This window comes from Streptomyces sp. NTD107 (genome assembly GCF_059510435.1).
Genome location: NZ_JCAJZV010000012.1, coordinates 1 through 56,442, shown reverse-complemented (window position 1 = coordinate 56,442; position 56,442 = coordinate 1). Strand labels below are relative to the sequence as shown.

Sequence of the window (56,442 nt, the reverse complement as noted above, 5' to 3'; positions counted from 1 at the left end):
ACAAGCAACTCACCGATCTGCCTGCGCCGGTGGCCCGGGCGGTGCGGGTGGCGGAGCGGGCCGGCTTCGCGTTCTCCTGCCGCCCGGAGCAGGGCCGGCTGCTGTACGCGCTGGCGGGCGGGGCCGCCGGTGCCGCCGGGGTGATCGGGGAGACCGGTACGGGCTGCGGGGTGGGCCTGGCCTGGCTGGCCGCCGGGGCGGGTCCCGGGGTACGGCTGGTGAGCGTCGAACGTGACGCGCGGCGGGCCGAGTGGGCGGCCGGGCTGTTCGCGGACGACGCGCGGGTGACGGTGCTGCACGCCGACTGGACGGCGATCGGGGCGCACGGCCCGTTCGATCTGCTGGTGCTGGACGGCGGCGGCCAGGGCAAGACACCGGGGGACACCCCGGCCGACCCGGAGCGGCTGCTCGCCGCCCACGGCACGGTGGTCATCGACGACTTCACCCCCGCCACCACCTGGCCCCCCACCCACCAGGGCGCCCCCGACCACCCCCGCCTCCACTGGCTGACCCACCCCGCCCTGCGCGCGACGGAACTCCGCCTGGCCCCCGACCTGGCCACCATCGTCGGCACCCGGCCGGGCTGACGCCCCGCGCGAACGCCCGGCCGAGGGTTAACCTGCCGGGCCCAGCGTCTCCGGTCGGCGGAGTCCGGCCCCGGGCACCGGGGCCATGCCGAAGCGCGCGTAGTACGGCTGGAGCGGGGTGTCGCACAGGACGTCGACGGAGTACAGGTGCTCGGTGCCTTTCAGCACCCGGCGCATCAGCTCGGTGCCGATGCCGCGGCCCCGGTGGGTGGGCAGCACCTCCAGCCACGGGATCGCGGCGGTCAGTACCCCGTCGCTGATCATGTGCACAAAGCCGACCGCACGCTCCGGTGCGTCATCGTCGAGCGCCACCACCGCACGACAACTGCCGCGCAGCACGGCCAGATGCTGCTCGGGCGTGGCAGGCCGGGGCCAGCCGGCGAAGAAACCGCCGCCGAGCATGGCCGCGTTGATCGTGGCCATGTCGTCCTCGTAACGGATCACGAGGGTCGGGTGGGGAGGAGCAGTTCGGTCTCCAGGACGGTCATCAGGATCAGATCGTGCCAGCGGCCGTCGCGGCGGAAGCCCTCGCGTTGGCGGCCGTCCTCGGTGAAGCCGGCCTTGGCGTACGCGCGGCGGGCGGCGGCGTTGTCCGCCACCACCCACAGGGTGATGGAGTGCAGCCGCAGCTGGTCGAAGCCGTAGCGGCACAGGGTACGGACCGCGTCCGTGCCGTAGCCCTGGCCCCAGGAGTCCTTCTCGCCCAGGTAGATGTCCAGCACGGCCATGCCGTTCTCGGCCTCGAAGTCGCGCAGGCAGGTCACCCCGATCAGCCGGCCCTCGTCGCGGGTCTCGATGGCCAGCAGCAGCCGCTCATAGCTGCTGTTGGGCTCCCGCTCCTCCATCCGGCGGCGGGTGTGTGCCAGCGACTGCGGATAGGAGGTGTCCAGCCAGCGCATCACCTCCGGGTCGTGGTTCCAGCGCCACAGCGCTTCGGCGTCCTCGGGCTCCATCGCCCGCAGTCGTACCCGTTCTCCGGTCAGCATCCCCGAGAGATATCAGCTGGTCCGGCCGCCGATCAACGCAATTCCCGGCGGGGTCAGCCCAGCGTCGCGACCATCAGCGCCTTGATGGTGTGCATGCGGTTCTCCGCCTGGTCGAAGACCACCGAGTGCTCCGACTCGAACACCTCGTCGGTGACCTCCAGCGAGCTGAGCCCGTACCGCTCGTACAGCTCCTGGCCCACCCGGGTGCCCAGGTCGTGGAAGGCCGGCAGGCAGTGCAGGAAGCGCACGCCCGGCTTGCCGGTGGCGCGCAGTACGTCCATGGTGACCGCGTACGGCGTCAGCAGTCCGATCCGCTCCTCCCAGGTCTGGACGGGCTCGCCCATCGACACCCACACATCGGTGGCGACGAAGTCCGCGCCCGCCACGCCCTCCGCCACGTCCTCGGTGAGCGTGATCCGCGCCCCGGTGCGCTCCGCCAGCGCCCGTGCCTCGCCGACCACACCGTCGGTGGGCCACAGCGCGCGTGGCGCGACGATCCGCACGTCCATGCCGAGCAGCGCGCCGGTGATCAGGTAGGAGTTGCCCATGTTGTTGCGCGCGTCGCCCAGATAGGCGTAGGCGATCCGCTCCAGCGGCAGGTTGCTGTGCTCGGTCATGGTCAGCACATCGGCGAGCATCTGGGTGGGGTGCCAGTCGTCGGTGAGGCCGTTGTACACCGGCACCCCGGCGTGCGCCGCCAGCTCCTCCACGGTGTGCTGGCCGGAACCCCGGTACTGGATCGCGTCGAACATCCGGCCGAGCACCCGGGCGGTGTCCTTGGCCGACTCCTTGTACCCGATGTGGGTGCCGGACGGGTCGAGGTAGGTGGTGGCGGCTCCCTGCTCGGCCGCCGCCACCTCGAACGAGCAGCGGGTACGGGTGGAGCTCTTCTCGAAGATCAGGGCGATGTTCCTGCCCACCAGCCGCCGCTGCTCGGTGCCGGCCCGCCGGGCGGCCTTGAGTTCGGCGGCCAGCGCGATCAGCGAACGGAACTCCCCGGGGGTGAGGTCCAGCTCCTTGAGCAGGTGGCGGCCGGTGAGTTCTGTCGCCATGAGGGGCTCCCGGGTCGAAAAGATGACTGATGACATGACTTCGATGGAAGTGTATACGGTGCCCCTCATGGCTATGCAAGGCGTCGGTCAGCTCACCTCAGCTCACCGGATCCCGCTCCACCGGGCAGCTCATGCAGCGCGGCCCGCCCCGCCCCCGCCCCAGCTCGCTGCCCGGGATCTCCAGCACCTCGATCCCGTTGGCCCGCAGATACGTGTTGGTGGTCACGTTCCGCTCGTACGTCACCACCACCCCCGGCTCCACCGCCAGCACATTGCAGCCGTCGTCCCACTGCTCCCGCTCCGCCGCGTGCACATCCTGGGTCGCGGTCAGCACCCGGATCGAATCCAGGCCGAGCGCCGCCGCGATCGCCCGGTGCATGTGCTCCGCCGGATGGTCGGTCACCTTCAGCTCACCGTCGTCCGACCCCGGCTCGATGGTGTACGAGCGCAGCATCCCCAGCCCCGCGTACTGCGTGAAGGTCTCGCCGTCCACCATCGTCAGCACCGTGTCCAGATGCATGAACGCCCGCCGCTTGGGCATGTCCAGCGCCACGATGACGCGCGCCGACCCCGTCGCGAACAGCCGCCGCGCCAGCAGCTCCACCGCCTGCGGGGTGGTCCGCTCGCTCATCCCCACCAGGACGGCCCCGCCGCCGATCACCAGCACGTCCCCGCCCTCGATGGTGGACGGATGCCCGCCCTCCCCCCGCGACCAGCGGTGGAACGGACCCGCCTGCGGGCCCGCGAACAGCGGATGGTGCCCGTACACCGCCTCGAAGTGCACGCTCTCGCGCTGCCGGGCCGGCCAGCGCATCGCGTTGATCGCCACCCCGTCGTACACCCACGCCGAGGTGTCCCGGGTGAAGAGGTGATTGGGCAGCGGCTGGAGCAGGAAGTCGTCCGGCTCCATCACATGGAACCGCACCGAGGACGGTTCCCGGTGCGCCGCCAGATACTCCCGCTTGGTCATGCCCCCGATCAGCGCCTGCGCCAGCTCGCCGTCCGGCAGCCCCTCGAACACCGCCCGCAGCTCATCGGTGGCCAGCGGCCCGTACTCGCGCTCGTCGAAGACCCGATCCAGCACCAGCTCGCGGGCCGCCGGGATCGCCAGCGACTCGGCGAGCAGCTCCCCGAACAGATGGACGGTCACGCCGCGCTCGCGCAGCAGCTCCGCGAAGATGTCGTGCTCCTGCTGCGCCCTGCGTACCCACAGCACATCGTCGAAGAGCAGATCGTTCTTGTTGCTGGGGGTGAGCCGCTTCAGTTCCAGCCCTGGCCGGTGCAGGATGACGCGGCGCAGCCGCCCGGTCTCGGAGTCGACATGGAAGGTCATGGCCCCATCCTGCGCCATGCCCTCCCGCGCCCTACTGTCGGATCATGGCGCGCACCCGGCTGTACCGCGATGGCTCCCTGGCGCTGGAGAATTTCCCGGTCCACGACATCTCCGGGTATCTCGCCGAGCCGGGCGCGCTGATCTGGCTGGATCTCTTCCGGCCGTCCCAGGAGAAGCTCGCCCGGGTGGGGCAGGCGTTCGGCATCCATGAGCTGGCCCTGGAGGACGCCGCCAGCGCCGGCCAGCGGCCCAAACTCGACCGCTACCGGGAGCACGAGTTCTTCAGCGGCTACGCGGTGACGGTCGACGGGCCGGGCGGCCGGCTGCGTACCAGCGAGATCTCCGCCTTCCTCACCCCGCGGGCGCTGATCACGGTGCGCCAGGACGACCGGTTCGACATGGACGACGTGGTGGCCCGCTGGGACGACAGCCCCGAGCTGGCCGGCCAGGGGGTGGGCTTCCTGCTGCACGGGCTGCTCGACCATCTGGTGGACGGGCACTTCCAGGCCGTGCAGCAGATGGACGACGCCATCGAGGAACTGGAGGAGCTGCTGTTCGCCGAGGACGCGAGCCGGATCCGCCAGGTGCAGCGCGACGCGTACGAGCTGCGCAAATCACTGGTACGGCTGCGCCGGGTGGTGCTGCCGATGCGCGAGGTGATCAACACCCTCATGCGCCCGGGGCTGCGGGTGGTCACCGACCCGCTCATGCCGTACTACCAGGACGTGTACGACCATGTGCTGCGCGCCGCCGAATGGACGGAGTCGCTGCGCGACATGGTGGCCTCGGTGATGGAGACCAACCTCTCCGTCCAGAGCAACCGGATGAACCTCATCATGAAGAAGGTGACCAGCTGGGCGGCGATCATCGCGGTGCCCACCGCGATCACCGGCTTCTACGGCCAGAACGTGCCGTACCCGGGCTTCAGCGACCACGTCGGCCTGATCACGTCCAGCGCGCTGATCGTGGCGGTCACGGTGCTGCTGTACTTCCTCTTCCGCCGCAACGACTGGCTGTGACCTGAGGGGTCACAGGAACGCCCCGGCCAGCAGATACGGCAGGCTGCCGGCCAGCAGCCCGGCGAAGACCACGGTGGCGGCCGTCGTACCGGTGCTCTCGTGCCGCCGGGCCAGCACCCCGGTGGCGACCAGCCCGCCCGCGCCGAACAGCAGCCCGTACAGGGCGATGACGGGGGAGGCGAGCAGCGCCAGCACCCCGGTGACGGCGAACAGCACCAGCGTCCAGCGCGCGGTCCGGTGCCCCATCGCGAGGCCGGAGGTCTGATGCGTCGTCGTCTGGGTCATGACGTAACTCCTCAGCGCAGTCAGATGGTTGACCGTCTGCGGATAAGGTTCCCCACTCCCGCACACGATCATGCACCGACACGCGCCCGGATCACACACTTTCCACACATGGGTGTGCCGGCGGAAAACCCGTGCCGCTCCGGCCGCCGAGGGGGGAGACTCGGGCCCATGGCTGACATGGAGTCCTTTCGGGAGGCGGTCATCGGCTGGGCGGCCGGTGGCCCCGGTGACGCGGCCGGCGAGCTGGCCGCGCGGCTGCCCGTCCGGGCGGCCGTCCTGCTGGAGGGCCCCAGCGACGTCGCGGCGGTCAACGCGCTGGCCGCCCGCCGCGGCCGGAACCTGGATGCCGAAGGGGTCTGCGTGCTGCCCATCGGCGGCGCGATGAGCGTGGGGCGCTTCGCCCGCCTCCTCGGGCCGACGGGTCTGGGCCTGCGCCTGACCGGACTGTGCGACGAGGGGGAGCGTCCCTTCTACGCGAGGGCACTGGAGCCCGGGGCCATCGTGCCGCGGACGTTCTTCGTCTGCGCGGCCGACCTGGAGGACGAGCTGATCCGCGCTCTCGGTGTGTCCCGGGTGCGCGAACTGATCCGGGCGGAGGGCGATCTGTGCGCCCTGGAGACCTTCGAACGCCAGCCCGCCCAGCGCGAGCGGACCGCGCACCAGCGGGTGCGGCGTTTCCTCGGCACCAAGAAGGGGCGCAAGATCCGCTACGGCCAGGTCCTCGTCGAGGCCCTCGGGCCGCAGGACGTCCCCGCCCCGCTCCGGGACCTGTTCGCCGCCCTGTGACCGGCCGGGCCCCGCCGTCCGGCCCGACCCCCCGTCCCGCCACCCCGGTGCCGGCCGCCTGAACAACGCCGTGGGGCCCATCAGGACGGCGGTGCCTGGCCGCCCGGCGGCTGGAGGAGCCGTTCCAGCAGCAGCAACCCGCTCTTGAGATCGGCGCCTTCGTCGAGCAGCCACTGGGTGCTGAGCCCGTCGGCCGCCGCGAGGACCAGCGAGGCCGCATCGTCGAGGGGGATGTCCGAGCGGACGGTTCCCGCCGCCCGGCCTTCTTCGAGGAGCGCCTTGATCTCTCCCCTCAGATGGGCGTACCGCTCGGAGAAGTGCGCCCGTGAGCGGTCGTTCCCGGCCTCCAGTGCGTGCGCCACCATGCTGTTCAGCAGGGCCATCAGCCCCGGCACCCGCATGCTGTGCTCCGCCGAGCGCCGGACGAGGTCGATGAAGGAGCCGCTGCCCTCGTCGGTGGCGTCGAGGAAGCGCCGGTCGTACTCCTGGAGCACCTCCAGGAAGAGCTGTTCGCGGGTGCCGAAGTGGTGCTTGAGCACCGGATGTGTCACGCCGATCGCCTCCGCGACGGCGCGCAGCGACGTGCCCTCGAACCCGAGCCGGACATAGACCGCCAGCACCTCGTCGATGATCTGCTGCCGCCGGGCGAGGCCCTTCGCGTACTTTCCCCGCTTCGCCTCGCCCTCCTGCCGTGGCGCCCGGGCGCCCGGGGGTTCCTGCTCGGTCATGGCACACCTCCACTGCGCTCGCCGGGCCGGGCCGGTGCGGCGCGGCGTGGCCCGCTCGATCCTAAGACCGCGACCACGAAAATATCCACCTGGATATATTTGCGGTACGGTCGTTCCAGTGACCGCTCACGTCGCCACCCCTCGCTGCACGGTGACGCGAACGAGGAGCCCACGCGGGCGACTTCCCGGTGGCCACACCCACCCGAAGCGGCCCGGACGAGCACACACAGGAGGAATGGGCATGGCATGGCAGTTGTTCCGGCTCGGGCGCTGGTCGTTCCGGCACCGCTGGACCGTGGTGGGACTGTGGACCCTGCTGCTTCTCACCATCGCGGTCGGAGCGGCGACCCTCTCCGGCAGGACGAACGACAACTTCGAGCTGTCCGGCCTGGAATCAACCCGCGCGTTCGACCTCATCAAGGACCGTGACCCCGAGGCCGCCCCGGACGGCGCCTCCGCCAGGGTCGTCTTCCAGGCACCCGACGGCGCGTCGCTCACCGACCCCGCCCCCCGGCAAGCCGTCACCGACGCCCTCGCCGCACTGACGACCGACAACGTCCTGGCGGTCCTCGACCCGTTCACCATCGGCGCCGTCTCCGAGGACGGACGCACCGGCTACGCCTCGGTCAGCTACGCCCACAGCGCCCCCGACCTCGCCCCGGCGGACCGCGAAGCCCTCGAAACCGCCCGCGACATCGCCGAGCGGGCCGGCCTGACGGCCACCGTCGGCGGCGATGTCCTGGGCGTGGAGATGGACGGAGCCCTCGCCGAACTCATCGGCGTCGCCATCGCCCTCGTGGTGCTCACCCTCACCTTCGGCTCGCTCCTCGCGGCCGGAATGCCGCTGCTCACCGCGCTGTTCGGTGTCGGCGTCGGCATCGCCGCCATCGCGACCCTGACCGGCTTCACCGAGCTGAGCACCACCACCCCCGCGCTCGGCACGATGCTCGGCCTGGCCGTCGGCATCGACTACGCGCTCTTCATCCTCTCCCGCTACCGGACCGAGGTACGTCAGGGCCGCCCACTGGAGGAAGCGGCCGGCCGCGCCGTGGGCACCGCCGGCTCGGCGGTGGTGTTCGCCGGACTCACCGTGATCATCGCGCTCGTCGGCCTCTGCGTGTGCGGCATCGGCTTCCTCACCGAGATGGGCCTGGGCGGAGCCTTCACCGTGGCCATCGCCGTACTCGTCGCCCTCACCCTGCTGCCCGCGCTCCTCGGCCTCGGCGGCACCCGCGTCACCGCACGGCGCTTTCCGAAGAAGCCCACCACCGCACCCGGCACCGACGACACCCCCGCCGAGCCCCGTACCCTCGGCCGCCGCTGGGTCGAGGGCCTCGCCCGGCACCGCTGGCCCGCACTCGTGGCGGGGATCGCGATCGCCGCCGTGGCCGCCCTCCCCGTGGCCTCCCTGCAACTCGCGCTCCCCGGTGACAGCACCAAGCCCGCCGACAGCGACGCCCGCGTCGCCTACGACCTGATCTCCGACCAGTTCGGGGCCGGAGCCAACGGCCCGCTGCTCGTGGTCGTCGACACCGACCGGGCCCCGGAGCCCGCCACGGCGGTCGACACCGCCACCGAGACCCTGGCGGTACTGGCGGCCCGCGACGATTCCCCCATCGCCGCCGTCATCCCGGCCCTGATCGGCGACCACCCAGAGGAGGTGCGGGCCTACACGCAGCAGTTGGAGACGGCGCGGTTCGCGACCCTTACGGTGATCCCCGCCGCCGGGCCCTCGCACCAGTCCACCAAGGACCTCGTCGCCGACCTCCGCGCCACCCTGGCGGACCTGCCCGACCGGACCGGGGCCCGCGCGATGGTCACCGGCCTCACCGCCGTCGACGTCGACATCTCCAACGAACTCATCGACGTGTTCCCGCTCTACCTCGCCGTCGTCGTGGGGCTGGCCGTTGTCCTGCTCATCGCGGTCTTCCGCTCCATCTGGGTCCCGCTGAAGGCCGCCCTCGGCTTCCTCTTCTCCGTCGGTGCCTCGATGGGCGCGACCGTCGCGGTCTTCCAGTGGGGCTGGCTGAACGAACTCGTCGGACTCGACGCCACCGGCCCGGTGCTGTTCCTGCTGCCGATCCTGCTCACCGGCATCCTGTTCGGCCTGGCCATGGACTACGAGGTCTTCCTCGTCACCCGCATGCGAGAGGCGTACGTGCACGGAACTCCGGCACGGCAGGCGGTCATCGACGGATTCACCCACAGCGCCCGCGTCGTGGGCGCCGCCGCCCTCATCATGGTCGGCGTCTTCGCGGGCTTCACGCTCACCGACGACATCATCCTGAAGACCATCGGCTTCGCCCTGGCCGTCGGCGTCCTCGTCGACGCGTTCCTGGTCCGCATGCTCATCGTCCCCGCCGCCATGTTCATCATCGGCCGGCGCATCTGGTGGATGCCCCGCGCGATGGACCGCCTCGTCCCCACCGTGGACGTCGAGGGCGAGGCACTCGCCGCACGCCTTGCGGCGAACGGCTCGCGCACACCGGAGAGCAACGCGGCGGCAGCCCCCGACAGGTCAGCCACCAGGGAGCCCATCGCTTAAGACCTTCAAGCGATGCCCGACCGTTCGCGGCAGGGGACACAACAGGGCGACGACCAGCGCCGCCACGCGCCCGACCACATCCGTCGGTCGGGGAGCACACCGCTCCCCGCCCGACGGGCGCGCGTCAGCCACCTGTCCCTCTCGTCGAGATTCCCACTCGGCGGACAGGGAACGGCGTCCCAGCGGTCACTGAGCGCTGCGACCAGCGCCGGGCCGCGCCCGGAGGGCAACAACTCGTCGACCATGGCGCACATTGAGGAAGCCTGCGGATAGACATCCCCCCTGGGCATCCGTGACCTCGACCCGCAGACGGCCTGCCGAGGCGGCGAAGACCATCCCGAGCCGCACATCAGGGCCGGGCAGCGCGGCGTTGGTGGCGAGTTCCGCGATGACCATCTCGGCCCGCTCGCCCAGATCCTCCGGTGCGCCCCAGCACCGCAGCTCATCCACACCCAGCAGCCGCGCGAGCGCCGGGTCCCGTGCCAAGTGGACGGGAACAACCGAGTCGTGGTGCGGACGGCGGTGCCGACGTGTGGAGTCGCTTGGTTCATGCCGCCGAATGGGCGGCTGTTCCGCGCGTCCGCGATCCCTTCGCCCCGTACACGGGGTCAACGTACGCACACGCGGAGTGGACAGTACGCGGGCGGTGTCCTCACAGGCTGAGGGCGGGTGGGAGAGCGCGGGGTAATGAGAACGCGAACCCCACCCCTCCGACAGTCTGCGTACCTTCTGCCCGGTCCGCGAACACGTCGGACTCAGCCGCGTCGAACTCGCCGAGCGGGTGCGGCACTCCAGGCACACCGTCGATTCCGCGGAACGGGGCCACCGGATGCCGGACGACGCGTTCGTGGAACGCGCGGAAGAAGCCCTCGGCAACACCGGCGCATTGCGCCGGGGGCCGAGGCCGGATTGGCGGCATGGTTCCGCCGCTGGACGCGGCTGGAACGCGAGCCGGTGAGCCTGTGCACGCACGAATGTCGGCTGGTGCCGGGGCTGTTGCAGTCGCAGACATACGCGCGGGCGGTGTTCGAGGGCACGACGAAGAGCTGGAGGCGCAGCTCGTCGCCCGAATGCACCGCCCGGAGACGATGCACGAACGTCCCACCGTCCCCTTCGGCTTCATCGTCGAGAACACGTGTTCCGGCGTCGCTTCGGCGACGCCCAGGCGATACGCGAGCTGATCGACCACGCGCTGGAACGCAGCGCTCCACGCAACGTCTCACCGCAAGTGGCGCCGCTCGAAGTCCCCCGCAGACGCGGGGATGGGTCGACCATGTGCAGGGGTGGCTCGGAAATGCCGTCGCGCCCCGTGTCCGATCCACCGTGATGGTGATGGGTCGGACGGGGTGCGGCGGTTGGGGGTGGGGGTCAGATGTCGCGGAAGGTCTCGATCTGGGCGCCCACCGAGTTGAGGCGTTCGGCCAGGTCTTCGTAGCCGCGGTTGATCACGTAGACATTGCGGAGCACCGAGGTGCCCTCGGCCGCCATCATCGCCAGCAGGACCACCACCGCCGGGCGCAGGGCCGGGGGGCACATCATCTCGGCGGCGCGCCAGCGGGTGGTGCCCTCCACCAGGACCCGGTGCGGGTCCAGCAGCTGGAGACGGCCGCCGAGCCGGTTCAGATCGGTGAGATAGATGGCTCGGTTGTCGTACACCCAGTCGTGGATCAAGGTGGAGCCGTGCGCGGAGGCGGCGATGGCCGCGAAGAACGGGACGTTGTCGATATTGAGGCCGGGGAACGGCATCGGGTGGATCTTGTCGATGGGCGCCTCCAGTTTGGAGGGGCGCACCGTCAGGTCGGCGAGCCGGGTACGGCCGTTGTCCGCCGGGTATTCGGCGCTCAGGTCGTGGTTGAGGCCCATGCCCTCCAGGACGGCCAGCTCCACCTCCAGGAACTCCACCGGGACCCGCCGGATGGTCAGTTCCGACTCGGTGATGACGGCGGCGGCGATCAGGCTCATGGCCTCGACCGGGTCCTCGGAGGGGGAGTAGTCGACGTCGCGGTCGATGCGGGGCACGCCGTGCACGGTGAGGGTGGTGGTGCCCACGCCCTCCACCCGTACGCCCAGCTCCTCCAGGAAGAAGCACAGGTCCTGGACCATGTAGTTGGAGGAGGCGTTGCGGATCACCGTCACCCCGTCGTGCCGGGCGGCGGCCAGTACGGCGTTCTCGGTGGCGGTGTCGCCGCGCTCGGTCAGCACGATCGGCCGCTCGGGGTTGATCTGCCGGTTGACGGTGGCGTGGTACATGCCCTCGGTCGCGGTGATCTCCAGCCCGAACCGGCGCAGCGCCGTCATGTGCGGCTCGATGGTGCGGGTGCCCAGGTCGCAGCCGCCCGCGTAGGGGATCTTGAAGTGGGTCTCGCGGTGCAGCAGCGGCCCGAGGAACATGATGATGCTGCGGGTACGGCGGGCCGCGTCCGCGTCGATGCCGTCCAGGTTCAGCTGCTGCGGGGGCTGCACCTCCAGGTCGGCGCCGCCGTTGATCCAGCGGGTGCGGACGCCGATGGAGTTGAGCACCTCCAGGATGCGGAAGACCTCTTCGATCCTGGCCACCTTGCGCAGCACGGTGCGGCCGGAGTTGAGGAGGGAGGCGCACAGCAGCGCGACGCAGGCGTTCTTGCTCGTCTTGACGTCGATGCTGCCGGAGAGCCGGCGCCCGCCGACCACCCGCAGATGCATCGGGCCGGAGTAGCCCAGCGACACGATCTCGCTGTCGAGGGCCTCGCCGATGCGGGCGATCATCTCAAGGCTGATGTTCTGATTCCCCCGCTCGATCCGGTTGACGGCACTCTGCGAGGTGCCGAGCGCGTCGGCCAGTTGCAGTTGCGTCCAGCCACGATGTTGGCGGGCGTCCCGGATGAGCTGCCCGATCCGGGCGAGGTAGTCATCGGTCATGTGAGCGACCCTATCTCAGATATGAGATGAGGCATCCGGGCGGGGGCCATTGGAGTGAGAGGCCCGGGTTTCCGGGGCAAAACGCCGGTGTCGGGACGAGTCGGACGCCGGTGCGGGGAGCCGCCGGACACGAGCCCCCTCGGCGCGTGGCGCCGAGGCCGATGTACTAGAGTTATCTCGACATCGAGATATCTAGTGAAGGTCCCTGAAGGAGAAAGTCGTGTCGGCCAACACCTTCGACGCCCGCGGTACGCTGCGGGTGGGCGACGAGTCGTATGAGATCTTCCGGCTGGACAAAGTGGAGGGTGCCGCCCGCCTCCCGTACAGCCTCAAGGTGCTGCTGGAGAACCTGCTCCGCACCGAGGACGGCGCGAACATCACCGCCGAGCACATCAACGCCCTCGGCTCCTGGGACCCGAACGCCCAGCCCAGCCAGGAGATCCAGTTCACCCCCGCCCGGGTGATCATGCAGGACTTCACCGGCGTGCCCTGTGTGGTGGACCTCGCCACCATGCGCGAGGCCGTCCGCGAGCTGGGCGGCGACCCGGCCCGGATCAACCCGCTGGCCCCCGCCGAGCTGGTCATCGACCACTCCGTGATCGCCGACAAGTTCGGCACCCCCAACGCCTTCCAGCAGAACGTCGAGCTGGAGTACGGCCGCAACCGCGAGCGCTACCAGTTCCTGCGCTGGGGCCAGACCGCCTTCGACGAGTTCAAGGTCGTCCCGCCCGGCACCGGCATCGTCCACCAGGTCAACATCGAGCACCTGGCCCGTACCGTCATGGTGCGAAACGGCCAGGCCTACCCCGACACCCTGGTCGGCACCGACTCGCACACCACCATGGTCAACGGCCTGGGCGTGCTCGGCTGGGGCGTCGGTGGCATCGAGGCCGAGGCCGCCATGCTCGGCCAGCCGGTCTCCATGCTCATCCCGCGTGTGGTCGGCTTCAAGCTCACCGGCGCGCTGCCCACCGGCACCACCGCCACCGACCTGGTGCTCACCATCACCGAGATGCTGCGCAACCACGGCGTGGTCGGCAAGTTCGTCGAGTTCTACGGCGAGGGCGTCTCCGCCATCCCGCTGGCCAACCGCGCCACCATCGGCAACATGTCGCCGGAGTTCGGCTCCACCGCCGCGATCTTCCCGATCGACGACGAGACCATCAGCTACCTGCGGCTCACCGGCCGCGACGCCCAGCAGCTGGCGCTCGTCGAGGCGTACGCCAAGGAGCAGGGCCTGTGGCTGGACACCGACAATGAGCCGGTGTTCTCCGAGTACCTGGAGCTCGACCTCGCCACGGTGGTCCCCTCCATCGCCGGACCCAAGCGCCCCCAGGACCGGATCGCGCTCGCCGACGCCAAGCAGAAGTTCGGCGCCGACGTGCGCAACTACGTCTCGGCCGCCGACGCGGACGAGGCCGGCAAGGAGTCCTTCCCGGCCTCCGACGCCCCCGCCGTCTCCGACGGTGTCCCCTCCAAGCCGGTCACCGTGACCGCCGCCGACGGGTCCACCTTCGAGATCGACCACGGTGCCGTCACCGTCGCCGCCATCACCTCCTGCACCAACACCTCCAACCCGTCCGTCATGGTCGGCGCGGCGCTGCTGGCCAAGAAGGCGGTCGAGCGCGGCCTGACCCGCAAGCCGTGGGTCAAGACCACCCTGGCGCCCGGTTCCAAGGTCGTCATGGACTACTACGACCGGGCCGGCCTCACCCCGTACCTCGACAAGCTGGGCTTCAACCTCGTCGGCTACGGCTGCACCACCTGCATCGGCAACTCGGGCCCGCTGCCCGAGGAGATCTCCCAGGCCGTCAACGACAACGACCTCGCCGTCGTCTCGGTGCTCTCCGGCAACCGCAACTTCGAGGGCCGGATCAACCCCGACGTCAAGATGAACTACCTGGCCTCCCCGCCGCTGGTGGTCGCCTACGCGCTGGCCGGCTCGATGAAGATCGACATCACCACCGAGCCGCTGGGCACCGACCCCGAGGGCAAGCCGGTCTACCTCGCCGACATCTGGCCCTCCGAGAAGGAGGTCGAGGACGTCGTGGCGTCCGCGATCGGCCAGGAGATGTTCGGCCAGAGCTACGCCGATGTCTTCGCCGGCGACGCCCAGTGGAACTCCCTGCCGATCCCCACCGGCTCCACCTTCGAGTGGGACCCGGAGTCCACCTACGTCCGCAAGCCCCCGTACTTCGAGGGCCTGACCATGGACCCGGCCCCGGTCACCGACATCTCCGGCGGCCGGGTGCTTGCCAAGCTCGGCGACTCGGTCACCACTGACCACATCTCGCCGGCCGGCGCCATCAAGGCCGACACCCCGGCCGGGAAGTACCTCACCGAGCACGGCGTGACCCGCCGCGACTTCAACTCCTACGGCTCGCGCCGCGGCAACCACGAGGTGATGATCCGCGGCACCTTCGCCAACATCCGGCTGCGCAACCAGATCGCGCCGGGCACCGAGGGCGGCTACACCCGCGACTTCACCCAGCCGGACGCGCCGGTCTCCTTCATCTACGACGCCTCCCAGAACTACCAGGCGGCCGGCGTCCCGCTGGTCATCCTGGCCGGCAAGGAGTACGGCTCCGGCTCCTCCCGCGACTGGGCCGCCAAGGGCACCGCGCTGCTCGGGGTGCGCGCCGTGATCGCCGAGTCGTACGAGCGCATCCACCGCTCCAACCTGATCGGCATGGGCGTCCTCCCGCTCCAGTTCCCGGCCGGCGCCACCGCCGGGTCGCTGGGGCTCACCGGCGAGGAGACCTTCTCCTTCACCGGCGTCACCGAGCTGAACGAGGGCCGCGTCCCGGCCACCGTCAAGGTCACCACGGACACCGGCGTGGAGTTCGACGCCACCGTCCGGATCGACACCCCCGGCGAGGCGGACTACTACCGCAATGGCGGGATCATGCAGTATGTGCTGAGGTCGCTGCTGCGCAAGTGACCCCAGGGGGCCACGCGATTTTGGGCCGTCTTTCCCCCCGATCGGGGGAAGGACGGCCCTTCCGTGTGTATCCCGCAGATCTCAACTCGGAAAAGCCTTCTCACAAGCCCCGTTGGCGACCTTCCCCGGCCGCGGCGAGTGGACTATACCTGTCGGCACCCGGGCGGACCCACGCCGCCCGAGTCCCGTATGAAGGCGAGGACTTGAGCCATGTCATCACGTCCGCACCGTCCGCACGCCCCCCACCCCTCGTACGTCGGCCGCCGCACCCTGCTCACCCGGACCGCCGCCGCCTCCCTGTTCGCCCTCCCCGCGCTGGGCGCCCTCACCTCCTGCGCCGGCGGCGGCAGCGGCAGCGGCGGCGACAAGGCCCTGGGACGCGTCGAACCCAGCGCCGACAACCCGCTGGGCGCCCACCCCGACGGCGACCTCGAAGTCGTCATCTTCGACGGCGGGTTCGGCGACCAGTACGCCATCGACGCCGAGAAACTCTACGAACAGCGCTTCGGCACCGTCACCCACGTCAAGACCCAGGAGATCCAGTCCCGGATCCAGCCGCGCATGGTCAAGGGCGACCCGCCGGACGTCATCGACAACTCCGGCGCCGAGGCCATGGACATCGCCGCCCTGATCCGCAACGACCAGGTGCACGACCTCACCGAACTCCTCGACGCCCCCTCGCTCGACGACCCCGCCGTCACCGTGCGCGACACCCTCCAGCCCGGCACCGTGGAGATGGGCCAGTTCGGCAGCCAGGCCGTCTACCGCCTCAACTACGCCTACCACGTGTACGGCCAGTGGTACTCCCGCACCGCCCTGGACCGACTCGACGCCGAGTACCCCCGCACCTGGGACGAGATGCTCGCGGTCTGCGAGAAGGCCAAGCGGGCGGGCATGGCCGGCTGGACGTACGCCGGCCAGTACCCGTACTACTTCAACTTCACCCTCTATCCGTTCATCGCCAAGATCGGCGGCGCCGACGTACTGCGCGCCATCGACAACCTGGAGCCCAACGCCTGGCGCCACGAGGCCGTCCGCGCCGCCTTCGAGGCGTACCACGAGCTGACCGCGCGCGGCTATGTCCTGGAAGGCAGCCCCGGCCTGAGCCACGAGGAGTCCCAGGACGAATGGTGCGCCGGACGCGCGCTGTTCATCCCCAACGGCTCCTGGGTGGAGAACGAGGCGGCCAAGAACACCCCCGCCGACTTCGACATGGCGGTCGGCCCGCCCACCTCGCTGGACGCCTCCGACGCCATGCCCTTCGAGACGATCTGGGCCTCGCCCGGCGAGCCCTTCTTCATCCCCGCCGACGCCGCCAACGTGGCCGGCGGCATGGAGTTCCTGCGCATCATGCTGGGCCGCGAATCCGCCCGCAACTTCACCAGCCTGGTGTCCTCCCTCACCTGCGTCCGCGACTCGGTCGACGGCCTCGACCTGCCGCCGGGGCTCAGCTCCGCCAACGACACCCTGGCCGCCGCCGGCGACCACCTCGTCACCCCCCGGATGCCCGACTGGTACCGCCGCCTCAACAACGAGGAGATCGGCGGCGCCATCGCCGCCATGATGGCCGGGGACATCGACCCCGACGAGGCCATCACCCGCTGTCAGCGCGCCGCGGACACGGCCGCCGCCGACGACTCGCTCCAGCACTTCGAGCACATCTGATGGGGTGGGGGGACCGGCTGCTGCTGGGGGTGGCGCTCTTCGTGCCGCCCCGCCTCACCCCGCGGCGGATACGCGAGGGCCGGCACTACCGCACCATCGACGAGTACCGCTTCATCGGCTGGTTCCTCGCCGCCCCGCTGCTGGTCTACGCGATCTTCGTCATCTCGCCGTTCGTCCAGGCGTTCTTCTACTCCCTCACCGACTGGACCGGATTCACCGCCGAGTACACCTTCACCGGTCTGGACAACTACGAACGGCTGTGGAACGACGCCAAGTTCTGGGGCGCGCTGCGCAACAGCCTGCTGCTGCTCGGCCTCGCCCCGCTGATCACCCTGTCGCTCGGCCTGTTCTTCGCCTTCATGCTCAACGCCGGCGGCCGGCGCGGCGGCGGCCAGGCGGTCGCCGGGGTGACCGGCAGCCGCTTCTACAAGATCTTCTACTTCTTCCCGCAGGTGCTGTCCATCGCGATCATCGCGGTGATCTGGTCCCGGATCTACTCACCGCGCAGCGGCATCCTCAACGAGGGCCTGAGCACCGTCGGCCTGGGCTCGCTGCGGCAGAACGACTGGCTGGGCGGCAAGTTCGCCATCTACTGCGTACTCGCCGTGCTGTGCTGGTCCTTCGTCGGCTTCTACGTGGTGCTCTTCTCCGCCGCGATGAGCGCCATCCCGCACGAGATCTACGAGGCGGCCCTGCTGGACGGGGCGAGCCGCCCGGTGACGTTCTTCCGCATCACCCTCCCGCTCAGCTGGGACACGGTACGCACCGGCTGGCTCTACATGGGCATCCAGGCCCTGGACGCCTTCGCGCTGGTCTCCATCATGATCCCCGAGCACGGCATCGACGTGGTGCCCAGCTATCTGTACGACATGGCGTTCTACGAGGGCCAGGCCGGCTACGCCACCGCCATCGGCGTCGCCCTGTTCGCCGTCATGCTGCTGTTCGCCGCCCTGATGATGCGCCTGGCGCGGCGGGAGCGGATCGAGCTGTGAAGGAGCCCCAGGCCATGACCCGTACCCGCGGCGCCGCCCGCCGCACCGAGGGCGGGGTGCTGAACGTCTTCGCCCACTCCTTTCTGCTGCTGTGGACCGTGCTGGCGGCCGGCCCGCTGATCTGGGTGCTGCTGGCCGCCTTCCGCCCGCACCCGGACATCGTCTCGGACCCCTTCGGGCTGCCCACCGGCCTGCACTGGGAGAATTTCACCAACGCCTGGACCACGGCCAATATCGGCCGCTACACCCTCAACTCGCTGATCATTCTCTCCGGTTCGCTCACCGGCACCATGCTGCTCGGCGCGATGGCGGCCTATGTCATCGCCCGGTACGACTTCCGGGGCAACCGGATCGTCCATCTGCTGTTCACCAGCGGCCTGATGTTCCCGGTCTTTCTCGCCCTGGTGCCGCTGTTCTTCGTGCTCGACAATTTCGGGCTGCTGAACACCAGACAAGGGCTGATCCTGGTCTACATCGCCTATTCCTTGCCGTTCACCGTCTTCTTTCTGGTGTCCTTCTTCCGCACCCTGCCCAGCGCCGTCCAGGAGGCGGCCGTCCTGGACGGCGCCTCACACACCCGGATCTTCTTCCAGATCATGATGCCGATGGCCAAGCCGGGCCTCATCAGCATCGGGATCTTCAACTTCCTCGGTCAGTGGAACCAGTTCGTGCTGCCCAAGGTGCTCAACATCGGCTCGCCCGACGACGCCGTGCTCCCGCAGGGCCTGGCCGCCCTGCTGGTCCAGCAGCGGTACGAGGGGGACTGGGGTGCCCTGTACGCGGGCGTCTCGATGGCGATGCTGCCCGTCCTGGTGGTCTATGTGACCTTCCAGCGGCAGGTGCAGACCGGTCTGACCGCGGGAGCCGTCCGGTAACCGGCCGCTTCCCCTGCGGCCCCGCGTGCGGTCAAATAGTGTACGCGGGCGGCTAGATAAGGGGTGTGAGCCGTGCAGACTCCGGGGTCGCAGTCGTCACTGCACCGGGCCAACCTGGAACGGGTGGTACGCGCCGTGCGCACCGCCGGAGCCCTGACCCAGGCGGACATCGCCCGGACCACGGGGCTTTCGGCGGCCACGGTGTCCAACATCGTGCGGGAGCTGAAGGACGGTGGGCACGTCGAGGTGCGTACCACCTCGGCCGGTGGCCGCCGGGCCCGCAGCGTGTCGCTGGCGGCCGACGCCGGCATCGTGGTGGGCATCGACTTCGGCCACTCGCATCTGCGGGTGGCCGTGGGGAACCTCTCCCACCAGGTGCTGGCGGAGGAGGCCGAGCCCTTCGACGTGGACGCGTCGGCGGCCGAGGGATTCGACCGGGCCGAGAAGCTGGTGGCCAAGCTGCTGGGAACCGCCGGGGTGGACCGTACCAAGATCCTCGGCATGGGCCTGGGCGTGCCTGGCCCCATCGATGTGGCCACCGGCACGCTGGGTTCGACCGCGATTCTGCCGGGCTGGCGCGGCACCAACCCGCGCGAGGAACTGGCCGCCAGAACCGGCGTACCGGTCCATGTCGACAATGACGCCAACCTCGGCGCGCTCGGCGAACTCGTGTGGGGCTCGGGCCGCGGCTGCGGCGACCTCGCCTACATCAAGGTCGCCTCCGGGGTGGGCGCCGGCCTGGTGATGAACGGCCGGATCTACCGGGGCCCGGGCGGCACCGCCGGGGAGATCGGGCACATCACCCTGGACGAGTCGGGCCCGGTGTGCCGCTGCGGCAACCGGGGCTGCCTGGAGACCTTCACCGCGGCCCGCCACGTACTGCCGCTGCTGCACGCCAGCCACGGCCCGGATCTGACGATGCGCCGGGTGGTGCAGCTGGCCCGCGAGGGCGACCCGGGCTGCCGCCGGGTGGTCGCCGACATCGGCCGGCACATCGGCTCGGGCGTCGCCCAGCTGTGCAATCTGCTCAACCCCTCCCGGGTGGTGCTGGGTGGCGATCTGGCCGAGGCCGGGGAGGTGGCGCTCACCCCGATCCGGGATTCGGTCGGCCGCTACTCCATCCCGTCCGCCGCCCGCAACCTCACGCTGGTGCCGGGTGCGCTGGGCGGTCGAGCGGAAGTCCTGGGGGCGCTGGCGCTGGCGCTGAGCGAAGTGGGCGACGCGGCTTTGGTGAGCCACTGAGCAATCGGTCCGGAAAACCACAGGAGAAGGCGGAAAGAATGCCCGAACGGGCAGGCAGCGTTCATCTCTTGAATCCCCGTCGGAGCGCCGGACAGCGAATCCGTATCGTTTTGCGAGATGCCTGTTTTAAGTATTGACGGCGGCTAATTCGCGGAGTTATCTCTTGCGCCGACCCCGGCCGCACCGTGGCGGCCGGGCCAGGGAGGCGAAATCATCATGCGTATGCAGTTGCGCCCGATAGCCGTGGGCATCGTGTCCCTCGGACTTGCGGCGGCCCTGACCGCCTGCGGCGAGGCGGGCGGCGGCGGCTCCGACGACGGAAACGGCACCGGCGGCGGCGAGCGGGAGGGCAAGGAGTCCGGCACCATCGGGCTGCTGCTGCCGGAGAACGCCACCACCCGCTACGAGTCCTTCGACCGGCCCTCCATCGAGAACAAGATCGCCGAGCTGTGCGGTGACTGCAAGGTCCAGTACAACAACGCCAACGAGGACACCGCGCTCCAGAAGCAGCAGTTCGACGCGATGCTCACCCAGGGCGTCGACGTCATCATCCTGGACGCGGTGGACTCCGCCTCCACCGCGTCCTGGGTGGAGGAGGCCGCCGCCCAGGGCGTGCCCGTGGTCGCCTACGACCGGCTCGCCGAGGGCGATGTGGTCGCCTACATCTCCTACGACAACTTCGAGGTCGGCCGGCTCCAGGGCCAGGCCCTGCTGGACGCGCTGGGCGACGACGCCGAGGGCGCCGGCGTGGTGATGATCAACGGCTCGCCCACCGACCCCAACGCCGCGATGTTCAAGGCCGGCGCCCACGAGGTGCTGGACGGCGTGGTCGACATCATCTACGAGTCCGACGTGGACAAGTGGCTCGCCTCATCGGCGAACGAGGACGTCGCCGGTGCCGTGGAGTCCCTGGGCGCCGACGCCGTCGACGCCGTGTACTCCGCCAACGACGGCATGGCGGCCGGCATCATCACCGCGCTGCACGCCGCCGATCTGCACGAGGTGATCGTCGGCGGCCAGGACGCCGAACTCGCCGGGCTCCAGCGGATCGTCGCCGGCGAGCAGACCTTCACCATCTACAAGGCGCTGGTCCCGCAGGGCCAGCTCACCGCCGAGGTCGCGGTGCGGGTGCTGCGCGGCGAGGACTTCTCCGACCTCGTCCCCGACACCATCGACTCCCCGACCACCCAGGGTGTCCCCAGCGCGCTGCTGAAGGCGGTCGTCGTCACCCCCGACACCATCGCGGAGACCGTCATCGCCGACGAGTTCTACTCCGTCGAGGAGATCTGCACCCGCGACTACGCGGACGCCTGTGCCGCCGCCGGCCTCGGCTGATCCGCTCCTTCCCCCGGCTTCCCCCCACTTCCCCGTCTTCGGGGCCGGGCCGCACCCCGGCCCGGCCCCATCACCAAGGAGAACGACCCCCCATGACCGCCGCCCCCGTACTGGAGTTGCGCGGTGTCTCCAAGCGGTTCGGCGCCGTCCAGGCGCTCACCGACGTCGATCTGGAGATACGCCCCGGCGAGGTGACCGCCCTGGTGGGCGACAACGGTGCCGGAAAGTCCACCCTCGTCAAGACCATCGCCGGGGTGCACCCCATCGACTCCGGCGCCATCCACTTCCGGGGCACCCCGGTACGGATCGCCCGGCCGCACGACGCCCAGGAACTCGGCATCGCCACCGTCTACCAGGACCTGGCGCTGTGCGACAACCTCGACGTGGTCGCCAACCTCTTCCTCGGCCACGAGATCCGCCGCCACCTGGTGCTGGACCACGTCACCATGGAGCAGCGCTCCCGCGAACTGCTGGACACCCTCGCCATCCGCATCCCCTCGGTCCGGATCCCGGTCGCCTCGCTCTCCGGCGGCCAGCGCCAGGTCGTCGCCATCGCCCGCGCGCTGATCGGCTCGCCCGAGGTGGTCATCCTGGACGAGCCCACCGCCGCCCTCGGCGTCGAACAGACCGCCCAGGTCCTCGATCTGGTGGAACGGCTGCGCGAACGCGGCCTCGCCGTCATCCTCATCAGCCACAACATGGCCGATGTCCAGGCCGTCGCCGACCGGGTGGCGGTGCTGCGGCTCGGCCGCAACAACGGCGTCTTCCCGGTGGCCGGCACCTCCCACGAGACGATCATCGCCGCCATCACCGGCGCCGCCGACAACGCGGTCAGCCGCCGCCGCGACCGTATCGCCGCCCTCGACCAGGACGGCGACAGCACCGAGCGGTCGCAGGAGGACCCGTCATGACCCAGCCCGCCCCCGACCCCCGGCTGCTGGTCCGCGAAAGCGGCCTGGCCGGCTATCTCACCGAATTCCGCCGCCGGATCAGCGGCGGCGAACTCGGCTCCCTCCCCGTCGTCGTCGGCCTCGTCATCATCGCCGTCGTCTTCGAGGCCCAGACCGGCACCTTCCTCACCCCCGGCAACCTCTCCAACATCTCCGTCTACATCGCCGGCCCCGGCATCATGGCGGTCGGCATCGTGCTGGTGCTGCTGCTCGGCGAGATCGACCTCTCCATCGGCTCGGTGGCAGGACTCTCCGCCGCCCTGTGGGCCGTGCTCTCCGTCAGCCACGGGGTCAACGACCTGCTCGCCATCGCCCTGGCCATCGCCGGCGGCGCCACCGTCGGCCTCATCCACGGCTTCTTCTTCGCCAAGATCGGCGTCCCCGCCTTCGTCGTCACCCTGGCCGGCTTCCTGGGCTGGAGCGGCCTCCAGATCTGGGTGATGGGCAACGAGGGCACCATCAACATCCCCCGCGACTCCCTGGTGCGCGACTTCACCACCTTCTACTTCTCCGACATCGCCTACGGGTACGGGCTCGCCGCGCTGATCACCGCCGGGTACGTCCTGGCCCTGCTGCGTACCGAACGCCGCCGCGAGCGCGCCGCCCTGCCCACCCGCCCGCTCACCGAGATCGTGCTGCGCGGCGGCCTGGTGGCGCTGGCCTCCTTCACCGTCGCCTACACCCTCAACCAGCACCGCGGACTGCCGCTGGCCCTGGTCATCTTCCTGGCGGTGCTGTTCGCCGGCCACTTCGTGCTGCGGCACACCACCTACGGCCGGCAGATCTACGCAGTCGGCGGCAGCGCCGAGGCCGCCCGCCGGGCCGGAATCAACGTCGCCCGGGTCCGGCTGACGGTCTTCGTCATCGCCGGATCGCTGGCCGCGCTCGGCGGCCTGTTCTGGGCCGCCCAGGCCGGCGGCGCCTCCAAGTCCCTGGGCTCGGGCAACCTGCTGATGAACGTCATCGCCGCCGCCGTCATCGGCGGCACCAGCCTCTTCGGCGGCCGGGGCTGGGTCTGGTCGGCGCTGCTGGGCACCCTCGTCATCCAGTCCATCACCACCGGACTGAACCTGCTGGGCATGGCGGCCGAGATCCAGTACATGATCACCGGCGCGGTGCTGCTGCTCGCCGTCGTTCTCGACTCCGTGTCCCGGCGCACCCAGCGCACCGCGGGGCGCACCTGACGCCGTAAGGTGAGCGGATCATCACCGGGCTCTGCGCGATCGATACGCCCCACGGACGATCGCGCCCGGGGCCCGGTGACGTATCTCGCATACTGAGACCCCTGCCTCCGGGCAGGGGACCATAAACTGCTTGACGTACCGAACGCTCGACAGCTAGGAGGAATGGTGGCGCTGCTGACCCGTCTGATGGGACCGCGCGATCTGGACGGGCTCACCCCGGAGCAGCTGGACCAGCTGGCCCAGGAGATCCGCACCTTCCTCATCGAGTCCGTCGCCAGAACCGGCGGCCACCTCGGCCCCAACCTCGGCGTCGTGGAACTCACCATCGCCCTGCACCGGGTCTTCGACTCGCCGGCCGACTCCATCCTGTGGGACACCGGACACCAGTCCTACGTCCACAAACTGCTCACCGGCCGCCAGGACTTCTCCCAGCTGCGCGCCAAGGGCGGCCTGTCCGGCTACCCCTCGCGCGCCGAGTCCCCGCACGACGTCATCGAGAACAGCCACGCCTCCACCGTGCTCGGCTGGGCGGACGGCCTGGCCAAGGCCAACGAGCTGCGCCGCCGCGACCAGCACGTGGTGGCCGTCACCGGCGACGGGGCGCTCACCGGGGGCATGGCCTGGGAAGCACTCAACAACATCGCCGCCGCCAAGGACCGCCCGCTGGTCATCGTCGTCAACGACAACGAGCGCTCGTACTCGCCGACCATCGGCGGCCTCGCCAACCATCTCGCCACCCTGCGCACCACCGAGGGCTACGAGCGCTTCCTGGCCCGCGGCAAGGAGATGCTCAACCGCACGCCGGTGGTCGGCAAGCCGCTGTACGACACGCTGCACGGCGCGAAGAAGGGCCTCAAGGACGTCATCGCCCCGCAGGGCATGTTCGAGGACCTGGGGCTGAAGTACGTGGGCCCCATCGACGGCCACGACATCGGCGCGCTGGAGTCGGCCCTCAAGAGCGCCAAGCGGTTCGGCGGCCCGGTCATCGTGCACTGCATCACCGAGAAGGGCCGCGGCTACCAGCCCGCCCGCGACGACGAGGCCGACCAGTTCCACGCGGTGGGCGTCATCCACCCCGACACCGGCCTGCCGGTGGCCACCCCCGGCGCCGACTGGACCTCGGTCTTCGGCGAGGAGATCGTCAAGCTCGGCCGCGAGCGCGAGGACATCGTGGCCATCACCGCCGCGATGCTGCGCCCGGTGGGCCTCCAGGCGTTCGCCGAGGAGTTCCCCGACCGGATCTACGACGTCGGCATCGCCGAGCAGCACGGCGCGGTCTCCGCCGCCGGGCTGGCCACCGGCGGACTGCACCCGGTGTTCGCGGTGTACGCGACCTTCCTCAACCGGGCCTTCGACCAGTTGCTGATGGACGTGGCGCTGCACAAGTGCGGGGTCACCTTCGTCCTGGACCGGGCCGGTGTCACCGGGCCCGACGGCGCCTCGCACCACGGCATGTGGGACATGTCGATCCTCCAGGTGGTCCCGGGCCTGCGGCTGGCCGCCCCCCGGGACGCGGAGGAGGTACGCCGCCAGCTGCGCGAGGCCGTCCAGGTCTCGGACGCGCCCACCGTGGTCCGCTACTCCAAGGGCGCGGTCGGCAAGACCGTCCCCGCCGTGGGCACCATCGGCGGCATGGACATCCTGCGGCACGCCGGCACCGACCGCCCCGACGTGCTGCTGGTGTCGATCGGCGCGCTGGCCCCCGTCGCCCTGGAGGCGGCGGCGCTGCTGGAGCAGCAGGGCATCACCTCCACCGTGGTGGACCCGCGCTGGGTCAAGCCGGTGGACGCGGCGCTGCCGGGCCTGGCCGCCGAGCACCGGGTGGTGGTCACGGTCGAGGACAACAGCCGTGCCGCCGGGGTCGGTTCGGCGATCGCGCAGGCGCTGCGGGACGCCGATGTGGACATCCCGCTGCGCGACTTCGGGATCCCCGAGCGGTTCCTCGACCACGCCTCCCGCAAGGAGATCATGGCCGAGATCGGGCTGACCGGGCCGGACATCGCCCGGCAGATCACCGGCCTGGTGGCCCGGCTGGACGGCCGCCTGGACGCGGCCACCGCCGGGGCCTGAGTCCGTATCCGAGCCGCCCCGGGAGGCTCGCGGTCGCCCTCCGCGAGCCTCCCGCGCCCCCCGCCCCGCCCCCGTTCCGTTTCCGTTCGCCGGTCAGGCGTTCTGCATCGAGGCCGGGTCCATCCAGAAGACCTCCCACAGGTGGCCGTCCGGGTCCTGGAAGCTGCGCTGGTACATCGACGCGTCCTCCATCGGCTCCTTCGCCGGCTTCCCCCCGGCCGCCAGCGCCCGGTCGGCCAGCTCGTCGACCTCCTGCCTGCTGCCGGCCGAAAGGCCGTTCAGCACACCCACCGTCCGTCCGGTGTCCGCGATCTCCTTGTCGGTGAACCTCGCGAAGAACGGCTTGGTCAGCAGCATCACGTAGATGCTGTCGGGCTGGACCACGACACAGGACGCCTCCTCGTTCGTCATCTGCTCGCTGATGGTGAAGCCGAGCCGGGTGTAGAACTCCTTGGACCGGTCGAGGTCCTCGATCGGCAGATTGATGAAGATGCCCCTGGTGGCCATCGCTGACGCCTCCTGAAATCGTGATCCCGCGGTGCCGTGGCACGGCCCTCGTGAGATCAGACCCGGGCGGCGCGCGGAACTCATCGTTCCCGCGCCAGAAAACCCGGCCGGTTCCAGCCGTCCGGCTCAGCCCAGCTCCCGTACGGTGCGGGGCCCGGCCACCTCGGCGCCGAGCTCCGTCACCCGGGCGCGCAGCCCCCGGTCGGCGGTCACCACCAGCACCGGCCGTCCCGGCCCCTCCTCCCGTACCAGCTCGACGATCCGGTCGTCGCCGCTGCCCGGCGCGGACTCCACCCGCACCCCGGGCACCGGCGCCACCCCCCGGGCGGCGCCCTCGACGACCAGCACCAGCTCCACCGGACCGGGGTACCCGGTCAGCCGGTCCCGCAGCCGCTCGGCCGCGCCGCGCCGGTCCCGCCACCAGCCGTCGGGGACGGATCCCACCACATTGGCCCCGTCCACCACGACCAGCGGCTCCATCATTCCCCCTCTGCGGTGGCGTCCTTCGGTACCGGGGTCCCGGTGCGCAGCGCCTCCCACACGCTATCGGCCGCCGCGCCGGGCGCGGGCAGCGTGACGGTGCGCAGTTCGCCGGTGTCCACCCCGCTGAGCCGCTGGGCGAAGTCCAGCAGATCGGTGAGCGAGCCCAGTTCGGAGTCGGTGGTGAGGGACTTGGTGGCGGCGTCCGCCAGCCGGTAGAGCTTGGCGGGGCTGGAGAGCATGCCCTCGGAGTCGACTTCGGTGAGCAGGGCCAGCAGCATCCGTTCGCGCAGCGCGGGCTGGCCGTCGGCGGGCTGTGCGGCCCGCGCCGCGGCGAGGGCCTGCACGCCGCTGAGGGTGTGGGTGCCGCGGTCGAGTACGACGGCGCCGGTCGCGTCGTACACCGGTTCGGGGAGGGTGAGCGTCACCCCGCCGACCGCGTCGGCGAGCTGGGCGAAGCGCCCGAAATCGACCTCCAGGTAGTGGTCCATCCGGATGTCGGACATCTCTTCGACACTGCGCACCACGCAGCTGGGCCCGCCGGCGCCGTAGATCTCGCCGAAGGGCAGTACGCCGCCGGCCGCCGTATCGGCGCCGCCGTCCGGCGCCGCGCACGCCGGGCGGGGTACGGAGATGTCCCCGGGCAGGCCCACGACGGTGACCGCGTCGCCGTCCTCGGGGAGATGCACCACCATGGCGGACTGCTGGCCGGCGGTGGGATCGGCGCTGAGCACGAGGATGTCCTGGGCGGGCTGCTCGGGGTCGGGCTGCGGCCGGTCCTGCTCGCCGAGCTCGGCGTTGATGTCGACACTGCGCAGATTGCCGTTGATCTGGCGGTAGAGCCAGAACCCCGTGCCCGCGCCGACCACCAGCAGCCCGGCCAGGGTCCAGCCGAGGATGTGACGCAGCCTGCGCGGCAGGCCGAACGTGAGGTATGGCATGTCAACCGATGATATGTCCGGCTCGCTGGATTGCCAGACCCCACGCGCGAAGGCGCCCGGCCGTCTTGCGACAGCCGGGCGCCCCCGTCACTCCCCGCCCACTACTGCGGTACGGAGGCCACGCCCCGCTCCAGCAGCCGCCGGCCCAGCACCCGCTCGGACACCCCGGCCCGGTCCAGGTACGGGGTGATGCCGCCCAGATGGAACGGCCAGCCCGCGCCGGTGATCAGACACAGATCGATGTCCTGCGCCTCGGCCACCACGCCCTCGTCCAGCATGAGCCCGATCTCCCGCGCGATCGCGTCCAGCGCCCGGTCCCGTACCTGCTCACCGGTCAGCGGCGCGTCGGCCACCTCGAACAGCGCCAGCACCGCCGGATCGAGCACCGGGCTGCCGGTCTCATGGCGGTAGAAGGTCTTCTTCCCGGCCTCCACCACCCGGCCCAGATTCGCCGACACCGTGAACCGGTCCGGATACGCCCGCTCCAAGGTGCCCGCCACATGGTGCGCCACCGCCGGGCCCACCAGCTCCAGCAGCTCGATCGGCGACATCGGCAGCCCCAGCGGCGCCAGCGCCCGGTCGGCCACCGCCACCTCGGTGCCCTCGTCGATCGCCCGCAGCACCTCACCCATGAACCGGGTCAGGATGCGGTTCACCACGAACGCCGGCGCGTCCTTCACCAGCACCGAGGTCTTCTTCAGCTTCCGGCTGACCGCGAACGCCGTGGCCAGCGCGGCGTCATCGGTACGCTCCGCCCGCACGATCTCCAGCAGCGGCAGCACCGCCACCGGGTTGAAGAAGTGGAAGCCCACCACCCGCTCGGGGTGCTCCAGCTTGGCGGCCATCTCGGTGACCGACAGCGAGGAGGTGTTGGTGGCCAGGATCGCGTGCGGCGGCACCACCGCCTCCAGCTCCGCGAACACCTGCTGCTTGAGGCCCATCTCCTCGAAGACCGCCTCGATCACGAAGTCCGCGTCCGCGAAGGCGGCGGCGGTCTCCAGCGACCCGGTGACGGACGCCTTCAGCCGGTTGGCCTTGTCCTGGCTGACGCGCCCCTTGAGCAGCAGCAGATCGATCTGCTCGTGCACCCAGCCGACGCCCTTGTCCACCCGCTCCTGATCGATGTCGGTGAGCACCACCGGCACCTCAAGACGGCGGGCGAACAGCAGCGCCAGCTGCGAGGCCATCAGCCCCGCGCCCACCACACCGACCTTGGTGACCGGCCGGGCCAGCGACTTGTCCGGCGCACCGGCGGGCCGCTTGGCGCGGCCCTGCACCAGGTTGAAGGCGTACAGCCCGCTGCGCAGCTCGTCCCCCTGGACGAGATCGGCCAGCGCCCGGTCCTCGGCGTCGAACCCGGCGGCGATGTCGCCGTCCCGCACCTGCGCGATGATGTCCAGCGCCCGGTAGGCGGCGGGCGCCGCCCCGTGCACCTTGGCATCGGCCAGCGCCCGGCCCCCGGCCACCGCCTCGTCCCAGGCGTCCCCGCGATCCGGCTCCTGGCGCGCCACCGTCAGCTCGCCGCGCAGCACCGCCGAGGTCCACACCAGGGACTGTTCCAGGAAGTCCGCCGCGTCGAAGAGCGCGTCGGCGATCCCCAGCTCATGGACCTGGACGCCCTTGAGCTGCCGGTTCTGGTTGAGGGAGTTGCCGATGATCACCGAGACGGCCCGCTCCGCGCCGATCAGCTGCGGCAGCAGCGTACAGCCACCCCAGCCGGGCACCAGGCCGAGGAAGACCTCCGGCAGGGCGAAGCCGGCGATCGAGCGGGAGACGGTGCGGTACGTGCAGTGCAGCCCGATCTCGACCCCGCCGCCCAGCGCCGCGCCGTTGTAGTACGTGAAGGTCGGCACCGGCAGCGCGGACAGCCGTTTGAACACCTCGTGCCCGCCGCGCCCGATGGCCAGGGCCTCCTCATGGGTGCGCAGCGCGGCCACGCCCTTGAGGTCGGCGCCCACCGCGAAGACGAACGGCTTGCCGGTGATCCCGACGCCGACGATCTCCCCGGCCGCCGCCTCGGCCGCCACCTGGTCGATGGCGGCGTCGATGTTCGCCAGCGAACGGGGCCCGAAGGTGGTGGGCTTCTTGTGATCGAACCCGTTGTCGAGGGTGATCAGCGCGAACCGGCCGCCGTTCGCCGGCAGCTCCAGATGACGTACCTGCGCCTGGGTGACCACTTCACCCGGGAACCGCTCGGCGGCGGCCTTCAGCAGCTCGGACGAGCCGACGGTGGTGCTCACGGCATCTCCTTGTTCGCTTCTCCGCCCGCCGGGCGACGGTGCGGCATGTGTGTTGTCCGACTCCGGGCGGCCCGGCATGCGTCGCTCACCGGCCCTCCCACAGCGGGTTCTCCCAGATAACCGTGCCGCCCATGCCGAGCCCCACGCACATGGTGGTCAGCCCGTACCGGACCTGCGGCTGGTCCTCGAACTGGCGGGCGAGCTGGTTCATCAGCCGGACGCCGGAGGACGCCAGCGGATGACCGTACGCGATCGCCCCGCCGTACTGATTGACCCGCGGATCGTCGTCCGCGATCCCGAAGTGGTCCAGCAGCGCCAGCACCTGCACCGCGAACGCCTCATTGACCTCGAAGAGCCCGATGTCCCCGATCGACAGACCGGCCTTGGCCAGCGCCTTCTCGGTGGCCGGCACCGGGCCGATGCCCATCACCTCGGGGTCCACCCCGGCGAAGGCGTACGACACCAGCCGCATCCGCACCGGCAGTCCCAGCTCGCGCGCGGTGTCCTCGTCCGCGATCAGCGAGGCGGTGGCCCCGTCGTTGAGCCCGGCGGCGTTGCCGGCCGTGACCCGCCCGTGCGGCCGGAAGGGGGTCTTGAGCCCGGCCAGCCCCTCCAGTGTGGTGCCCGGCCGCATCGGCTCGTCCTCGGTGGCCAGGCCCCAGCCCAGCTCGCCGCCGCTCTCCGCGCTGGTACGGCGCACCGTCACCGGTACGAGGGAGGACTGGATCTTGCCGTCCGCGTACGCCTTGGCCGCCTTCTCCTGACTGCGTACGGCGTACTCATCGGCCCGGGCCCTGGTGAGGTGCGGGAAGCGGTCGTGCAGATTCTCCGCCGTCATGCCCATGAAGAGGGCCGACTCGTCGACCAGCCGCTCGGAGACGAACCGCGGATTGGGGTCCACGGCCTCGCCCATCGGATGCCGGCCCATGTGCTCGACGCCGCCGGCCACCGCCACATCGGCGGAGCCGAACGCGATCGCCCCGGCGACCGAGGTCACCGCCGTCATCGCGCCCGCGCACATGCGGTCGACCGAATAGCCGGGGACGGACGAGGGCAGCCCGGCCAGAATCGCGGCGCTGCGGCCCAGCGTCAGCCCCTGGTCACCGATCTGCGTGGTGGCGGCGATCGCCACCTCCTCCACCCGCTGGGGCGGCAGCCCCGGATTGCGCCGCAGCAGTTCCCTGATGCACTTGATCACCAGATCATCCGCGCGGGTCTCGTGGTAGATCCCTTTCGGGCCCGCCTTGCCGAACGGGGTGCGGACGCCGTCGACGAAGACGACATCCCTGACGGTACGGGGCACGTTGGCTCTCCTCCACGCGTGGGATCCCGGCCGGGGCGGGGCGGTTACGGGCTCGGCCTCGTGCCCCGGCGGGAGTATGCGGTCCACCACCCATGCTACTCGTGGGTAACCGCCTGGCAAGGGCGATCCACGCCCCAATCCCCGCCGAACCCCGCCCGGTTACGCCTCGGCGGCCAGCGCCTGTGCCAGCAGCGGCACCGTCTGCTCGATCTGCCACTCCCGCGCGCCCAGCGCGCGCAACGACTCGGCCACCAGCTCCGGCTCCGGCCGGGCCGGCGGCTCCCAGCACAGCCGGCGCACCGTGTCCGGCGTCAGCAGATTCTCCTGCGGCAGCCGCAGCTCCTCCGCGTGCGCGGTCACCGCCGCCCGCGCCGCCGTAAGACGCGCCGCCGCCGCCGGATCCTTGTCCGCCCACGACCGGGGCGGCGGCGGTCCCGCCGCCGGCTGCCCCGGCTGCGGCAGCTGCGACTCCGGCAGCCGCTTCGCCCGGTCGATCGCCGCCTGCCACTGCTGCAACTGCCGCCGGCCCATCCGGTGCCCGAACCCGGGCAGCGCCGCCAGCGCCGTCACATCGGCCGGCACCGCCAGCGCCGCCGCCACGATCGCGGCGTCCGCCAGCACCTTCCCCGGCGACAGATCGCGGCGCTGCGCCGCATGATCGCGGGTGGTCCACAGCTCCCGCACCACCGCCAGCTGTCTGCGCCGCCGCACCTTGTGCACCCCCGAGGTGCGGCGCCAGGGGTCCTTGCGCGGCGGCGGCGGGGGAGCGGCGACGATCGCCGCGAACTCCTGCCGCGCCCACTCCAGCTTCCCCTGCTTGGCCAGCTCCTCCTCCAGCGCGTCCCGCAGATCGACCAGCAGCTCCACGTCCAGCGCCGCGTACCGCAGCCACGGCTCGGGCAGCGGACGCGAGGACCAGTCCACCGCCGAGTGCCCCTTCTCCAGGCTGTAGCCGAGCACGTTCTCCACCATGACGCCCAGGCCCACCCGGGCGAACCCGGCCAGCCGGCCCGCCAGCTCGGTGTCGAACAACTGCTCGGGAACCATTCCTATGTCGCGCAGGCACGGCAGATCCTGGGTCGCCGCGTGCAGCACCCACTCGGTGCCGGACACCGCCGCGCCCAGCGCGCTCAGATCGGGGCAGGCCACCGGATCGATCAGGACCGTCCCCGCGCCGTCCCGCCGCAACTGCACCAGATACGCGCGCTGCCCGTACCGATAACCGGACGCCCGCTCCGCGTCCACCGCGACCGGCCCGCTCCCCGCCGCGAAGGCGGCCACCACCGACTCCAGCGCCGCCTCATCGGCCGTGACCTCCGGAACGCCCTCCCGGGGGGCCAGCAACGGAACCGCCGCCGGACCGGACGGCTCGGCGGTCGGTGGGGCGGCGTCATCGGCGGTTTGCTGAGCGTCGGTCACCTGTCAAGGGTAACGGTGTGCGTACGGTGCGCGGTGTCCGACCGTATCCGACCGCAAACGCCCCGCTGCCCGCGGGCGTCCGGCACGGACACCGCGGGCAGCGGGGCGGTCGATGGATTCTGTGGGATCCGGTGGAAACAAGTCGATCAGTGAATGATCCCGGTACGCAGCGCCACCGCCACCATGCCGGCCCGGTCACCCGTGCCGAGCTTGCGGGCGATCCGCGCCAGATGGCTCTTGACGGTCAGCGCCGACAGGCCCATCGACACCCCGATGGCCTTGTTGGACTGCCCCTCCGCCACCAGTCGCAGCACCTCCACCTCGCGCCCCGACAGCTCGCGGTAGCCACCCTGGTGGGCGGGCGCGCCCGGCGGGCGCCGGTGGTGGTGCATCCGGGCGGCGGCGCCGATCTGCGCCGCGCCGTGCCGGGCCGGCGGGCCCAGGTTGTTGCGGGTGCCGGTGACGACGTAGCCCTTGACGCCGCCCGCCAGCGCGTTGCGGACGGCACCGATGTCATCGGCGGCGGACAGCGCCAGCCCATTGGGCCAGCCCGCCGCCCGGGTCTCCGACAGCAGGGTCAGCCCCGAACCGTCGGGGAGGTGGACATCGGCGACGCAGATGTCACGGGGGTTGGCCACCCGCGGGCGGGCCTCCGCGATGGACGACGCCTCGATCACATCCCGCACCCCCAGCGCCCACAGATGGCGGGTCACGGTGGAGCGGACACGGGGATCGGCCACGACGACCATCGCGGTGGGCTTGTTGGGGCGGTAGGCCACCAGGCTTGTGGGGTGCTCAAGGAGAACTGACACCGGGCCTCCGGGCTGGATGGGGACGGAGCCGACTTATCTACTGAAGCCGGGGCGATCCGGATGGAAGGGTCATTGACTCCTTCGGCATGAACTCCTTGGGCCTTTAGAGAATGATCACGAACCGGTGATTCGTAGGTTTCTCCTTCGGTTCGCCTTGTCATACGGCCCGTTGTGCGCTTTCCTGCCCCCCTACACCGGGCGCGGCCCGCGCCGCCGGGGAAAGGCCGCCACCGTGCCGCCGCCCGCCGGCTCCGGCGGCAGCCCGGCGCACTGGGCCAGCAGCCCGCACCAGGCCAGCAGATGCCCGGCCGCCTCCTGCGGATCCTGCGGCGTCCACGACGCCCGCAGCTCCACCTCGGTACGCGGCGGCCGGTCACCCAGCCCGCCGAAGAAGTACGAGCCGGCCCGGGTCACCGTGCCGCTCGGCTCCAGCCAGGACAGCCCCCGCCCCTCCAGCGCCTCCGTCAGCCACGACCACGCCACCTCGGGCAGCAGCGGATCCGCCCCCAGCTCCGGATCCAGATCGGCACGGGCCAGGGTCACCACCCGGAACTCCCCGCGCCAGCTCTCGTCCCCGTGCGGGGCGTGCAGCAGCACGAACCTGCCGTCCGCCACCTCCGCACCGTCCACCGTGACCGCCGCCTCCAGGGCGTGCGCGTACGGGGCGAGCCGGCGCGGGGCCGGCAGCGGCGACAGCCGCACCTCGGGCCGCGGCCGGGCGGCACCCAGCGCCGCCACCGCCCGCCGGAACGCGTAAGGAGCCTCAGCGCCGGGGCCGTTCATGTCTCCGGAATCCTCCGTCGGCTCAATTCGTGACGCTGCCATGGCCGGTAACCCTAGGTCCTCACCCCGCCGATCACCGCGAGGCCACGCCGCCCGGCCCACCGCACCGCCGGGACCGCGCGTGCGGGGCGATCCGGGCGGCGTGCGAAACTTTGCAGCGTGACTCACAGCAGCGTGGCGCAGGACAAAGCCGTAGCCGATTCCCCGTTTCTGCGGGCCTGCCGCCGGGAGCCGGTGCCGCACACCCCGGTCTGGTTCATGCGCCAGGCCGGCCGCTCGCTGCCCGAGTACCGCAAGCTGCGGGCCGGCACCGCGATGCTCGACTCCTGCATGCGGCCCGACATGGTCACCGAGATCACTCTCCAGCCGGTGCGCCGGCACGGCGTGGACGCCGCCATCTACTTCAGCGACATCGTCGTCCCGCTCAAGGCCATCGGCGTCGACCTCGACATCAAGCCCGGCGTCGGCCCGGTCGTCGCCCACCCCATCCGCAGCCACGCCGACCTGGACCAGCTGCGGCCCCTGGAGCCCGACGACGTCTCCTACGTCACCGAGGCCATCGGGCTCATCACCGCCGAACTCGGCGCCACCCCGCTGATCGGCTTCGCCGGCGCGCCCTTCACCCTCGCCAGCTACCTCATCGAGGGCGGCCCGTCCCGTAACCATGAGCACACCAAGGCCATGATGTACGGCGACCCGAAGCTCTTCCACGCGCTGCTGGAGCGGCTGGCCGGCATCACCGCCGCCTTCCTCGACATCCAGATCAAGGCCGGCGCCTCCGCCGTCCAGCTGTTCGACTCCTGGGTGGGCGCGCTGGCCCCCGCCGACTACCGGCACTCCGTGCTGCCGCACTCCGCCAAGGTCTTCGAGGCCGTCGCCCACCACGGCGTGCCCCGCATCCACTTCGGCGTCGGCACCGGCGAACTGCTCGGCCTGCTGAGCGAGGCCGGCGCGGACGTGGTCGGCGCCGACTGGCGGGTCCCGCTGGACGAGGCCGCCCGCCGCATCGGCGGCGGCAAGACCGTCCAGGGCAACCTCGACCCCGCCGTACTCTTCGCCCCCCGCGCCGCCGTCGAGGCCCAGGCGCAGCGGGTGCTGGACGCCGCCGCCGGACTGCCCGGCCACATCTTCAACCTCGGCCACGGGGTGCTCCCCGACACCGACCCGGACGCCCTGACCCGGCTGACCGCGTACGTCCACGAGCGGACCGCGCGCTGACCATGCAGGTGATCGTCATCGGCGGCGGCATCGCCGGCCTGGCCGCCGCGCACCGGCTGGCCGGATCCGGGGTCCGCGTCACCGTCCTGGAGGCGGACGGCCGGTTCGGCGGCAAGCTGCGCCGCGGCGAGGTGGCCGGCGTCGGCGTCGACCTCGGCGCCGAATCGATCCTCGCCCGCCGCCCCGAGGCCATCGAGCTGGCCGAGGCCGTCGGCCTCGGCGACGCCCTGCACCCGCCCGCCGCGGTCGGCGCCGCGATCTGGACCCGGGACGCGCTGCGCCCCATGCCCGGTGGCCATGTGATGGGCGTCCCCGGCAGCGCCGCCGCCCTCACCGGGGTACTCTCCGACACCGGCCTGGCCCGGATCGCCCGCGACGCCGAACTGCCGCCGCTGCGGATCGGCGAGGACGCCGGCATCGGCGCGCTGGTCGCCGAGCGGATGGGCCCCGAGGTCGTCGACCGCCTCGTCGAGCCACTGCTGGGCGGCGTCTACGCGGGCGACGCCTACCGGATCTCGCTGCGCTCCGCCGTTCCCCAGCTGTACGAGGCGGCCCGCACCCACGACACGCTGCTGTCCGCCGTGCGCGCCGTACAGCGCCGGCAGGAGGAGGCCCGCGACGGCCGGCCGGCCGGACCCGTCTTCACCGGCATCGACGGCGGCATCGGCCGGCTCCCCGAGGCGGTCGCCGCCGCCTGCCGGGCGGCCGGCGCCACCCTGGAGAGCGGCGTCGCGGTCACCGGCCTGCGCCGTACCGCGCGCGGCTGGGCCGCCGCCCTGGCGGACGGCCGCTCCCTGACGGCGGACGGCGTGATCCTGGCCGTCCCGGCGAGCGCCGCCGGCCGGCTGCTGGCCGCCGAGGCCCCGGCCGCCGGCCGCGAACTGGCCGCCCTGGAGTACGCGTCGATGGCCCTGGTCACCCTCGCCCTGCGGCGCGCCGACCTGGCCCGGCTGCCGCGCGGCAGCGGCTTCCTGGTGCCCGCCGTCGACGGCCGCACCATCAAGGCCGCCACCTTCACCAGCACCAAGTGGGGCTGGGCCGCCGCGGCCGACCCCGAGCTGTTCATCCTGCGCACCTCCATCGGCCGGTACGGCGAGAGCGGGCCGCTTCAGTGGGAGGACGCCGAACTGGTACGGGCCGCCCTCGCCGACCTGGGTGAGGCCACCGGGCTGGCGGCCCGGCCCGTCGACTCGGTGGTCACCCGCTGGTACGACGGGCTGCCCCAGTACCAGGTCGGCCACCCGTCGTGGGTGGCGCGGGTGCGCGGATATCTGGCCGCGCTGCCCGGAGTACGGCTGTGCGGCGCCTCGTACGACGGGATCGGCATCCCGGCCTGCGTGGCGGGCGGGACCCGGGCCGCGGAGGAACTGCTGCGCACCGTGGACCCGGGCCCGCGCGAGGAAATCGGAAAGTGAGGACAGGACGGACATGACGACCGCATCCGACAAGGCCCCCAACGCGGGCAAGCGCGCCAAGGACCTGAACGAGACCATCCGCTACACCCTGTGGTCGGTGTTCCGGCTGCGCGACGCGCTGCCGCAGGAGCGCGGCGGCATCGCGGAGGAGGTCACGGAGCTGTTCGAGCAGCTGGCCGGCAAGGACGTCACCGTACGCGGCACGTACGACGTCTCCGGACTGCGCGCCGATGCCGATGTGATGATCTGGTGGCACGCGGAGACCTCGGACGCGCTCCAGGACGCGTACAACCTCTTCCGCCGCACCCGGCTCGGGCGCGCGCTGGAGCCGGTGTGGTCGAACATGGCGCTGCACCGCCCCGCCGAGTTCAACAAGTCGCACATCCCGGCGTTCCTCGCCGACGAGCAGGCCCGCGACTATGTGAGCGTCTACCCCTTCGTGCGGTCCTACGACTGGTATCTGCTGCCGGACGAGGAGCGCCGGGCGCTGCTCGCCGAGCACGGCAAGATGGCCCGCGGCTACCCGGACGTCCGGGCGAACACGGTCGCGTCGTTCTCGCTCGGCGACTACGAGTGGATCCTGGCCTTCGAGGCGGACGAACTCCACCGCATCGTCGACCTGATGCGCCACCTGCGCGGCTCGAAGGCCCGGCTGTACGTGCGCGAGGAGATCCCCTTCTACACCGGCCGCCGCAAGCCGGTGTCGGAGCTGGTGGCCTCGCTCGCCTGACCGGACTGCGGCGCGGCGGCGTACCGTACCGCCATGCGACTGGAAGGTGTGGGCCGCCGCCGGGGACGCTCCGGGCCGTGGACCCTGCGGGAGATCGAACTGGACCTGCCACCGGGTGCGCTGATCCGGATCGAGGGCGGGAACGGCAGCGGCAAGTCCACCTTGCTGCGGCTGATCGCGGGTGTGGACGCCCCGGCCGGCGGCCGGATCACCGGCCGGCCCGCCCGCACCGGGTACGTACCCGAACGCTTCCCGCCCGCCCTTCCGCTGACCGCGCGCGGCTATCTGCGCCACCTCGGCCGCGTCCACGGACTGCGGCGCGGTGCGGCCGTCCGGGCCGCCGACCACTGGCTGGAGCGGCTGGGCGCCCTGCCGTACGCGGACGCCCCGCTGCGCGAGCTGTCCAAGGGCAGCGCGCAGCGGGTCGCGGTGGCCCAGGCACTGCTGGCCGACCCCGCGCTGCTGGTGCTGGACGAAGCCTGGACCGGCCTGGACCTGGCCGCCCGCCACACCCTGGACGAGGCGGCCCTGGCCCGGGTGTCGGCGGGCGCGACCGTGGTCTTCGTGGACCACGACCCCACCCGCCTGATCGGTGCGGCCCCACGACGCCATCTGATCGAACACGGCACCCTGACCCCGCTGTCCGCCCCGGACCGGACCGGGCCCGCCGCGGAGGCGCCGGTGCCGGTGCGTGTCCCCGGGGGAACCGGCCCCGACGGTGTTGAGCGGGACGGGCCCGGGCGGCCCGATGAGCACCGGGGCACGGTGTCGATCGAGGCCCGGCCGCCGGCCCCGGCCGGGATGGCGCCGCCGGTGGACCTGCCGGGCGCGCCGGTCGGGCAGTGGCTGCCGGACGGCACGCTCCGACTGACCGTGCCGGCCGCCCACTCGGACGCGCTGCTGCGCACCCTGCTCACCGCAGATCCCACCTGGCACATCCACGCGGTACGACCCCACCCATGACCACCCCCGCGAGCCGCGCGGCCCGCGCTGTGCGCTCCGTGCCGTGCCGCGCCGGGCTTGGCCGGTCCGGTGCGTGATCTGTGGCAGGGAACCGTTCATGTATCGCCCGACGGAGGAAGACCGGTGAGCGTGCTTCTCGCTCTGACGCGTTATCAGCTGGCTCTGCTGCTGCGTTCGCACCGCTGGCTGCCGCCCTTGTTGCTGTACGGGATTCTGCTGGTCATCGGGGTGCGGCCGGGGGAGCCGGTGCTGGACGGGCTCGGGTTCGCCGTCGCCGCGCTGCTGCCGGTGGCCGTGTGGCTGACCCGGGTGTGCGTCAACGGTGAGCCCGAGGCGGCCCGGGCCTGTGCCGTCGCCGCCGCCGGCCGGGTGCGGACGCAGCTCGCCGCTGCGCTGGCCGGGCTGCTGGCCTCGGCCGGCGCCGGGGCGGTGGCCACCGCCGTGGTGCTGTGGAGCGGCGCCGCACACGGCGCGGACCGCCGTACCCCGATCCCGCTGGACGGCGCGGCCCTCGCCGCGCTGCTCGCCGTGGTGTGCTGCGCGCTGCTCGGTACGGCGGTGGGGCTGCTGGGACACCGGATGCCGCGCGGCGCGGTGTGGTCCGTGCCGGTGATGTCGCTGGGCGCGCTCGTGCTGCTGGTGTCCTCGGCCTCCCCGGCCAACGCGGCGGTCGGCGCGCTGGTCACCGGCTCCCAGGAGGGCAGAGTGGGGCTGCCCGTACTGCCCTGCGCGCTGGCCGCCGCCGTGGCGGCCGGGGTGTTCGCGATCGTCGCGCGGCTCGCCCAGCGGCGCGGGTGAGCCGGGGGCTCACTCCGCCAGCAGCCGCCGCCGCGCGTCGGCCGGGTCGAAGCTGCCGGTGGGGTACTTCGGGTCGATCTCGCGCAGGTGTTCCAGCAGCAGCCGGCTCACCGCCCAGTTGCGGTACCAGCGGTGGTTGGCGGGCACCACGTACCAGGGCGCGGCCTTGGTCGAGCAGCGTTCCAGCGCCGCCTCGTACGCGGTGCGGTAGTGCGGCCACAGGCCGCGTTCGGTGATGTCGTTCTGGCTGAACTTCCAGTGCTTGTCCTCGCGGTCCAGCCGCCGCAGCAGCCGGTCGCGCTGTTCGTCGTGGCCGATGTGCAGGAACACCTTCACCAGCACCATGCCGTCCCGGGTCAGGGCCTCCTCCCAGGCGTTGATCTCGGCGTACCGCCGTGACCACACCTCCTTGGGGACCAGGTGGTGCACCCGTACCGCCAGCACGTCCTCGTAGTGCGAGCGGTCGAAGATGCCGACCTCGCCGGCGCGCGGCAGCCCGTTGCTGATCCGCCACAGGAAGTGGTGCGCCAGCTCCTCGGGGGTGGGCGCCTTGAACGCCCTGATCCGGCAGCCGGCCGGGTTGAGATGCCCGATCACATGCTTGACGGTGCCGCCCTTGCCGGCGGTGTCCATGCCCTGGAGGACCAGCAGGACCCGGTGCCGGTCGCCGCCGGTGCTGGCCGCGAACAGCCGTTCCTGGAGGTCGGCCAGGACCGGGGCCATCGCGTCCACCTCGGTGCGCGCCTTGGCCTTCTTGCCCTTGAAACCCGGGGTGTCGTCCGGGGCCCGGCCGGCCAGCTGGGCCTTGCCGCCCGGCGTCACCCGCAGCAGATCACGCAGGTCGCTCGCCATGTCCCGATGATGGGCCCGCCCGCGCGGTCCCGCCACCGGGCCCCGCCACCGGGGCTCAGACGGCCGGCACCAGCCGCCCGGCGTCGCGGGCCAGGGCGGTCAGCCGGGAGATCGCCCGGAAGTACTTCTTGCGGTAGCCGCCGCGCAGCATCTCCTCGCCGAACAGCTCGTCGAACGGCACCCCGGACGCCAGCACCGGGACCTCCCGGTCGTACAGCCGGTCGGCCAGCACCACCAGACGCAGCGCGGTCGACTGGTCGGGCACCGGCCGTACCCCGGTCAGCGCCACCGCCGTCAGCTCCTCGCACATCGCCCCGTACCGGCTGGGGTGCACCCGGGCCAGGTGGGCCAGCAGATCGCCGAAGTCGTCGAGCGAGGCACCGGGGGTGGCGTACGCCGCGCGGGTCACCTCGTCGTCGGTGCGCGGCGCCGGCGCCTTGGGCAGGCCGCGGTGCCGGTAGTCCTCGCCGTCGATGCGCAGCGGTGTGAAGTGCGCGGACAGGCCCTGGATCTCGCGCAGGAAGTCGGCCGCCGCGAACCGGCCCTCGCCCAGCTTGCCGGGCAGCGTGTTGGAGGTGGCGGCCAGCGCCACGCCCTCGGCGACCAGCTTGCCCAGCAGCGAGGAGACCAGCACGGTGTCGCCGGGGTCGTCCAGCTCGAACTCGTCGATGCACAGCAGCCGGTGCCCGGACAGGGTCTTCACGGTCTGCTGGAAGCCGAGCGCGCCCACCAGGTTGGTGAGCTCCACGAAGGTGCCGAACGCCTTGCGCTCGGCGGGGGCGTCGGTGGCGTGCCACAGGGAGGCCAGCAGATGGGTCTTGCCGACCCCGTAGCCGCCGTCGAGGTAGACGCCGCCCGCCGCGGCGGGGGTACGGGGGGCCCGGCGCCACAGGCCGCGCCGTCCGCCGCTCTTCGCGGCGGGTGCGCCGAGCCCGGCGGCGAAGGCGCTCAACACCTCGACCGCCGCCGTCTGGGAGGGCTGGGCGGGGTCGGGTACGTAGGTGGCGAAGCGCACCGCGTCGAAGCGCGGCGGCGGGACGAGCTCGGCCACCAGCCGTTCGGCGGGCACCTGCGGCGCACGGTCGGCAAGGGCGGCGGGGGCGGTTATCCCGCTGCTGGGCTCGGGTTCGGCGGTGCTGGACACAATCCGCCATTTTACGGGGCGGGCGAGCCGGCCACCGTCGGCCCGTGTGCCACACTGCGCCCCATGCGACGCCTGCTGCCCCCCGCCATCGATGCTCCGGACGACGCCCGCGACCGCCGGTGGGAGCCGGCCGAGCTGGCCGAAGCCTACGGGTACCCCGAGGAGCATCTGCACGGGCGGGGCTGGCTGCGCGCCAACATGGTCTCCTCGGTGGACGGCGCCGCGCATCACGACGGGCGTTCCCAGCCGCTGTCGCACCCGGCCGACATGCTGATCTTCGGGGTGCTGCGGGCGCTGGCCGATGTGGTGGTGGTGGGCGCCGAGACCGTACGGCAGGAGCGGTACCGGCCGGCCCGGGAGCGGGCGGGGTTCGCCGAGCGCCGGGCGGCGGCGGGGCAGACGCCGGTGGCGGCGATCGCGGTGGTCTCGGCGAGTCTGCATCTGGATTTCTCGCTGCCGCTGTTCACCGAGCCGGTGGTGCCCACCATGGTGATCACCGGCCCGTTGGCCCCCAAGCACGGTCTTGACGCCGCCCGGGCGGCCGGTGCCGAGGTGATCACGGTGGGGGAGGGCGCCGAGGTGGATCCGGCGCGGGTCAAGGCGGAGCTGGTGCGCCGCGGCCACACCCGGCTGCTGACGGAGGGCGGCCCCCGGCTGCTGGGCGCTTTCGCCGGGGCGGGCGCGCTGGACGAGCTGTGTCTGACGACGGCACCGCGCTATGCGGTGGGTACCGCCGGGCGGGTGATGAGCGGTCCGGGGATCGAGGTGCCGCGCGAGCTGGCGCTGACCTCGCTGCTGGAGGAATCCGGCTTTCTGTTCGGGCGGTACCGGAGGGTCTGACAATCTGCGGAATGGAACGTTCCGCTTATCCTGATGTGGGCAGACTGATGGCGCGACGCCCCGTGTGTCCACGGGGAAGGATGGTTTCTGCCGCACCGGGCGGGACCCGGCCGCGAAGAAGGGCGCTGACCATGTTCACGAGCATCCTCATGATCGAAAAGCCGCTGGTGCCCACCGACGTCGAACTCGTCACCACCCTGCACGGCGACGAGGAGATGTCCTTCATCGTCCTCATGCAGCCGCGCGGCGACCAGGACCGGCTGCTGCGCGCCCTCGACGACGTGGCCCTCGGCGAATTCGCCGAGGCCGGGCACGAGGCCGACGAACCCGAGGACGAGGCCGCCCGCGAACCCGCCGAACGCGCCCTCACCCACTCCGTGGCCGCCCTGCGCGACGCCGGCGCCCACGCGGTCGGCCAACTGGTCGACGACCACCCCCTGCAACTGCTCACCGCCGTCGTCGCCGAGACCTCCGCCGACGAGGTCATCGTGCTGACCGCCCCGCACCTGGTGGAGGAGTTCTTCCACCGCGACTGGGCCTCCCGCGCCCGGCACAAGGTCGACGTACCGGTCCTCAAGCTCTTCGCGCACGCCGAGTGACCCGCACACCGCGCGATGCGCCCGCCCTCGTGACGGGGTGCGACAATCGACCGGCAGCGCAGACCAGGGAACCGCGCACCAGGGAACCAAGGGAGACACACGCATGACACCGGCGATCCCGCCCGCCATGGAACGGCCCCACTTCATCGGCATCGGCGGCGCGGGCATGTCGGGCATCGCCAAGATCCTGACCCAGCGCGGCGCCCTCGTGGCCGGCAGCGACTTCCGCGAGTCGGCCACCGCCGCCGCCCTGCGCGAACTCGGCGCCACCGTACGCATCGGCCACGACGCCGCGCACCTCGCCGACGGCACCAGCTGCGTGGTCATCTCCAGCGCCATCCGCGCCGACAACCCCGAACTGACCGCCGCCCGCTCCCAGGGCATCCCCGTGGTGCACCGCTCCGAGGCGCTGGCCGCCCTGATGACCGACAGCCGCGCCATCGCGGTGGCCGGCACCCACGGCAAGACCACCACCACCTCGATGCTCGCCGTCGCCCTCGGCACCCTGGGCCTGCACCCCTCCTACGCCATCGGCGGCGACCTGGACGGCCCCGGATCCAACGCCCACCACGGCAAGGGCGAACTCTTCGTCGCCGAGGCCGACGAGAGCGACCGCAGCTTCCACCGCTACACCCCCGAGGTCGCGGTGATCCTCAACGTCGAGCTGGACCACCACGCCAACTACGCCTCGATGGAAGAGATCTACGAGTCCTTCGAGATCTTCACCGCCGCCGTCCGGCCCGGCGGCACCCTCATCGTCAACGCCGACCAGGAGGGCGCCCGCGTCCTCACCGCCCGGCTGCGCGACCGCGCCGCCGACGGGCTGCGGATCATCACCTACGGTGAGTCCCCCGAGGCCGACGTACGGGTGCTCGACGTCACGCCGCACGGCCTCACCAGCACCGTCACCGTACGACTGGCCGACGGCACCGAACTCGCCTTCGCCGTCTCCGTACCCGGCCGCCACTACGCCCACAACGCCGTCGCCGCGCTCGCCGCCGGCATCGCGGCCGGCATCCCGGCCGCCGAGCTGGCCGGCGCGCTCGGCTCCTACACCGGGGTCGGCCGCCGCCTCCAGCTGAAGGGCACGGCGGCCGGCGTCCAGGTCATCGACTCCTACGCCCACCACCCCACCGAGATGACCGCCGACCTGGAAGCGATCCGGGGGGCGGCGGGCGAGGGCCGGGTGCTGGTGGTCTTCCAGCCGCACCTGTTCAGCCGCACCCGCGAACTGGGCACCGAGATGGGCCAGGCCCTCGCGCTGGCCGACGCCTCCGTGGTGCTGGAGATCTATCCCGCCCGCGAGGACCCCATCCCCGGCATCACCAGCGCGCTGATCACCGAGGCCGCCACCGCGCACGGCGCGCGGGTGCACCCCGAGCCGGCCGGCGGCAAGGACGCCGTGCCCGAGGTCGTCGCGGGAATGGCGCAGCCCGGTGATCTCGTTCTGACCATGGGGGCCGGGGACGTCACCGACCTCGGGCCGAAGATCCTGGCCCGGCTGGCCGGGCCGGCGCGGTAAATCGTTTGTGAATGAGGAGAGCGGAACCATGGGTTATGAGGTCGAGAAGACCGACGCGCAGTGGCGCGAGGAGCTGACCGACGAGGAGTACCGGGTCCTGCGCGAGGCCGGCACCGAGCGGGCGTTCACCGGCGAGTACACCGACACCAAGACGGTCGGCGTCTACAACTGCCGGGCCTGCGGCGCCGAACTGTTCCGCTCCGGGACCAAGTTCGAGTCGCACTGCGGCTGGCCCTCGTTCTACGACCCGGCCGACAGCGACGCGGTTCAGACCAGGACCGACACCTCGCTGCCGGGCCGCCCCCGTACCGAGGTGCTGTGCGCCACCTGCGGCTCGCACCTGGGCCACGTCTTCGAGGGCGAGGGCTACGGCACCCCCACCGCCCTGCGGTACTGCATCAACTCCATCGCCATCCGGCACGTGGAGACGGGAGCGGAGGCGGCGGAGGGGTGACGCTCGACGTCATCGTGATCGGCGCGGGCGGCACCGTGGGTGCCGCCGTCGCCGGCCGACTGGAGGCAGCCGGCCACCGAGTGGTACGCGCCTCCCGCACCGGGCAGGCCCGGGTCGATCTGACCGAGCCCGCCACCATCGACGCGCTGTTCGCTGCGCACGGCCCGGTGGACGCGGTGGTGTGCTGCGCCGCCAGCGGCGGGATGGCCCCGGTGGCCGGCTCGTCCGACGCCGCGTTCTTCAGCGGCCTGGACGGCAAGCTCGTCGGCCAGGTCGAGCTGGTGCGCCGGGCCCTGCCCCAGCTGCGGGACAACGGCTCGATCACCCTCACCAGCGGCACCATCCCCGACTCGCTGCGGGACGCCGCCCTCGGCCGCCTCATCAACGCCGGCCTGGAGGCGTTCGTCCGGGCCGCCGCCAGGGAACTGCCCCGCGGGGTACGGCTCAACGCCATCAGCCCCGGCTGGATCCGCGAAACCCTGATCGCCCTGGAACTGGACCCGGCCCCCGGCACCCCGCTCGACGAGGTCGCGACGCACTACCTGGAGGCCGTGGAGGGCGCCGCGCGCGGCCACGTCTTCACCCTGGAGTGACCTCCGGCGCCGGCTCCGCCGCCGTACCGCCGCCGAGCCGGGCCACCTCGGTGCTCAGCTCGGCAGCGGTGATCTGCCGCTCGTGGGTGCCCACCTGGGTGCACGCGAACGCCCCCGACACAGTGCCCGCCAGCGCGCACTGTCCCAGATCCCCGCCCGCGAACAGCGTGGCCAGGAACGCCGTCACAAACGCGTCCCCCGCGCCGTTGCTGTCCACCACCGGCGCGTCCGGCGTCACCGCCGGGACGTGCCGTACGGCGCCGTCCCCGTCCCGGCTCAGCAGATGCGCGCCGCGCTCCCCGTCCGTGGCCACCACCAGCTTCGCCTTCCCGCGCGCCAGGATCAGCCGCAGCGTCTCCTCGATCCGGCCCCGCACACCGGCCGCGCTGAGAAAGACATAGTCGGTACGGAACGCCCACGGGTGGCTGTCCGGATCGACCCCGTCCCAGGCGTGCAGATCCGTCGAGGACGGCAGCCCCCGGCGCTCCAGCTCGCCGAACAGCTCCCGGTTGAAACCGGAACGGCACACATGCACATGGCGCGCCCGGTCCAGATGCGGAGCCACGAAGTCGGGCGGCAGCAGCAGATCGGCCGGATGCCGGCCGTCGTAGAAGGAGAACCGGCGCCCCGCGTCGTCCACCAGATTGACGCTGCGCGGCGTGCCGTTGGGCGCGGGCAGCACATCGAAGCCGAGCCCGGCGGAGGTGAAGCGGCGGCGGATCAGATCGCCCTGGAGATCGTCGCCGAGGAAGTCGAGGAAGTGGGTGCGCAGCCCCAGCGCGTGAAAGCCCAGCGCGGCGCCGGTCCCGGTGTGCGCCACATAGTCGCGGATCGGCGGGACATGCAGCAGATCGGCGTCCGGCACCTCAAGCCGGGGCACCCGCACGATGGTGTCCACCCCGGCGGCGCCCACCACCAGCACGTCGTACAGCGGTTCGCTCGTGTTGCCCATGTCACCGATGATGCCAGCGAAACCGGATGTTCCGGGGCCCACTGCGCCGCCCGCGTTCCCGTCCGCTCCGGTCACCCGCTCCGGTCCCGTTCCGCTCAGCCGGAACGCAGCACCGCCGCCGATTCCGGCGGCAGCCGCAAGGGGGCGGCCGGGGGGACGGGGTGGGTGGCCGCCAGCAGCGTCAGGGGGAACGGGGGAAGCGGCACGGTCGCGGGGCTGGTGCGGGAGAAGTTCACCGCCACCAGCAGCCGGCCGTGGCGGACCGTCAGCCAGCCCGCCGCCTCGTCGTACGCCGCCGTCACCGCCGACAGCGGCTGCTCCGCGTCCAGCAGCGCGTGGCGGATCCCGATCAGCCGCCGGCACCACGCCGTCGCCTCCGGGTGGTCGGCGTCCGGCGGGTGCCGCACGCACGACCGCTCCCGGGTCGCCGGATCCTGCGGATCCGGAATGTCCTGCGCCGCCCAGCCGTGCGCCGCGAACTCCGCCCGCCGACCCTGCCGCACCGCCTCGGCCAGCGCCGGATCCTGATGGTCGGTGAAGAACTGCCACGGCGTCCTGGCCCCCCACTCCTCACCCATGAAGAGCATCGGCGTCAGCGGCCCGCACAGCACCAGCGCCGCCCCCAGCGCCGCCCGCCGCGGCCCGGCCAGCGCCGCCAGCCGGTCGCCCAGCGCCCGATTGCCGATCTGATCGTGTGTCTGCGCGTACCCCACCAGCCGGTACGCCGGCGTCGCCGCCCGCTCCAGCGCCCGCCCGTGTCCCCGCCCCCGGAACGCCGAATAGCCGCCGTCGTGGAAGAAGCCCCCCGTCAGCGTCTTCGCCAGCGCCGCCATCGGGGCCCGGGCGAAATCCGCGTAGTACCCGCCCGCCTCACCCGTCAGCGCGGTATGCAGCGCGTGATGGAAGTCGTCCGTCCACTGCGCGTGCAGCCCCAGACCGTTGTGCTCGCGCGGCGCGACGGTGCGCGGATCGTTCCGGTCCGACTCGGCGATCAGAAACAGCGGCCGGCCCACCTCCACCGCCAGCGCGTCCACCGCCGCCGACAGCTCCGCCACAAACGGCGCGGCCCGGTCGTCCGCCAGCTCGTGCACGGCGTCCAGCCGCAGCCCGTCAAGACGGAAGTCCCGCAAGAACGCCAGCGCGCTGCCCGCGAAGTACGCCCGCACCTCGTCCGAACCCCGCCCGTCCAGATTCACCGCGGAACCCCACGGCGTGTGATGCCGGTCGGTGAAGTACGGGCCGAACTCCGGCAGCCGGTTGCCCGAGGGCCCCAGATGGTTGTGCACCACATCCAGCACCACCCCCAGCCCCACGCCGTGCGCCGCGTCCACCAGCCGCGCCAGCCCCGCCGGCCCCCCGTACGGCTCGTGCACCGCCCACGGCGCCACCCCGTCGTACCCCCAGCCGTGCCGCCCCGGGAACGGGCACACCGGCATCAGCTGCACATGGGTGACCCCCAGCTCCGCCAGGCGCCCCAGCCGCCCCGCCGCCGCGTCGAAGGTGCCCTCGGCCGTGAACGTACCGATGTGCAGCTCGTACAGCACCGCGCCCGGCAGCCCGCGCCCCGGCCACGGATGGCGCCAGCGGTACGCCTCCAGGTCCACCACGGCACCCGGACGCTCCGGGCCCTCCGGCAGCCGGCGGGCCCGCGGGTCCGGCAGCACCGGCGCGTCCGGCTCGTCGAGCACGAAGCCGTACCGGGCGCCCGGTACGGCTTCGGCCCGCGCATGCCACCAGCCACCCGCGTCCTCACGCAGCGGCAGCCGCGCACCCTCCAGCCACAGCCAGACCCGGCGGGCCCGGGGTGCCCACACCTCGAAGCGACGCATGGACACCATGGTCGGGGGTGTCCGCACCGTTCCGCCTGCCGGGCGACACCCGGTACGCGCGCTCGCCGCGCCGTCGAGCGCGCCGGGTGGCCCACGGCGAGGACGCCCCCGCCGCCCGGCGCCACGGTGAAGACACCCCCTCGGGCCCGCCGTGGCCTCACGCCATGCAGTAGCGGTGCTGCGTCACCGGATAGCCCGCCCGGGCGAACGCCTTGGCCATCGGCACATTGCCGGTGTCGGTGGCGGCCCAGACCCGCCGCGCGCCCTCGGCGGCCAGCTGCCGGGTGCACTCCACCAGCAGGTCGTACGCGTAACCGTGGCCGCGCTGCTCCGGCACCACCCCGATGAAGCCGACCACCGGGCCGTTGGGGTTGCGGGCCGGGGCCTGGAAGCCGACGAGTTCGCCCGCCGGGGTGTGCGCGGTCCGCCACCACTCGCGCGGTGAGGGGCACCAGCGCAGGAAGTCCAGCTCCTGCCGCGCCGCCGCGTCCGGCCCTTCCGCTGCGTGGGCCCGCAGCGCGTGGGTGTCCAGGGTGGAGCTGTGGATGCGGCGCAGCACGTCGAGGACCACGTCGTCGTCGGGCTCGGGCCGGAACACCAGCCGGCCGGGCGGCTCGGGGATCCCGCACTCGGGGGTCCAGGTGTAGCGGAACCGTTCCACCAGCGGCTCGTAGCCCGCCTCGGCAGCCGCCGAGATCCGGGCCCCGCCGGCCGCCCTGGCGAGCGGGTCGGAGCGCCAGTCGGGCGGCAGGATCAGCTCGTACTCGGGGCGCAGCCCGGTGGCCCGCAGCAGGGCGGTGCCGGCCGCCGGGTCGGTGAAGTCGAACCAGTCCAGCGCGAGCGGCGCGGGGTCATCGGGCCCGCCCCAGTACGCGGCGCGGGCCACCACCGTGTCGCCGCGCAGCGCGAGCCAGGTCCGGTCGGGCCGGTACTGGCCGCCCTCGGCGATCGTACGGAAGACGTTGTTCGGCGGATCGAGCAGCGCGGGGCCGACCAGACCGGCGGTGGGCAGGGAGGTGAACAGAGCACTGTTCTCGCCCTCGGCGAGGCAGCGGAAGACCAGATCGGTCATGGGGGGAAAGAATCCTTCCGGACACGGATGGCGCGCCGCGCATCCGTCCGGTCAGTGAAGACGCCCGGGGACAGGAAGGAGGCGGAAGCAGGGCACGCGCGAGTCGGTGACACACATGGCAGACGCCTCCCTTCCGGATCCGTGGGCGTGCGAGCACCGTAACCCGGTGCCCGCGCGCGGCGCCAGCGAGTTATCTGGACAGAAGCAACTGCCGTCCCGGAAACTCTGTTTCATGACCTCGATCGAGTCCGGCGTGCCCTCCCCGCGGATATCCGACGCGGATCGCGAGCGTGCTCTCGGCGCGCTGCGGGAGGGCATGGTGGAGGGGAGGCTCTCCCAGGACACCTTCGAGCGGCGGCTGGACCAGATCATGGGGGCCCGGCGGCCGGAGGAGTTGGAGCTGGCGCTGCGTGATCTGCCCGCGCGCCAGGGGCCGGTGGAGCGTTCGGGCTGGCTGGTGCAGACGGTGGGCCGGATCGCCTCGTTCCAGCACCGGGTGTCCACGGCGTGGCGGGCGGAGCGGCTGCCGCAGCTGGTGCTGCCCAACCCGGGGCCGCATCCGCTGTCGATCGGCCGGGCCCCCGGGTCGGCGCTGCGGCTCAATGATGTGAGCGTCTCCCGCTTCCACGCGCAGCTGGCGGCCACGCCGACCGGCTGGCTGGTACGGGATCTGGGCTCGGCCAACGGCACCTGGGTGAACGGCCGGCGGGTGACCGACACGCTGCCGGTGCGGCCGGGGGACGAGGTGCGGTTCGGCGCCGTGTCGTACCGGCTGAGCATGCGCTGAGGGCGGCGGTTCGTGCCCGGCCCGGCCGTTCGGAAGCCGGTCTGCCGCCCGAGCGGGGGCTGGTGGTGTGGACGGCAGACCGGAGTTCCGTGGGGTGCGACGACGCCCGTGGGAGCGCTCCCAGTGTGCTGGCAGGGCACTCGCTTGTAAAGACGGCGCGTCGTCATCAGAACGTGTCGGCCCGGATCAGCAGGGCGACCGGACGGTGCGCGAACAGCCGGGCGAGCGGCGTCTTGCCCTGGTACCCGGTCCGGTCCGGGGTGTCGCCGGCCAGCACGTCGTACCAGCGGCCGGGCGGCAGTGGCAGGACGGTGGAGTCCCAGCCGCCCGCGGCGGCGAGCGTCCGGGTGAGCCTGCTGACCGCCGTGAGCGCCGCCCCGGAGCGCAGGAACGCCAGCGCGTGGTCCGCCGCCCGGCCCTCGGCGGTGAGCGGTTGGTACGTGGCGCGGGCCCCGAACCACTCGGGGTGCGCCCGGCGCAGCCGCAGCGCCACGCCGGTCAGCCACAGCTTCTCGGCGGGCAGGCCGCCGGTGGTGCCGCCGTCCACGGTGGCCGGATCGGCGGGGGGCGGGTCCGGCGGCCGGCGGTTGTCGGGGTCCACCAGGGCGCGGTAGACGGTCTCGCTGCCCCGGTAGATGTCGGGGACGCCGGGCATCGTCAGATGCAGCAGGGCGGCGCCGAGGATGTTGGCGCGGATCTGCGGTGCGAGCCGCTGGGCGAGGGTGGCCGCGGGATACCCGGGCGCGCCGCACGGCCCGCCCCGTACGAAGCGCTCCAGCGCCGTCTCGTAGGCGGTGTCGGGTTCGGTCCAGGTGGTGCGCAGGGCCGCTTCGCGTGCGGCCTTGAGGGTGGCGTCGAGCAGCCGCTCGGGGTCGGGGGCCGGGGCGAGCGCGAACGCGGTCTGCCAGCAGTGCCACGCCAGCAGCGGATCGGGGGCCGGCACGCCGGCGCGCGCGGCGCGTTCCGTCACCTCGGCGAGCAGTTCTGCCCACCCGCGCGGATGTTCGGTCAGCGTGGCGAGGGTGGCCCGGACATCGCCGCTGCGCTTGGTGTCATGGGTGGCGTACACGGTGCCGGTGCACGGCCACTCGCGCTGGACGCGGGCGCAGTGCGCGTGGAACGCGTCGGCCGACAGGGCGGGTTTGCCCGGCTCGCCGCCGACCTCGGCGGCCGACAGCAGGGGGACGTACCGATATCCGGCACAGTCCTCGACGGCCTTGGCCCGCAACGCGGAACTCACCTGGGCGAACCGCACCCGGAAGTCATCGGCGTCCGGGAGGCCCCCGGCGTCGCCCGCCGCCCCGGCCCGGCCGCCGGGGTGAGGGGAGCCGGTCTCCGGGTGGCCGGTGCGCGGGCGGCGCTCCCGCTCCCGCTCCCGTTCCTGTTCCCGATCCCGCGCCGTGGGCCGGTGGGCTGTCCCGTCGGCCGGGCCACGGCCCAGGGCCAGGGCGTGCACGGCGTTCACCGCCCCGGTCTCCACCGGGGTGGTCACGGCCGCGCGGGCGGCGCGGGCGGCTCGCTCCAGCAGAGTCGCGTCGGCCGGGGAAGGTGGGCCGGCGGCCGGGACGTACGGGCGGTAGACCGGCAGCCGTACCAGCAGTTCGGTCAGCGCGGTGCGCAGCGCGTCCAGCGGAAGCTCCGCGCCGCACAGCCGGTGCGCGGTCCGCAGCAGGCGTTCGCGCTCCGCCGCCAGGTCGTGGCCGATGACCTGACGCGCGGCGCGCCGCACCGTCGCCTCCCAGACGCCGCCCAGGCCATCCGGTGCGCCGGTGAACTCCCGGTAGTGCGCGGTGAGCCGGGCGGCGCCGTCCGGGTCGGTGAGGACCGCGTCGATGTGCCGCAGCGCGTCGTACCCGGTGGTGCCGGCCACCGGCCAGCCGGCCGGGAGGTGTTCGTCCGCCGCCAGGATCTTCTCGGCCACCACCCAGGCCCCGGTCCCGGCCCGCTTCCGCAGCCGCCGCAGATAGCCCTCGGGGTCGGCGAGCCCGTCGATGTGGTCGATCCGCAGCCCGTCGATGACGCCCTCGGCCAGCAGCCGCAGCACCGTGCCGTGGGTGGCCTCGAAGACGGCGGGGTCCTCCACCCGTACCGCGATCAGTTCGTTGACGGTGAAGAACCGGCGGTACGTCAGCTCGGTGCGGGCGAGCCGCCACCAGCCGAGCCGGTAGTGCTGGGCGTCGAGCAGCGCGGGCAGCGGCAGGGTCTCGGTGCCGGGGCGCAGCGGGAAACGATGGCGGTCCCCGTACCGCAGTACGCCGTCGGCCACCCGCAGTGCGCCCAGCTCCTGCGCCAGTGGCGCGCCGAGCACCGGCAGCAGCGGTCTGCGGTCCTCGCCCGAGGGGTCGATGTCGAACCAGGCCGCGGCGGGTGATCGCGGCCCGTCGCGCAGGAACTGCCACAGCGGGGCGTTGAGTTCGGTGTCGGCGGGCAGCGCCATGTGGTTGGGCACGATGTCGGCGATCATTCCCAGCCCGTGGGCCCTGGCCTTTTCGGCCAGCTCGCGCAGGCCCGTCTCACCGCCGAGTTCGGCGCGTACCCGGGAGTGGTCGGTGACGTCGTAGCCGTGCCGGGAGCCGGGCACGGCTTCCAGGACGGGGGACAGATGGAGGTGGGAGACGCCGAGGGAGGCCACCTGCGGCAGGGTCCGCGCGACAGCCGCGAATCCGAGGTCCGGCTCCAGCTGGACGCGGTAGGTCGCCGTGGGGGTACGGGGCGGCGCCGTCATGACCGCCTACCGTCCCGACTGCCCTGCCCCGCCGCGTGGTTGAGTCCGTACCGTGCTGCGCGGCCGGCCGGACGCGCAGTAGGCTTCCTTGATCCAACGGCGGGGTGGAAGGCGGTGCAGGCGGTGGGCTCCTCTGGGCTTGAGCTCCCCTCGGGGAATGGGGGTGAGACCGCGGAGGCGCCCACCCAGGCGGTGCCCGTGCCGCGTCCGGTGGAGATCGGGGCGGATCTGGGCTGGAGCGAGGCGGACTGGTCCGAGGTACGCACCCGGGTGGAGCGCGCCGGTCGGGCATATGTCTGGCTCAATCTGGTCGAACAGCGGCTGCGCTCGGTGGTGGCCGCGGTGCTGCGCCCGGTGTACGAGCCGGTGCACGGCGAGGAGTGGGAGATCGCGGCGGCCGGCCCGGCCGGGCAGGAGTGGGTGCAGCGGGCGGCGGCGCTGCGGGAGGTGAGCCGCCGCAAGGGGCTGGTGCTTGATCCGGCCGATGACACGGTGCTCGCCTTTCTGACCCTGCCTCAGTTGCGTGAACTCATGGTGCAGCACTGGCCCTGTTTCGCCCCGTATTTGGACAATCGGCGCGAGCTGGAGCTGACGCTGGACGAGCTGGAGGTGGCGCGCAGCGCGGTCAGCCGCAACCGGGGGATGAGCCGGGCGGTGCTGGAGCAGGCGGAGCGGGGCTGTGCCCGGCTGCTGCGGCTGCTGGATTCCGGGGCGCCGGGGGTGGCCGGGCGGCTGCCGGCGGACGCGGTGGAGCATCTGGTGGGGGACCGGTTCACGGATGTGGCAGGGGTGCATCCGGACCGGGTGCGGTTGCAGCGGCAGCTGCCGCCGGAGGAGCTGTTCGGGGGTGCCCGGCGGATCGACGCGGTGGGGACCGGGCTGGGGCTGCTGGTGCAGAACTATCCGGGGCGGCGGCTGGCGCATCTGGCGGCCTCGGGGTGCCGGGTGCGGCTGCTGTTCCTGAACCCGGCGAGCGGGGCGATGCGGCGCCGGGAGCGGGAGCTGGGTCTCAAGCGCGGGGAGCTGGGGCGCTCGGTGGAGACCAACATCCTCCAGATGCGCCGGGTGCGCAGCAAGGTGCGGGATCCGGAGGCGTTCGACATTCATGTGTTCGATGAGATCCCCCGATTCAGTGCTTATTTCGTGGACGGCGACAGCCCCGATGGGGTGGCCGTGGTGCAGTCATATCTAAGGAGAATACGGGGAATGGAAACCCCGGTTCTCGTTCTCCGGCGTGCGGGTCGGGAGATATCGCACCGAACGGACGCGGCGGCGGACGGCGAAATGACGCTTTTCGAAACGTACCGCGAGGAGTTCGAATGGACCTGGGAGAATTCCCGGCCGGTTTCGTGACAGCGCGTCGCGCGTGAAGTGGTAGCGTCTTTCAGGTCCTATTTCCGCCTGGAAGCAGACCATGCGTCACGACATTCCCCCCCTGACAGAGGTGCGCCGGACCACGCAGAAGAAACGGGACGCGTGGTGGACCGTCCTGCTGGTGGACCCCCTCGCCACCCCGCTGGTGCGCTGGACCGCGCTGTGGACCAGGATCACGCCGAATCAGATCACCTGGCTGGCCCTGTTCTTCGGCCTCGCCGCCGCCGGCTGTTTTGCCTTCGGCACCTGGAACTGGCTGCTGGTCGGCGCCCTGCTCTATCACGTGAGTTTCGTCCTGGACTGCATGGACGGAAAGCTGGCCCGACTGACCAGAACGGGTTCGGTATTCGGCGCCTGGCTCGATTATGTGTTTGATCGCATTCGGGTATTGGTGTGCGCGGTCGCCCTGATGGGCGGACAATTCTCCCGCACTGATGATGTGATCTATCTGTGGCTGGCGCTCGCCGTGGTCTTCCTCGACATGCTGCGCTATATCGACGCCCTCCAGATCTTCAAGATCCGGCACGGGATGCGCAAACAGATCAAGGCCCGCGCCCGCCGGGCGCGGGAAGCCGAGAACGCCACCGAGCTGGCCTTCATGGAAGACCTCCTGCGGGAGAACCCGGAGGCCGACGCCGACGCCCTCGCCGCCCACCACGAGAGTGAGCGGGAGCCGGTGGCCGAGCCCACCGCCGAGGAACGCGCGGTACCCGCGCAGCGCGCCGCCGATTCCGCCGCCTCGGCGACCACGGGCCCCCTCCCCGCCGACGCACGCGCCGCCCGCCCGGTGAGCGCCATCGTCGATCTGCACCGCGAGTTCCGCTCCCGCTTCCCCGGCTATCTGCGGCTGCGCTCCTTCCTGCTGCGGCACCGGATCCGTACCCATCTGATGAGCGGCATCGAGTTCCAGATGGCGGTGTTCATCGTCGCCCCGGCGCTGGACGCGGTGATCCCGGTGACCATCGGCGCCGGCGTGCTGCTGCTCGTCTTCGAGCTGGCCATCATCTACAAGCTGCTGCTGTCCACCCGGGACTTCGCCCGCACCCTGGACTCCTTCGACGCGGCCGAAAGCGCGCGGCGCGCCGAGGAGGAGGCCGCGGCGGCCGAGTCCGGCGCCCCGGTGGCCGGCTAAAAGGTGCTGCGGAAGGCCGCGACCTGCCAGATCACAGCCTTCCGCAACACCTTTTAGGCAGCCAGCAGTTCCCTCGCCAGAGCGGCGCTCCACCACTCCTCGATACGGCCGGGCGGCCAGCCGCGTTCGGCCGTGAGGGTGGTGTACACGTCGATGGTGCACAGCGCGGCGTAGATGTCGACGGCCGACGGTACGTCGAGGCCCGCGCGCAGCGTGCCGTCCGGCCAGGCGCCGAACACCTGCCGCCGGGTCCCGTCACCCCGGCGCCGGCCCTCCTCGTACGCACCGGCCAGCTCGGGCTCGGCGCGCCCCGCCTCGCGCAGTGCGAGGATCACCTCCCCGGCCCGCTCGTACAGCCGCCGGTCATAGCCGGCCATCGCCGACAGCTGCCGTACGGGATCGCCCTCCGCCGCCTCCAGATCGGCCACCAGCCGGTCCACCCCGGCGGAGAGGTCCGCGGCGTCCGCCACCGCACGGATCAGCCCGGTCTTGTCGCCGTAGGCGGCGTAGACGGTCGGTACGGAGACGCCCGCCTCCTCCGCCACAGCCCGCACGGTGGTGGCCGCCCAGCCCCGAGTGGTGAACAGCCGGCGTGCGGCCTCCGCGACGCCGGCCCGGGTGCGGTGTGCCTGGGCGGCGCGGTGCAGGGAGTCGTAGCGGCGCCTGGCCGGTTCGGTACCCATGGTGGCCTTTCATTTTTCACTGTCTATATTCAATATATGCTTACTCTATCGAAAGATGGCGGGGCGCGCTCCGCCCTGCCCGTCGCCCGGCTCGGCGGCCTCGCCTCCATCGGCTTCGCCACCCTCATCGTCCTCGGCAACGCGATCCTGGTGCCCGCCGGACTCCCCACCCCCGGCGCGCCGCTGCGCGACGCCCTCGACTTCTACGGATCCGCCCCGGCCGCGCTGCCCGTCGTCCTGGCCCTCGGACCACTGACCTGGGTGCTGTCCACGGTCTTCGCGGCCGGCGCCGGCGCCGCCCTGTGGCGCGCCGGGCAGCCGCGCGACGCGGGATGGTCGCTGGTCGGTGTCGCCGGGGTGCTGCTCCAGAACGTCACCTTCGCCACCGTGACCGCCCTTCGGCTCGCGCTCGCCGACGGCGGGGTCGGCACCGAGGGGCTGTGGGCGTTCCAGGACGCGCTGTTCATTCTCAACGGCACCTTCCTGGCCCTCGCCCTCATCGGATTCTCGCTCGCCGGGCTGCGCGCCGGGCTGATCCGCCCCGCGCTCGGCCGGCTCGGACTGCTCGCCGCCGCCCTCCACCTCGCCTCGGCCACCCTCACCCCGCTGATCATGGACGGCCACGGCCCGCTGGGCCTGCTCGGGCTCATCGGCTGGCTGCTGTGGGTGATCTGGCTGATCGGCTACGGCGCCACCCTGATCCGGCGGCCGGGCACGGTCAGCGCCGCCGCCTGAGCACACCGCGCCGGGGCGCGGGCGGGCCGGCACCGTCCCGCCGCCGCCCCACTGTCGGTGCCCGCTT

General features: G+C 72.1%; 50 protein-coding genes and 1 pseudogene (1 of these 51 only partly in view). 28 read left to right on the top strand and 23 right to left on the bottom strand.

Annotation, left to right across the window (positions count from 1 at the left end):
* Positions 1–587: the 3' portion of an O-methyltransferase gene (locus AC5WRL_RS21955; protein ID WP_496090438.1), read on the top strand. It extends 25 nt beyond the left edge of the window; 587 of the gene's 612 nt are visible here — the last part of the coding sequence; its start codon lies beyond the left edge, outside the window; it ends in the stop codon at positions 585–587.
* A 27-nt stretch (positions 588–614) separates the two neighbouring features.
* Here the strand turns inward: AC5WRL_RS21955 and AC5WRL_RS21950 are convergent, their stop codons facing one another.
* From AC5WRL_RS21950 to AC5WRL_RS21935, 4 genes are all read right to left on the bottom strand, one after another.
* Positions 615–1,010 (bottom strand): GNAT family N-acetyltransferase, encoded by a 396-nt coding sequence (locus AC5WRL_RS21950; RefSeq protein WP_496090346.1) that lies wholly within the window; start codon positions 1,008–1,010, stop codon positions 615–617.
* A gap of 17 nt (positions 1,011–1,027) precedes the next feature.
* Positions 1,028–1,573, bottom strand: coding sequence for a GNAT family N-acetyltransferase (locus tag AC5WRL_RS21945; protein WP_496090345.1), 546 nt, complete (start codon positions 1,571–1,573; stop codon positions 1,028–1,030).
* 53 nt (positions 1,574–1,626) lie between these two features.
* Entirely contained in the window at positions 1,627–2,625 is a 999-nt protein-coding gene (gene argF / locus AC5WRL_RS21940) for an ornithine carbamoyltransferase (RefSeq protein ID WP_496090344.1), read from the bottom strand.
* A 97-nt stretch (positions 2,626–2,722) separates the two neighbouring features.
* A complete protein-coding gene (locus tag AC5WRL_RS21935) occupies positions 2,723–3,958 on the bottom strand; it encodes an arginine deiminase (protein WP_496090343.1) in 1,236 nt (411 codons plus the stop codon).
* A gap of 44 nt (positions 3,959–4,002) precedes the next feature.
* Here AC5WRL_RS21935 and AC5WRL_RS21930 point away from each other — a divergent pair, with 44 nt between their 5' ends.
* Positions 4,003–4,977 (top strand): magnesium transporter CorA family protein, encoded by a 975-nt coding sequence (locus AC5WRL_RS21930; protein WP_496090342.1) that lies wholly within the window; start codon positions 4,003–4,005, stop codon positions 4,975–4,977.
* A gap of 9 nt (positions 4,978–4,986) precedes the next feature.
* On the opposite strand, the gene AC5WRL_RS21925 is transcribed toward AC5WRL_RS21930, so the two are convergent.
* Positions 4,987–5,262 (bottom strand): hypothetical protein, encoded by a 276-nt coding sequence (locus AC5WRL_RS21925; protein WP_496090341.1) that lies wholly within the window; start codon positions 5,260–5,262, stop codon positions 4,987–4,989.
* A 168-nt stretch (positions 5,263–5,430) separates the two neighbouring features.
* Here AC5WRL_RS21925 and AC5WRL_RS21920 point away from each other — a divergent pair, with 168 nt between their 5' ends.
* Complete coding sequence (locus AC5WRL_RS21920) at positions 5,431–6,048, top strand: TOPRIM nucleotidyl transferase/hydrolase domain-containing protein (RefSeq protein ID WP_496090340.1); 618 nt, start codon at positions 5,431–5,433, stop codon at positions 6,046–6,048.
* 80 nt (positions 6,049–6,128) lie between these two features.
* Here the strand turns inward: AC5WRL_RS21920 and AC5WRL_RS21915 are convergent, their stop codons facing one another.
* Positions 6,129–6,776, bottom strand: coding sequence for a TetR/AcrR family transcriptional regulator (locus AC5WRL_RS21915; RefSeq protein WP_496090339.1), 648 nt, complete (start codon positions 6,774–6,776; stop codon positions 6,129–6,131).
* Between the two features lie 241 nt (positions 6,777–7,017).
* Here AC5WRL_RS21915 and AC5WRL_RS21910 point away from each other — a divergent pair, with 241 nt between their 5' ends.
* Complete coding sequence (locus tag AC5WRL_RS21910) at positions 7,018–9,321, top strand: MMPL family transporter (protein ID WP_496090338.1); 2,304 nt, start codon at positions 7,018–7,020, stop codon at positions 9,319–9,321.
* 186 nt (positions 9,322–9,507) lie between these two features.
* Here the strand turns inward: AC5WRL_RS21910 and AC5WRL_RS21905 are convergent, their stop codons facing one another.
* Complete coding sequence (locus AC5WRL_RS21905) at positions 9,508–9,807, bottom strand: hypothetical protein (protein WP_496090337.1); 300 nt, start codon at positions 9,805–9,807, stop codon at positions 9,508–9,510.
* A 205-nt stretch (positions 9,808–10,012) separates the two neighbouring features.
* Between AC5WRL_RS21905 and AC5WRL_RS21900 the strand changes: the two are divergent.
* Positions 10,013–10,564: pseudogene (locus tag AC5WRL_RS21900) on the top strand (Scr1 family TA system antitoxin-like transcriptional regulator); the annotation flags it as partial.
* Between the two features lie 125 nt (positions 10,565–10,689).
* Here AC5WRL_RS21900 and AC5WRL_RS21895 read toward each other — a convergent pair.
* Entirely contained in the window at positions 10,690–12,219 is a 1,530-nt protein-coding gene (locus AC5WRL_RS21895) for a helix-turn-helix domain-containing protein (RefSeq protein ID WP_496090336.1), read from the bottom strand.
* A gap of 220 nt (positions 12,220–12,439) precedes the next feature.
* Here AC5WRL_RS21895 and acnA point away from each other — a divergent pair, with 220 nt between their 5' ends.
* The 9 genes from acnA to dxs all read left to right on the top strand — a co-directional run bounded on the left by acnA (position 12,440) and on the right by dxs (position 25,473).
* The gene (acnA, locus tag AC5WRL_RS21890) at positions 12,440–15,160 is read left to right on the top strand and encodes an aconitate hydratase AcnA (RefSeq protein ID WP_496090335.1); all 2,721 of its coding nucleotides are present in this window, start codon (positions 12,440–12,442) and stop codon (positions 15,158–15,160) included.
* A 210-nt stretch (positions 15,161–15,370) separates the two neighbouring features.
* Positions 15,371–16,825: an N-acetylglucosamine/diacetylchitobiose ABC transporter substrate-binding protein gene (gene ngcE, locus AC5WRL_RS21885; RefSeq protein WP_496090334.1), complete on the top strand. Its 1,455-nt coding sequence runs from the start codon at positions 15,371–15,373 to the stop codon at positions 16,823–16,825.
* Positions 16,825–17,817, top strand: coding sequence for a carbohydrate ABC transporter permease (locus AC5WRL_RS21880; RefSeq protein WP_496090333.1), 993 nt, complete (start codon positions 16,825–16,827; stop codon positions 17,815–17,817). The genes ngcE and AC5WRL_RS21880 overlap by 1 nt, the downstream gene beginning before the upstream one ends.
* A 14-nt stretch (positions 17,818–17,831) precedes the next feature.
* On the top strand, positions 17,832–18,692 hold the full coding sequence (locus AC5WRL_RS21875; protein ID WP_496090332.1) for a carbohydrate ABC transporter permease: 861 nt from the start codon (positions 17,832–17,834) through the stop codon (positions 18,690–18,692).
* Between the two features lie 72 nt (positions 18,693–18,764).
* On the top strand, positions 18,765–19,934 hold the full coding sequence (locus AC5WRL_RS21870) for an ROK family transcriptional regulator (protein WP_496090331.1): 1,170 nt from the start codon (positions 18,765–18,767) through the stop codon (positions 19,932–19,934).
* Positions 19,935–20,150: 216 nt separating this feature from the next.
* Positions 20,151–21,269 (top strand): substrate-binding domain-containing protein, encoded by a 1,119-nt coding sequence (locus tag AC5WRL_RS21865; protein WP_496090330.1) that lies wholly within the window; start codon positions 20,151–20,153, stop codon positions 21,267–21,269.
* Positions 21,270–21,361: 92 nt separating this feature from the next.
* Positions 21,362–22,180, top strand: coding sequence for an ATP-binding cassette domain-containing protein (locus AC5WRL_RS21860; RefSeq protein WP_496090329.1), 819 nt, complete (start codon positions 21,362–21,364; stop codon positions 22,178–22,180).
* Entirely contained in the window at positions 22,177–23,403 is a 1,227-nt protein-coding gene (locus AC5WRL_RS21855; protein ID WP_496090328.1) for a sugar ABC transporter permease, read from the top strand. The genes AC5WRL_RS21860 and AC5WRL_RS21855 overlap by 4 nt, the downstream gene beginning before the upstream one ends.
* A 165-nt stretch (positions 23,404–23,568) precedes the next feature.
* Positions 23,569–25,473, top strand: a complete 1,905-nt coding sequence (gene dxs, locus AC5WRL_RS21850) for a 1-deoxy-D-xylulose-5-phosphate synthase (protein ID WP_496090437.1) — start codon at positions 23,569–23,571, stop codon at positions 25,471–25,473.
* A 93-nt stretch (positions 25,474–25,566) separates the two neighbouring features.
* On the opposite strand, the gene AC5WRL_RS21845 is transcribed toward dxs, so the two are convergent.
* From AC5WRL_RS21845 to AC5WRL_RS21810, 8 genes are all read right to left on the bottom strand, one after another.
* Positions 25,567–25,980, bottom strand: coding sequence for a VOC family protein (locus AC5WRL_RS21845; RefSeq protein WP_496090327.1), 414 nt, complete (start codon positions 25,978–25,980; stop codon positions 25,567–25,569).
* Between the two features lie 126 nt (positions 25,981–26,106).
* Positions 26,107–26,463, bottom strand: a complete 357-nt coding sequence (locus tag AC5WRL_RS21840; protein WP_496090326.1) for a PIN domain-containing protein — start codon at positions 26,461–26,463, stop codon at positions 26,107–26,109.
* The gene (locus tag AC5WRL_RS21835; RefSeq protein ID WP_496090325.1) at positions 26,460–27,401 is read right to left on the bottom strand and encodes an LCP family protein; all 942 of its coding nucleotides are present in this window, start codon (positions 27,399–27,401) and stop codon (positions 26,460–26,462) included. The genes AC5WRL_RS21840 and AC5WRL_RS21835 overlap by 4 nt, the downstream gene beginning before the upstream one ends.
* 101 nt (positions 27,402–27,502) lie before the next feature.
* A complete protein-coding gene (locus AC5WRL_RS21830) occupies positions 27,503–29,641 on the bottom strand; it encodes a 3-hydroxyacyl-CoA dehydrogenase NAD-binding domain-containing protein (protein ID WP_496090324.1) in 2,139 nt (712 codons plus the stop codon).
* 85 nt (positions 29,642–29,726) lie between these two features.
* Positions 29,727–30,944, bottom strand: a complete 1,218-nt coding sequence (locus tag AC5WRL_RS21825) for a thiolase family protein (protein ID WP_496090323.1) — start codon at positions 30,942–30,944, stop codon at positions 29,727–29,729.
* A 159-nt stretch (positions 30,945–31,103) separates the two neighbouring features.
* Positions 31,104–32,363, bottom strand: a complete 1,260-nt coding sequence (locus AC5WRL_RS21820) for an HRDC domain-containing protein (RefSeq protein WP_496090322.1) — start codon at positions 32,361–32,363, stop codon at positions 31,104–31,106.
* Between the two features lie 146 nt (positions 32,364–32,509).
* Positions 32,510–33,175 carry a response regulator transcription factor gene (locus AC5WRL_RS21815; RefSeq protein WP_026047480.1) on the bottom strand — a complete coding sequence of 222 codons (666 nt, stop codon included), beginning with the start codon at positions 33,173–33,175 and terminating at the stop codon, positions 32,510–32,512.
* Positions 33,176–33,364: 189 nt separating this feature from the next.
* Positions 33,365–33,958 (bottom strand): DUF3000 domain-containing protein, encoded by a 594-nt coding sequence (locus AC5WRL_RS21810; RefSeq protein WP_496090321.1) that lies wholly within the window; start codon positions 33,956–33,958, stop codon positions 33,365–33,367.
* A gap of 159 nt (positions 33,959–34,117) precedes the next feature.
* On the opposite strand from AC5WRL_RS21810, the gene hemE reads away from it, so the two are divergent.
* The 5 genes from hemE to AC5WRL_RS21785 all read left to right on the top strand — a co-directional run bounded on the left by hemE (position 34,118) and on the right by AC5WRL_RS21785 (position 39,082).
* Positions 34,118–35,176 carry a uroporphyrinogen decarboxylase gene (gene hemE, locus AC5WRL_RS21805; protein ID WP_496090320.1) on the top strand — a complete coding sequence of 353 codons (1,059 nt, stop codon included), beginning with the start codon at positions 34,118–34,120 and terminating at the stop codon, positions 35,174–35,176.
* Between the two features lie 2 nt (positions 35,177–35,178).
* The gene (gene hemG / locus AC5WRL_RS21800; protein ID WP_496090319.1) at positions 35,179–36,591 is read left to right on the top strand and encodes a protoporphyrinogen oxidase; all 1,413 of its coding nucleotides are present in this window, start codon (positions 35,179–35,181) and stop codon (positions 36,589–36,591) included.
* A gap of 13 nt (positions 36,592–36,604) precedes the next feature.
* A complete protein-coding gene (hemQ, locus tag AC5WRL_RS21795; protein WP_496090318.1) occupies positions 36,605–37,321 on the top strand; it encodes a hydrogen peroxide-dependent heme synthase in 717 nt (238 codons plus the stop codon).
* A 33-nt stretch (positions 37,322–37,354) separates the two neighbouring features.
* On the top strand, positions 37,355–38,284 hold the full coding sequence (locus AC5WRL_RS21790; RefSeq protein ID WP_496090317.1) for an ATP-binding cassette domain-containing protein: 930 nt from the start codon (positions 37,355–37,357) through the stop codon (positions 38,282–38,284).
* A gap of 123 nt (positions 38,285–38,407) precedes the next feature.
* Positions 38,408–39,082 (top strand): ABC transporter, encoded by a 675-nt coding sequence (locus tag AC5WRL_RS21785; RefSeq protein WP_496090316.1) that lies wholly within the window; start codon positions 38,408–38,410, stop codon positions 39,080–39,082.
* A gap of 9 nt (positions 39,083–39,091) precedes the next feature.
* Here AC5WRL_RS21785 and AC5WRL_RS21780 read toward each other — a convergent pair whose 3' ends face one another.
* A complete protein-coding gene (locus AC5WRL_RS21780) occupies positions 39,092–39,934 on the bottom strand; it encodes a PPK2 family polyphosphate kinase (protein WP_496090315.1) in 843 nt (280 codons plus the stop codon).
* Between the two features lie 55 nt (positions 39,935–39,989).
* Positions 39,990–41,078, bottom strand: coding sequence for a cell division protein ZapE (zapE, locus tag AC5WRL_RS21775; RefSeq protein WP_496090314.1), 1,089 nt, complete (start codon positions 41,076–41,078; stop codon positions 39,990–39,992).
* Positions 41,079–41,141: 63 nt separating this feature from the next.
* Here zapE and AC5WRL_RS21770 point away from each other — a divergent pair, with 63 nt between their 5' ends.
* From AC5WRL_RS21770 to AC5WRL_RS21750, 5 genes are all read left to right on the top strand, one after another.
* Positions 41,142–41,918 carry a pyrimidine reductase family protein gene (locus AC5WRL_RS21770; protein WP_496090313.1) on the top strand — a complete coding sequence of 259 codons (777 nt, stop codon included), beginning with the start codon at positions 41,142–41,144 and terminating at the stop codon, positions 41,916–41,918.
* 131 nt (positions 41,919–42,049) lie between these two features.
* Positions 42,050–42,517 carry an indole-3-glycerol phosphate synthase gene (locus AC5WRL_RS21765; protein ID WP_496090312.1) on the top strand — a complete coding sequence of 156 codons (468 nt, stop codon included), beginning with the start codon at positions 42,050–42,052 and terminating at the stop codon, positions 42,515–42,517.
* 103 nt (positions 42,518–42,620) lie between these two features.
* Positions 42,621–44,039 (top strand): UDP-N-acetylmuramate--L-alanine ligase, encoded by a 1,419-nt coding sequence (gene murC / locus AC5WRL_RS21760; RefSeq protein WP_496090311.1) that lies wholly within the window; start codon positions 42,621–42,623, stop codon positions 44,037–44,039.
* Positions 44,040–44,067: 28 nt separating this feature from the next.
* Complete coding sequence (gene msrB, locus AC5WRL_RS21755) at positions 44,068–44,493, top strand: peptide-methionine (R)-S-oxide reductase MsrB (protein WP_496090310.1); 426 nt, start codon at positions 44,068–44,070, stop codon at positions 44,491–44,493.
* Entirely contained in the window at positions 44,490–45,086 is a 597-nt protein-coding gene (locus tag AC5WRL_RS21750; protein ID WP_496090309.1) for a short chain dehydrogenase, read from the top strand. Before msrB ends, AC5WRL_RS21750 begins: the two co-directional genes overlap by 4 nt.
* Here AC5WRL_RS21750 and AC5WRL_RS21745 read toward each other — a convergent pair.
* The 3 genes from AC5WRL_RS21745 to AC5WRL_RS21735 form a co-directional block, all read right to left on the bottom strand.
* Positions 45,073–46,038, bottom strand: coding sequence for a carbohydrate kinase family protein (locus AC5WRL_RS21745; protein ID WP_496090308.1), 966 nt, complete (start codon positions 46,036–46,038; stop codon positions 45,073–45,075). The two genes, AC5WRL_RS21750 and AC5WRL_RS21745, sit on opposite strands and share 14 nt — an antisense overlap.
* 95 nt (positions 46,039–46,133) lie before the next feature.
* On the bottom strand, positions 46,134–47,867 hold the full coding sequence (gene treZ / locus AC5WRL_RS21740) for a malto-oligosyltrehalose trehalohydrolase (RefSeq protein ID WP_496090307.1): 1,734 nt from the start codon (positions 47,865–47,867) through the stop codon (positions 46,134–46,136).
* A 157-nt stretch (positions 47,868–48,024) separates the two neighbouring features.
* Entirely contained in the window at positions 48,025–48,939 is a 915-nt protein-coding gene (locus AC5WRL_RS21735; RefSeq protein ID WP_496090306.1) for a GNAT family N-acetyltransferase, read from the bottom strand.
* Positions 48,940–49,171: 232 nt separating this feature from the next.
* On the opposite strand from AC5WRL_RS21735, the gene AC5WRL_RS21730 reads away from it, so the two are divergent.
* Positions 49,172–49,726: an FHA domain-containing protein gene (locus AC5WRL_RS21730; protein WP_496090305.1), complete on the top strand. Its 555-nt coding sequence runs from the start codon at positions 49,172–49,174 to the stop codon at positions 49,724–49,726.
* Positions 49,727–49,892: 166 nt separating this feature from the next.
* Here AC5WRL_RS21730 and treY read toward each other — a convergent pair whose 3' ends face one another.
* Positions 49,893–52,451: a malto-oligosyltrehalose synthase gene (treY, locus tag AC5WRL_RS21725; protein WP_496090304.1), complete on the bottom strand. Its 2,559-nt coding sequence runs from the start codon at positions 52,449–52,451 to the stop codon at positions 49,893–49,895.
* A gap of 123 nt (positions 52,452–52,574) precedes the next feature.
* Here treY and AC5WRL_RS21720 point away from each other — a divergent pair, with 123 nt between their 5' ends.
* Together AC5WRL_RS21720 and AC5WRL_RS21715 are read left to right on the top strand one after the other, a co-directional pair.
* Positions 52,575–53,804, top strand: coding sequence for an SAV2148 family HEPN domain-containing protein (locus tag AC5WRL_RS21720; RefSeq protein ID WP_496090303.1), 1,230 nt, complete (start codon positions 52,575–52,577; stop codon positions 53,802–53,804).
* Positions 53,805–53,865: 61 nt separating this feature from the next.
* Complete coding sequence (locus AC5WRL_RS21715) at positions 53,866–54,957, top strand: CDP-alcohol phosphatidyltransferase family protein (protein ID WP_496090302.1); 1,092 nt, start codon at positions 53,866–53,868, stop codon at positions 54,955–54,957.
* Between the two features lie 53 nt (positions 54,958–55,010).
* Here AC5WRL_RS21715 and AC5WRL_RS21710 read toward each other — a convergent pair whose 3' ends face one another.
* A complete protein-coding gene (locus AC5WRL_RS21710) occupies positions 55,011–55,640 on the bottom strand; it encodes a TetR/AcrR family transcriptional regulator (RefSeq protein ID WP_496090301.1) in 630 nt (209 codons plus the stop codon).
* Positions 55,641–55,676: 36 nt separating this feature from the next.
* Here AC5WRL_RS21710 and AC5WRL_RS21705 point away from each other — a divergent pair, with 36 nt between their 5' ends.
* Entirely contained in the window at positions 55,677–56,375 is a 699-nt protein-coding gene (locus tag AC5WRL_RS21705) for a 2-oxoglutarate/malate transporter (protein ID WP_496090300.1), read from the top strand.
* Positions 56,376–56,442: the final 67 nt, after the last annotated feature.

What these genes read in the sequence shown, in the direction of transcription:
- AC5WRL_RS21810 (WP_496090321.1), bottom strand. Translation starts at nt 33,958, where the DNA reads ATGAACGGCCCCGGCGCTGAGGCTCCTTACGCGTTCCGGCGGGCGGTG.
- AC5WRL_RS21845 (WP_496090327.1), bottom strand. Translation starts at nt 25,980, where the DNA reads ATGGCCACCAGGGGCATCTTCATCAATCTGCCGATCGAGGACCTCGAC.
- ngcE (WP_496090334.1), top strand. Translation starts at nt 15,371, where the DNA reads ATGTCATCACGTCCGCACCGTCCGCACGCCCCCCACCCCTCGTACGTC.
- AC5WRL_RS21840 (WP_496090326.1), bottom strand. Translation starts at nt 26,463, where the DNA reads ATGATGGAGCCGCTGGTCGTGGTGGACGGGGCCAATGTGGTGGGATCC.
- AC5WRL_RS21835 (WP_496090325.1), bottom strand. Translation starts at nt 27,401, where the DNA reads ATGCCATACCTCACGTTCGGCCTGCCGCGCAGGCTGCGTCACATCCTC.
- AC5WRL_RS21855 (WP_496090328.1), top strand. Translation starts at nt 22,177, where the DNA reads ATGACCCAGCCCGCCCCCGACCCCCGGCTGCTGGTCCGCGAAAGCGGC.
- AC5WRL_RS21950 (WP_496090346.1), bottom strand. Translation starts at nt 1,010, where the DNA reads ATGGCCACGATCAACGCGGCCATGCTCGGCGGCGGTTTCTTCGCCGGC.
- AC5WRL_RS21915 (WP_496090339.1), bottom strand. Translation starts at nt 6,776, where the DNA reads ATGACCGAGCAGGAACCCCCGGGCGCCCGGGCGCCACGGCAGGAGGGC.
- AC5WRL_RS21780 (WP_496090315.1), bottom strand. Translation starts at nt 39,934, where the DNA reads ATGGCGAGCGACCTGCGTGATCTGCTGCGGGTGACGCCGGGCGGCAAG.
- AC5WRL_RS21925 (WP_496090341.1), bottom strand. Translation starts at nt 5,262, where the DNA reads ATGACCCAGACGACGACGCATCAGACCTCCGGCCTCGCGATGGGGCAC.
- AC5WRL_RS21945 (WP_496090345.1), bottom strand. Translation starts at nt 1,573, where the DNA reads ATGCTGACCGGAGAACGGGTACGACTGCGGGCGATGGAGCCCGAGGAC.
- murC (WP_496090311.1), top strand. Translation starts at nt 42,621, where the DNA reads ATGACACCGGCGATCCCGCCCGCCATGGAACGGCCCCACTTCATCGGC.
- AC5WRL_RS21735 (WP_496090306.1), bottom strand. Translation starts at nt 48,939, where the DNA reads ATGACCGATCTGGTCTTCCGCTGCCTCGCCGAGGGCGAGAACAGTGCT.
- treY (WP_496090304.1), bottom strand. Translation starts at nt 52,451, where the DNA reads ATGACGGCGCCGCCCCGTACCCCCACGGCGACCTACCGCGTCCAGCTG.
- AC5WRL_RS21710 (WP_496090301.1), bottom strand. Translation starts at nt 55,640, where the DNA reads ATGGGTACCGAACCGGCCAGGCGCCGCTACGACTCCCTGCACCGCGCC.
- msrB (WP_496090310.1), top strand. Translation starts at nt 44,068, where the DNA reads ATGGGTTATGAGGTCGAGAAGACCGACGCGCAGTGGCGCGAGGAGCTG.
- AC5WRL_RS21875 (WP_496090332.1), top strand. Translation starts at nt 17,832, where the DNA reads ATGACCCGTACCCGCGGCGCCGCCCGCCGCACCGAGGGCGGGGTGCTG.
- treZ (WP_496090307.1), bottom strand. Translation starts at nt 47,867, where the DNA reads ATGCGTCGCTTCGAGGTGTGGGCACCCCGGGCCCGCCGGGTCTGGCTG.
- AC5WRL_RS21935 (WP_496090343.1), bottom strand. Translation starts at nt 3,958, where the DNA reads ATGACCTTCCATGTCGACTCCGAGACCGGGCGGCTGCGCCGCGTCATC.
- AC5WRL_RS21895 (WP_496090336.1), bottom strand. Translation starts at nt 12,219, where the DNA reads ATGACCGATGACTACCTCGCCCGGATCGGGCAGCTCATCCGGGACGCC.
- AC5WRL_RS21705 (WP_496090300.1), top strand. Translation starts at nt 55,677, where the DNA reads ATGCTTACTCTATCGAAAGATGGCGGGGCGCGCTCCGCCCTGCCCGTC.
- AC5WRL_RS21765 (WP_496090312.1), top strand. Translation starts at nt 42,050, where the DNA reads ATGTTCACGAGCATCCTCATGATCGAAAAGCCGCTGGTGCCCACCGAC.
- AC5WRL_RS21860 (WP_496090329.1), top strand. Translation starts at nt 21,362, where the DNA reads ATGACCGCCGCCCCCGTACTGGAGTTGCGCGGTGTCTCCAAGCGGTTC.
- AC5WRL_RS21930 (WP_496090342.1), top strand. Translation starts at nt 4,003, where the DNA reads ATGGCGCGCACCCGGCTGTACCGCGATGGCTCCCTGGCGCTGGAGAAT.
- hemG (WP_496090319.1), top strand. Translation starts at nt 35,179, where the DNA reads ATGCAGGTGATCGTCATCGGCGGCGGCATCGCCGGCCTGGCCGCCGCG.
- AC5WRL_RS21745 (WP_496090308.1), bottom strand. Translation starts at nt 46,038, where the DNA reads ATGGGCAACACGAGCGAACCGCTGTACGACGTGCTGGTGGTGGGCGCC.
- AC5WRL_RS21770 (WP_496090313.1), top strand. Translation starts at nt 41,142, where the DNA reads ATGCGACGCCTGCTGCCCCCCGCCATCGATGCTCCGGACGACGCCCGC.
- AC5WRL_RS21790 (WP_496090317.1), top strand. Translation starts at nt 37,355, where the DNA reads ATGCGACTGGAAGGTGTGGGCCGCCGCCGGGGACGCTCCGGGCCGTGG.
- AC5WRL_RS21715 (WP_496090302.1), top strand. Translation starts at nt 53,866, where the DNA reads ATGCGTCACGACATTCCCCCCCTGACAGAGGTGCGCCGGACCACGCAG.
- AC5WRL_RS21920 (WP_496090340.1), top strand. Translation starts at nt 5,431, where the DNA reads ATGGCTGACATGGAGTCCTTTCGGGAGGCGGTCATCGGCTGGGCGGCC.
- argF (WP_496090344.1), bottom strand. Translation starts at nt 2,625, where the DNA reads ATGGCGACAGAACTCACCGGCCGCCACCTGCTCAAGGAGCTGGACCTC.
- AC5WRL_RS21730 (WP_496090305.1), top strand. Translation starts at nt 49,172, where the DNA reads ATGACCTCGATCGAGTCCGGCGTGCCCTCCCCGCGGATATCCGACGCG.
- hemQ (WP_496090318.1), top strand. Translation starts at nt 36,605, where the DNA reads ATGACGACCGCATCCGACAAGGCCCCCAACGCGGGCAAGCGCGCCAAG.
- AC5WRL_RS21910 (WP_496090338.1), top strand. Translation starts at nt 7,018, where the DNA reads ATGGCATGGCAGTTGTTCCGGCTCGGGCGCTGGTCGTTCCGGCACCGC.
- AC5WRL_RS21865 (WP_496090330.1), top strand. Translation starts at nt 20,151, where the DNA reads ATGCGTATGCAGTTGCGCCCGATAGCCGTGGGCATCGTGTCCCTCGGA.
- AC5WRL_RS21880 (WP_496090333.1), top strand. Translation starts at nt 16,825, where the DNA reads ATGGGGTGGGGGGACCGGCTGCTGCTGGGGGTGGCGCTCTTCGTGCCG.